The following is a 55,672-nucleotide window of genomic DNA, read 5'->3' on the forward strand; positions in this document are numbered from 1 at the left end:
GTTCGGGTCCCGGGGGCCGGTGTCATGTGCGGGGCGGCCCACCCGTCACCAGGTGCCCGGGGTCGCCTCCCAGCTCCTCAGGTGGTCGTTGAAGCCGCCGTCGGGCCGGGCCCGGCCGCCGCGGGCCGGGTAACGGATCTTGAGGCCGTAAGCGGTCGATGGCAGGCTCATGCCGCATGATGGACGAATTCGCGAAGGACCACCTGCACGGGAGACTGCGGCGGGACCGCGCGGCACTCCTCTGGAAGCTCGACGGCCTGTCCGAATACGATGCCCGTCGCCCTCTGACAGCGACCGGGACCAACCTCCTCGGCCTGGTCAAACACCTGGCGACGGTCGAGGCCAGGTACTTCGGCGAGGTCTTCGACCGCACCTCCCCGGAACCGCTGCCCAGGTGGCAGGACGCCGACGACAGTGATCTGTGGGCGACCGAGGACGAGACCCGCGATCAGATCATCGCGTTCTACCGGCGTACCTGGGAACACGCGGACGCGACGATCGGCGAGCTTTCCCTGGACGCCCCCGGCCGGGTGCCGTGGTGGCCGGAGCCTCATGCCGACACGAACCTGTTCGCCGTCATGGTCCATGTCCTCGGCGAGTCCGTCCGGCATGCCGGACACGCCGACATCCTGCGCGAGAGCCTCGACGGCCGGACCGGGCTGCGTTCCGAACACGAGCAGCAGATCGACCAGGAAGCCCGTGCGGCCTACCGCGCGAAGATCGAGCAGGCCGCCAGGTCGGCCGCACCGGTGGGGGCTCGGAGGGAGTCTCCCGTGACGTGACGGCCGCGCGGCGTTGTGCCGGTCGGGGGTGCTGTTCCGCCGAAGCATCCGGCTCCTGTGGAACCCGGTGAGCCGGCCGCCCGGTTGCCGCCGGTGTTCGGCGCCCGGCCCGCCACCGCGCATCTCCGCTTCACGCGGCCCGGGACATCCCGACCTCCAGCACCGCTACCGGCGCCGCATGTCCGCCACGCGGGCCCGTTCGCGCTCCCGTTCACCCGGGTCCGTCAGAGCCGACGCGCTGCGCAGCTGGGCCGTCGGGCCGCCGCGGCGCTGAACCGGGAGGGGGGAGTCGCGGCGGGGGCGGCGGGCGCCCAGGCCGTCCACGCCGCCGGGGGCCGCGGCCTGGCCGCCCGCCACCGTGATCTGGACGCCCTGGTCGGCCAGGGCCTGGAGCTCGGTGGCGGCGCGGTCGTCGTGCGGCGGGGGTTCGTCCGTGACCAGGCGGGTCATCACGTCCGTCGGCACCGTCTGGAACATGGTGTCCGTGCCGAGCTTGGTGTGGTCCGCCAGGACCACCACCTCCGCGGCCGCCTGCACCAGCGCCCGGTCCACGCTCGCGCTGAGCATGTTGGACGTGGACAGGCCGCGCTCCGCCGTCAGACCGCTGCCCGACAGGAAGGCACGGGAGACCCGCAGTCCCTGGAGGGACTGCTCGGCCCCGCTGCCGACGAGGGCGTAGTTGGACCCGCGCAGGGTGCCGCCGGTCATGACGACCTCGACCCGGTTGGCGTGGGCCAGCGCCTGGGCGACCAGGAGGGAGTTGGTGACGACGGTCAGGCCGGGCACGCGGGCGAGCCGGCGGGCCAGCTCCTGCGTCGTGGTGCCCGCGCCGACGACGACGGCCTCGCCCTCTTCGACGAGGCCGGCCGCGACATCGGCGATGGCGGTCTTCTCCGCCGTCGCGAGATGGGACTTTTGCGGAAAGCCGGACTCCCGCGTGAAACCGCCCGGCAAGACCGCACCGCCGTGCCGGCGGTCGAGGAGTCCTTCGGCCTCCAGCGCCCGCACGTCCCGCCGTACGGTCACTTCGGAGGTCTGGACGACACGGGCGAGCTCCCGGAGCGACACCGCTCCGTTGGCCCGCACCATTTCGAGGATCAATTGGCGACGTTCTGCAGCGAACACGAAACTGACAGTAACCCCAACGACCGTCTGGTTTCAGCTCTTTGCGTCGGAATACCGAAGTTGTCCATATGGCGGGGCGACTAGTGGTATACGCAGCCCGAGGGGTGGGTGAACGTACGACCACGCGACCGTGTACCGCCCCAACACCCTTGGGGCGTGGGGCGGTTGAGGTCGCTCAGGCCTCTCCGGCGGTCTTCCGCGTGTGCAACTGGCGCGCCACCTCAGCGATCGACCCCGACAGTGAGGGGTACACGGTGAACGCGTTTGCGATCTGCTCGACCGTCAGATTGTTGTCGACGGCGATCGAGATCGGGTGGATGAGCTCGCTCGCGCGCGGGGAGACGACCACGCCGCCGACCACGATGCCGGTGCCCGGGCGGCAGAACATCTTCACGAAGCCGTCCCGGATGCCCTGCATCTTGGCGCGCGGGTTGCGCAACAGCGGAAGCTTCACGACCCGGGCGTCGATCTTGCCGGCGTCCACGTCGGCCTGGGTGTAGCCGACCGTAGCGATCTCCGGGTCGGTGAAGACGTTCGAGGACACCGTCTTCAGGTTCAGCGGGGCCACCGCGTCGCCGAGGAAGTGGTACATCGCGATGCGCCCCTGCATGGCGGCGACGGACGCGAGCGCGAAGACGCCCGTGACGTCACCGGCGGCGTAGACGCCCGGCGCGGAGGTGCGCGAGACCTTGTCGGTCCAGATGTGCCCGGAGTCCTTGAGGCGGACGCCGGACTCCTCCAGGTTCATGTTCTGCGTGTTCGGGATCGCGCCGACCGCCATCAGGCAGTGCGTGCCGGTGAGCACCCGGCCGTCGGAGAGGGTCACCTCGACGCGGTCGCCGACCCGCTTGGCGGACTCGGCGCGCGAGCGCCCGACGACGTTCATGCCGCGGCGCCGGAAGACGTCCTCCAGGACGGCGGCCGCGTCGGGGTCCTCGCCCGGCAGCACGCGGTCGCGGGAGGACACCAGGGTGACCCGGGAGCCGAGCGCCTGGTACGCGCCGGCGAACTCGGCACCGGTGACACCCGAACCGACCACGATGAGCTCCTCGGGGAGCTCGTCCAGGTCGTAGACCTGCGTCCAGTTCAGGATGCGCTCGCCGTCGGGCTGGGCGTCGGGGATCTCGCGCGGGGTGCCGCCGGTGGCGATGAGGACGGCGTCGGCCGTCAGGATCGTCTCGGTGCCGTCCGCCGCGGTGACGATGACGTCCCGGGTGCCGTCGATGCCCTGCGGGCCGCCCAGCTTGCCGCGGCCGCGCATGACCTTGGCGCCGGCCCGGGTGACGGAAGCGGTGATGTCGTGCGACTGGGCGAGCGCGAGGCGCTTGACGCGCCGGTTCACCTTGCCGAGGTCCACGCCCACGACGCGCGCCGCCTGCTCGACGTGCGGCGTGTCGTCGGCGACGATGATCCCCAGCTCCTCGTAGGAGGAGTCGAAGGTGGTCATCACCTCGGCGGTCGCGATCAGAGTCTTGGAAGGTACGCAGTCGGTCAGGACAGACGCCCCGCCCAGACCGTCGCAGTCCACGACGGTCACCTCCGCGCCGAGCTGGGCGCCGACCAGCGCCGCCTCATACCCGCCGGGTCCGCCGCCGATGATCACGATCCGGGTCACGAAAAGTCCGCCTCACGTCTACCCGGCCGGCTGCCGCCCCGGCCGGTGTTCCGGGGGTTCTCCCCGGGGGATGCATTCCGTGCTCCATTGTCCCGCACGCTTCAAGGTGCTTCGCGCCCGGTCCCGCCGCGGGACTCCGTCCGGGGGTACGCCCGGCCGGGCGCTCCCCCACGACCGCCCCTCCCGTACCCTCGACCCCATGTCGCTCTACGCCGCGTACGCCGGCAACCTCGACCCGCGGCTGATGACGCGCCGCGCCCCCCATTCGCCGCTGCGCGGCACGGGCTGGATCAACGACTGGCGGCTGACCTTCGGCGGCGAGCAGATGGGCTGGGAGGGCTCCCTCGCCACGATCGTGGAAGCCCCCCGTCAGCAGGTCTTCGTCGCCCTCTACGACATCGCTCCGCTGGACGAGGACTCGATGGACCGCTGGGAGGGCGTCGGGCTCGACATCTACCGGCGCATGCGGATCCGGGTGCACACCCTGGAAGGCGACGAGGCCGCCTGGTGCTACGTGCTCAACGGCTACGAGGGCGGTCTGCCCTCGGCGCGCTACCTGGGCGAGATCGCCGACGCAGCCGAGTCCGCCGGCGCTCCGCACGACTACGTGATGGAGCTGCGCAAGCGCCCCTGCTGAATTCCCCGGCAGGACCCGCACCGGTTGGCCGTCCAACCCATCACCGCAGGTCACCGCCGGTGTGGACGGGTAGGTGGTGGGAAACGACAACACAACGATCCGAGCATGGTGAGCTGTGCCATCTACGCGCGTAGGCAATGAGCGGCTACGCTCGTCTGCGTGAACGCATCTGTTACCGATCCCACCGCCGCCGCCGACGCCGCAGCCGCCCGCCTGCGGGAGCTCACCGGCGCCGAGACCCACGATGTCGCCCTCGTCATGGGCTCCGGCTGGGCCCCGGCCGCCGAGGCCCTGGGCGCCCCCGAGGCCGAGTTCCTCGTCACCGAGCTGCCCGGGTTCCCCCCGGCCGCCGTCGAAGGACACGGCGGCAAGGTCCGCTCGTACAAGATCGGCGACAAGCGCGCGCTGGTCTTCCTGGGCCGCACCCACTACTACGAGGGCCGTGGCGTCGCCGCCGTCGCCCACGGTGTCCGTACCGCCGTCGCCGCGGGCTGCAAGACCGTCGTGCTGACCAACGGCTGCGGTGGTCTGCGCGAGGGCATGCAGCCCGGCCAGCCGGTGCTGATCAGCGACCACATCAACATGACGGCCACTTCGCCGATCATCGGCGCGAACTTCGTGGACCTGACGAACCTGTACTCGCCCGCGCTGCGCGCGCTGTGCAAGGAGATCGACCCCTCCCTGGAGGAGGGCGTGTACGTCCAGTTCCCCGGCCCGCACTACGAGACCCCGGCCGAGATCAACATGATCCGCGTCATGGGCGCCGACCTGGTCGGCATGTCCACCGTGCTGGAGGCCATCGCCGCCCGCGAGGCCGGCGCCGAAGTGCTCGGCATCTCCCTGGTCACCAACCTGGCGGCGGGCATCTCCGGCGAGCCGCTGAACCACGAAGAGGTCCTCCAGGCCGGCCGCGACTCGGCCGCGCGCATGGGCAAGCTGCTGACCCAGGTCCTCGCCCGCATCTGAGGCCCCGGGACCGTACGAGAGGTAAGGCGGAAGTAGTGCAGGAACAGGACGACCTGATCACCCGGGCGCAGGCCTGGCTGGCGGAGGACCCCGACCCGGAGACCGCGGCCGAGCTCGCCGCGCTCCTCGACGCGGGCGACACGGCGGAGCTCGCCGACCGGTTCTCCGGCACCCTGCAGTTCGGCACCGCCGGACTGCGCGGTGAGATCGGCGCGGGCCCGATGCGGATGAACCGCAGCGTGGTCATCCGGGCCGCGGCGGGCCTCGCGGCCTACCTGAAGGGCCAGGGCCACGCCGGCGGCCTGGTCGTCGTCGGCTACGACGCCCGCTACAAGTCGGCGGACTTCGCCCGCGACACCGCGGCCGTGATGACCGGCGCCGGGCTGCGCGCGGCCGTCCTGCCCCGCCCGCTGCCCACGCCCGTCCTCGCCTACGCCATAAGGCACCTGGGCGCCGTGGCCGGCGTCGAGGTGACCGCGAGCCACAACCCGCCCCGGGACAACGGCTACAAGGTCTACCTCGGTGACGGCTCGCAGATCGTCTCCCCGGCCGACGCGGAGATCGCGGCGGAGATCGCCGGCATCGGCGCGCTCGCCTCGGTCCCCCGCCCGGACTCCGGCTGGGAGGACCTCGGCGACGAGGTCCTGGAGGCCTACCTGGCCCGTACGGACGCGGTCCTGACTCCCGGTTCCCCCCGCGGTGTGCGGACCGTCTACACGGCCATGCACGGCGTCGGCAAGGACGTCGTGATGGCGGCCTTCGCCCGGCACGGCTTCCCGGAACCGGTCCTGGTCGCCGAGCAGGCCGAACCGGACCCGGCCTTCCCGACGGTGGCGTTCCCCAACCCCGAGGAGCCGGGCGCGATGGACCTGGCCTTCGCCAGGGCTGCCGAGGTCCAGCCGGACATCGTGATCGCGAACGACCCGGACGCGGACCGTTGCGCGGTGGCCGTCCCCACCGCCGACGGCTGGCGGATGCTGCGCGGCGACGAGGTCGGCGCGCTGCTCGCGGCGCACCTGGTCCACAAGGGCGCGACCGGCGTGTTCGCCGAGTCCATCGTCTCCTCCAGCCTCCTGGGCCGGATCGCGGAGGCGGCGGGCGTCGGCTACGAGGAGACCCTCACGGGCTTCAAGTGGATCGCCCGCGTCGACGGCCTGCGCTACGGCTACGAGGAGGCGCTCGGCTACTGCGTGGACCCCGAGGGCGTCCGCGACAAGGACGGCGTGACCGCCGCCCTGCTGGTGGCCGAACTGGCCTCGGAGCTCAAGGAGCAGGGCCGCAGCCTGACCGACCTGCTCGACGACCTGGCGATGGCCCACGGGCTGCACGCCACCGACCAGCTCTCGGTCCGTGTGTCGGACCTGTCGGTCATCGCGAACGCCATGGCGCGGCTGCGCGCGGAACCCCCGGTCTCGCTGGCCGGCCTGCGGGTCGTCTCGGCGGAGGACCTGACCAGGGGCACGGAGTCGCTGCCGCCCACGGACGGTCTGCGCTACTACCTGGACGGTGCGTACAAGGCCCGGGTCATCTGCCGCCCGTCGGGCACGGAGCCCAAGCTGAAGTGCTACCTGGAGGTCGTCGTACCGGTGCCCGAGGCCTCCGACCTGGCGTCGGCCCGTACCACCGGCCAGGAAGTCCTGGACGCGGTCAAGAAGGACCTGGCGGCGGCCATGGGCCTCTGATTCCCCGGCCGCCCACCGCTTCCGGCCCGGGGCTCCGGCCCCGCCGGGGCAGGTTCCCGCCCCGTCCGGCGGGAACCTGCCCAGCCGGATCCCCGGCCCCCCGAGCCCCGCTCGGGGGGCCTCGTCGCGTCCGGGAGCGGCGGACCGCTCAGCGCGGCGACGCGGTCGGCCGGACGATCTCGCCCAGTGTCGGCACCGACTCCGGCCGTGAGCGGACCGCGTCCGTGCACTCCCACGCGCGCGGCGGATCGGCGTCCGGTCCGCCCAGGACCACCGGTCCGGGGCCGGCCGACACCGTCTCGCTGCCCGCCAGCGTGCACACGATCTGCGACAGCGCCACCGGCGGCAGATCCTCCGGCTTGCGGCTGAGCCGCACCGTGCCCGCCGGGTCGCCCGGCTTCGGCGCACCCGCCGTCAGCCCCGCCGGCACCCCGGTCGAGAAGCCGGCGTCCCGCTCCTGCGCAGTCGGCGTCCGCTCCAGCGCTTCCAGCAGCGCCTGCGCGGCCTGCGCGACGGGATCCCGCAGCGCGCCCTTCTCCGGCATCGAGACGATCCGGTCCACGCCCACCAGCTGCGATCCGCAGACCAGTTCCACGGTGGCGCGGAAGCCCGGCGCCCCGCTCTGCCCGCCCGGCTGCTGCGCCGGGGTGTCGCACGAGACGCGCGACGGCGCCTCGCCCACGTCCACGGGCACCGTCGTCGCCCGGATCCCGCAGCCCGCCGTCGCGAGCAGGGCCGTCCCGAGGAGCGGGAGCAGTACGGCCGGCGCCGCCGGCAGGGTCCTACGCATCCGGATCACCCGTGATCGCCTTTCCCACGTCCACCGGCAGCCTCAGGGTGAACAGTGCCCCGCCACCGGGCACGTTGGCCGCGGCGATGTCGCCGCCGTGGATGTGCGCGTTCTCCACGGCGATCGACAGGCCGAGCCCGCTCCCGTCCGACTTCGGGCGGGACGCACTGGCCTTGTAGAAGCGGTCGAAGACGTGTGGCAGGACCTCCTCGGGGATGCCCGGCCCGTTGTCCTGGACCGCGATCACCAGCCAATCTCCCTGCACGGCCACCGACACCCGCACGGGCGAGCCGCCGTGCTTGAGCGCGTTGCCGATCAGATTGGCCAGGATCACGTCGAGCCGGCGCGGGTCGAGCCGCACCACGATGTCCCGTCCGGCGTCGAGTTCGACCGCGTCGAGCCAGGCACGGGCGTCGATGCAGGCCGTGACCTGGTCGGCGACGTTGACGTCGTCCAGCACCAGCTTGGCGGTACCCGCGTCGAAGCGGGTGACCTCCATCAGGTTCTCCACCAGGTCGTTCAGGCGCCGGGTCTCGCTGACGACCAGGGTCACCGCCGGGGCGATCATCGGGTCGAGGTCGTCGACCTCCTCCTCCAGGACCTCGGCCACCGCGGTCAACGCGGTCAGCGGCGTGCGCAGTTCGTGCGACATGTCCGCCACGAAGCGCCGGCTGGACTCCTCCCGCGCGCTCATGTCGGCGACCTTCTTCTCCAGCGCCTCGGCCGTCTTGTTGAAGGTGCGCGACAGGTCGGCGAGTTCGTCGGTGCCCGACACGTCGAGGCGGTGGTCCAGTTCGCCCTCGCCGAGCCGCCGCGCGGCGTCGCCCAGCCGCTGGACGGGCTTGAGCACGGTGCGGGCCGCGGCCTGCGCGAGCAGGGCGGAGCCGAGGAGGGCGAGGATCGTCGCGATGGTCAGCGACCAGGCGAGCGCGTTCAGGTCGTCCCGCTCCTGGGCGAGGGACTTGTACATGTAGCCGGTCGGCCCGCCGCCCACGATCCGCGTGCCGCCGACCAGGTACGGATTGCCGCGCGGCTTCGTGCGCTGCCAGTACACGTGGTATTCGGCGTCGTTCGCCGACGTCGTCTTCTGCCGGTCGTTCACCGCGTTCTGCAGGGACTTCGGCACGTCGGTCAGCCGGAAGTTGTCGGGCCCGGCCGCGCCGTACGTCAGGCGGTTGTCCTTGCCCTCCTGCACGAGCAGGACGCTGTAGCCGGGGCTGCTGCCCGCCATCAGCTCGGCGGTGCGCTGCAGCTCCTCCGGGGTCGGGTCGGCGGGCAGCGCGGCGGCACGGTTCTGCATCTCCTGCCGGAAGTCGCCGAGGGCGGCATCCTGGACGCGGGTGAGCACGGCCTCGCGGTTGAGCCAGTAGGCGATCCCGGACGCGGACACGGCTGCGGTCAGGGCGACCAGGGCGAAGACGACGAGAAGCCGCAGCCGCAGGCTGGTCCAGCGCCGGCCCGCGAGCAACGACCGGATCACTGCGGGGAGTCCAGGCGGTATCCGACGCCCCTGACCGTGCGGATCAGGGTGGGCGAGGACGGCACGTCCTCGACCTTGGCGCGCAGCCGCTGGACACAGGCGTCGACGAGCCGCGAGTCGCCGAGGTAGTCGTGCTCCCAGACCAGGCGCAGCAGCTGCTGGCGGGAGAGCGCCTGGCCCGGCCGGCGGCTCAGTTCGAGCAGGAGCCTCAGCTCGGTGGGCGTGAGCTGGAGGTCCTCGCCGTTCTTCGTCACCGTCATGGCGGCCCGGTCGATGACGAGTGAGCCGAAGCTCGCCGAGTCGCTCGACTCGCGTTCGCCGCGGCGCAGTACGGCCCGGATGCGGGCGTCGAGGACCCGCCCCTGGACGGGCTTGACCACGTAGTCGTCGGCTCCGGACTCCAGGCCGACGACCACGTCGATGTCGTCGCTGCGCGCGGTGAGCAGGATGATCGGCAGCTGGTCGGTGCGGCGGATCCGGCGGCAGACCTCGAAGCCGTCGATCCCGGGCAGCATCACGTCCAGCACGATCAGGTCCGGCCGCTGCTCACGCAGCAGCTTCAGGCCGTCCTCGCCCGTCGCCGCGGTGGCCACACGGTGGCCCTGGCGTGACAGGGAGAGTTCGAGGGCCGTGCGGATGGCGTCGTCGTCCTCGATCAGCAACAGGAAAGGCACGGGCTCATTCTGTCCCATGGGCAGTCGGGAGTTCGACCGTCAGGGGGGCCGGATCCTGCCGGAGTCCGCGGGTGTCCTTCGGACGGGTCCCTGTGACAGTGCTGTGACAGTCGACGGACACCCCGGTTAAGTCGGCCGGGCAGGCTTCTACTCAACGCACAGCGATCCGAAGCAGACACACTCCACGACGGGGGGCGCGAGATGAACACGCTGCACAGCACCACCACCAGCGCGGTTGTCACGCGGCTGCACGATGTGAACCGCCGGGCGGGTGTCCGTTCGGTGGCGGTCGCCCGGCCCCGGCCGGCCCACGTCGTAGCCATTGACGCGAACCAGTACCGGGCGGTTCCCGCCCAGCAGCAGACGCCGTCCCCGGCGTCGGAGGCGGAGTTCACGGCGTACGTCCAGGAGCGGCGCGCGGCCCTGTACGCGACGGCCTTCCACCTCACCGGTGACCGTTACGAGGCCGAGGACCTGCTGCAGAGCGCGCTGTTCTCCACGTACCGCGCCTGGGACCGGATCAGCGACAAGGCCGCGGTCGGCGGCTACCTGCGCCGCACGATGACGAACCTGCACATCAGTGCCTGGCGCCGGCGGAAGCTGAACGAGTACCCGACGGAGGAGCTGCCGGAGACGGCCTCCGACACGGACGCGATGCGCGGTACGGAGCTGCGCGCCGTGCTGTGGCAGGCGCTGGCCCGCATCCCGGAGCCGCAGCGCACGATGCTGGTGCTGCGCTACTACGAGGGCCGCACGGACCCGGAGATCGCGGAGATCCTCGGAATCAGCGTCGGCACGGTGAAGTCGAGCATCTGGCGTTCGCTGCGCCGCCTGCGGGAGGACGAGTCGCTGAGCTTCGGCCGCGACGAGGCGGAGTCCTTCGAGGAGCTGGTCGCCTGAGGGCGGTCGGCGGGACCACATGAACCACCCCGGCCACGGGGGACCGTCTTGCGGGGGTGAGGCGGCGGCCAGCGGGGGAGAAGGCGCGGGATCGGTCGGGCGGGGGTCCGACCGGTCCCGCGCACCCGTTTGCGGGCCCGCGCGGCGCCGGGCGGATGTGCAGTCGGTCGTCCTGTCGGTCGGGCCGGTCCGGGCACCGGGGCGCGCGGATCCGACCCGATCGACAGGTCGTCCCCTACGCGGCGGCCGGGCTCGTGGAGCGGCGGCGGCCGGCGGCCGCGATCCGGCCGAGGGCCTCGTCGGGGCCGCAGGCGTGGGCGCCCAGTTCCAGGTGGCGGGCCACGATGCCCCGCTCGGCGCGCATCAGGCGCCAGCCGCGGCGGATCAGGAACAGCACGGACTTGCGGCCCTCGCGCAGATCGCGGACGAGCCGGCGGCGGAAGGTCGTCGAGGGGCGGCCGCGCAGGCAGATGGCGTCCGCGAGGAGGCCGAGGTCCTGGCAGCGGGCGGCCACGTCCGCGGCGAAGATGCCCTCGGCGACGAACAGCGGCGTGCGGGCGATGTCGAGGGTGTCCCAGCCGGTCCGGGAGCTGGTGGCGATGTCGTAGACGGGCACGTCCGTCCGTCCCGACGCGCACAGCTCGGCGATCGCGGCGACGGCGGCGTCGGCGTCCCACGACAGGGGGGAGTCCCAGTCGATGTCGGAGCTGCCCTCCACCAGCGGCAGGCTGGGGTCGCCGGCTTCCTTGTAGAAGTCGTCGAGGCGCAGTACGGGCAGCCCGGCGCGGGCGGCGAGGGAGGATTTTCCGGAGCCCGACGGACCGGTCAGCAGGACGACTCGGGTCGGCGAAGGAGAGGAAGAGCTCACGGGACACCAGTCTGAACCATTCCCCCGGGTAGGGGATCCTCCCGGTGACCGGTTGGTGTCCAGGAACACACCTCCACTACGCTGCGTGCGCACGCGACTACGACCACAGGCGGGATCCCCATGGCACGTCACGCAGCCCCTTCGGCCCCGAACCGGCTCCGCAGCGCGGGTCTGACCCTCTCGATGGCCGGCGCCGCGCTGGCGATGGCGGCGGGCGGCGCCCAGGCCGGCGAGCTGGACGTCCCGGCGGCGGTGGCCGGGGTCACCGACCCGATCGCGAACCTCAAGGTGAACCCGCTGGCCCACACCGGCGTGGACCCGCTGGACAACGGGGTCGCCACCAAGGTCGCCGACTTCCCCGCCGTCGGCACCGGCATGGTGACGGGCATCCTCACACAGGGACCGTCCGTCGGCGAGCTGCCCACCGCGGCCGTCTCCTCGCTGCTGGGCCCGGCGCTGCCCGCGAAGTAGCCCGCACCCGGGCCCGTGCGCGGGCGTACGAAGGCCCCGGCGGCGCGGGGGACGCCGCCGGGGCCGGTCTCGCAGGAGGCAGGGCCCGGGCCCCGCGACCGGGGTCGCACCCGGCCGCGCGCTCCTTCGACGGCAGGACCTAGTAGGACGAGCCGCCCGCGCCCAGCGACCCGGTGGGGTGCCAGACCGTCTTGGTCTCCAGGAACGCCGTCATGCGGGAGGTTCCCGGGTCGGCGCTCCAGTCGTCCACAGGCTGTGGACGCAGGACGCGCTTGAGGTTGTCGGCCGCTGCGATCTCCAGTTCCTTGGCGAGCGCCGCGTCGGCGCCGGCCAGGTCGATCGCGTTGACGTCCTGGTGGGACGCCAGGTGCGGACCCATCTCGGCGGCCTTGCCGGACAGGATGTTGACCACGCCGCCGGGCAGGTCGGAGGTGGCGAGCACCTCGCCCAGCGAGAGCGCCGGCAGCGGGGACTTCTCACTGGCGACGACGACGGCGGTGTTGCCGGTCGCGATGACCGGGGCGATCACCGACACCAAGCCCAGGAACGAGGAGTCCTGCGGGGCGACGACGGTGACGACACCGGTGGGCTCGGGGGTGGAGAGGTTGAAGAACGGACCCGCGACCGGGTTGGCCCCGCCCACGATCTGTCCGATCTTGTCCGTCCAGCCCGCGTACCAGACCCAGCGGTCGATGGCCGCGTCGACGACGGCGGCGGCCTTGGACTTGGACAGCCCCTCGGCCTCGCCGACCTCGCGGACGAACTGCTCGCGGCGGCCCTCCAGCATCTCGGCGATGCGGTAGAGGATCTGGCCGCGGTTGTAGGCGGTCGCGCCCGCCCAGCCGCCGAAGGCCTTGCGCGCCGCGACGACGGCGTCACGCGCGTCCTTGCGGGAGGACAGGGGGGCGTTGGCCAGCCACTTGCCCTTGGAGTCGCTCACCTCGTACACCCGGCCGCTCTCGGAGCGGGGGAACTTGCCCCCGACGTACAGCTTGTAGGTCTTGAAGACGCTCAGACGCACAGAGGACTCAGACATCGAGGTAGGCCTCCAGACCGTGGCGGCCGCCCTCGCGGCCGAAGCCCGACTCCTTGTAGCCGCCGAAGGGCGAGGTCGGATCGAACTTGTTGAACGTGTTGGCCCACACGACCCCGGCGCGGAGCTGGTTGGCGACCGCGAGGATGCGCGAACCCTTCTCCGTCCAGATGCCGGCGGACAGGCCGTACTGGCTGTTGTTGGCCTTGGCGACGGCCTCGTCGGGCGTGCGGAAGGTCAGCACGGACAGCACCGGGCCGAAGATCTCGTCGCGGGCGACGGTGTGCGCCTGGGTGACGTTGCTGAAGAGCGTCGGGGCGAACCAGTAGCCGGCGGACGGCAGCTCGCAGGCCGGGGACCACCGCTCGGCGCCCTCGGCCTCGCCGGTGTCCGCGAGGGCGGTGATCCGGGCGAGCTGCTCGGCGGAGTTGATCGCGCCGATGTCGGTGTTCTTGTCGAGCGGGTCGCCCAGGCGCAGCGTGGAGAGGCGGCGCTTGAGGGAGTCCAGCAGCTCGTCGTGGATCGACTCCTGGACCAGGAGGCGGGAGCCCGCGCAGCAGACCTGGCCCTGGTTGAAGAAGATGCCGTTGACGATGCCCTCGACGGCCTGGTCGATGGGGGCGTCGTCGAAGACGATGTTGGCGCCCTTGCCGCCCAGCTCCAGGGTGACCTTCTTGTCGGTGCCGGCGATCGAGCGGGCGATGGCCTTGCCGACGGCGGTCGAGCCGGTGAAGGCGACCTTGTTGACGTCCGGGTGCTCGACGAGGGCCGCGCCCGCGTCGCCGTACCCGGTGAGGATGTTGACGACGCCCTTGGGCAGGCCCGCCTGGCGGCAGATGTCGGCGAAGAAGAGCGCGGAGAGCGGTGTGGTCTCGGCGGGCTTCAGGACGACCGTGTTGCCGGTGGCGAGGGCCGGGGCGATCTTCCACGCGAGCATGAGCAGCGGGAAGTTCCACGGGATGACCTGGCCGGCGACGCCGAGCGGGCGCGGGTTCGCGCCGTAGCCCGCGTGGTCGAGCTTGTCGGCCCAGCCCGCGTAGTAGAAGAAGTGCGCGGCGACCAAGGGGAGGTCCGCGTCCCGCGTCTCCCTGATCGGCTTGCCGTTGTCCAGGGTTTCCAGGACCGCGAGCTCCCGGCTGCGCTCCTGGATGATCCGGGCGATGCGGAAGAGGTACTTGGCGCGCTCGGAGCCCGGCAGCGCGGACCACTTCTCGAAGGCCTTGCGGGCGGCCTTCACGGCACGGTCCACATCGGCGGCGCCTGCCTGGGCGACCTCGGAGAGGACCTCCTCGCTGCTGGGCGAGACGGTCTTGAAGACCTTGCCGTCGGCGGCGTCGGTGAACTCGCCGTCGATGAAGAGCCCGTAGGAGGGGGCGATGTCGACGACCGAGCGGGACTCGGGGGCCGGCGCGTACTCGAAGAGGGAAGTCGTGTTGTCCATGTTCATGGGGTCTCAGTCCACCGTCACGTAGTCGGGACCGGAGTAACGGCCGGTGCTCAGCTTCTGGCGCTGCATCAGCAGGTCGTTGAGCAGGCTGGAGGCGCCGAAGCGGAACCAGGTGTTGCTCAGCCAGTCCTCGCCCACGGTCTCGTTGACCAGGACCAGGAACTTGATCGCGTCCTTGGTCGTGCGGATGCCGCCGGCCGGCTTCACGCCGATCTGGATTCCAGTCTGCGCCTTGAAGTCGCGGACGGCCTCAAGCATGAGCAGGGTGTTCGCGGGGGTGGCGTTGACGCCCACCTTGCCGGTCGACGTCTTGATGAAGTCGGCGCCCGCGAGCATGCCGATCCAGGAGGCGCGGCGGATGTTGTCGTAGGTCGACAGCTCGCCGGTCTCGAAGATGACCTTCAGGCGCGCGGCGCTGCCGTCGGGACGGGTGCAGGCCTCCTTGACGGCCTTGATCAGCTCGTACGTCTCCAGGTAGTGGCCGGCGAGGAAGGCGCCACGGTCGATGACCATGTCGATCTCGTCCGCGCCGGCGGCGACGGCGTCGCGGGTGTCCGCGAGCTTGACGGGCAGCGCGGCGCGGCCTGCGGGGAAGGCGGTGGCGACGGAGGCGACCTTGACGTCGGCGCCGTTCAGGGCGGCCTTGGCGGTGGCCACCATGTCGGGGTAGACGCAGACGGCGGCCGTCATCGGGGTGGTGCGGTCGGTCGGATCGGGATGGACGGCCTTGGCGGAGAGCGCCCGGACCTTGCCCGGGGTGTCCGCGCCTTCCAGCGTCGTCAGGTCGATCATCGAGATGGCCAGGTCGATGGCGTACGCCTTGGCCGTCGTCTTGATCGAACGGGTGCCGAGCGAGGCCGCGCGGGCCTCCAGACCGACAGCGTCGACGCCGGGCAGCCCGTGCAGGAAGCGGCGCAGCGCACTGTCGGACGTCGTCACGTCAGCGAATGCGGTGAGGGTGGTGGGCATGGTCACCAGAGGAGCATATCTACGCGCGTAGCGACCTGTCACCCCCCTCCCCCGATTCCGGCCGATCCGCTGCGGAATCGACACCTCCGCCACCTGTTACCCGGCCATGACAGGAGGGCGATCGTCCGGACGCACACGATCAGTAGGTTTCCTTCCAGCAGCCCGCCGGAAGCTCACCGGACGAAGACCGGACCGAGACGGACGCGGCATGCGGCCTTCCCCACCTGCCCGGGACAACGCTCCAAGGAGTCCTCGTGCGCACCGCCCTCCGCGCCTCGATCACCAGCGTCGCCCTCGCCGGCGCGCTCCTCGCTCCCGCCGCGGGGGCCGCGCACGCCGCCGCGGCCGTCCGTCCGTCCGCCGCGGTCACCCCGCCGACCCCCGCCGACCGGTTCTCCGGCACCCCGGCCCACATCGGCGAGGGCCTCGTCGCGGTGCTGCGTCACGGGGCGGAGGGCCCGGAGGCCTGGATCCGCGCCGTCGGACCGGACTGGCAGCCGGGCGACCACTACATGTCCCGCGTGCTGACGGTGCTGGACCGCGAGAACACCGGCGGCACCGCGAACGGCCTGGACCTGGAGATCACCGAGGTGGACTCGGCCGCCCCCGTCCTCGCGGTCACGAAGGCCGGCGTCACCCGGTCCTTCCCGCTGCCGCTGTCCGAGGCGGCCCGGATCCACGGTGCCCGATGCGTCTCCGCCACGAAGCGACTGCGCCTGCACGGCACGCTGGTCGCCGACCTGACGAGGACCCCCGACGGACCGCAGGTGCAGTTGGTGGAAGGGATCACCAAGCAGGCCCACGAGAAGCTGACGCGCACCGACCCCGCCCCGGCACCGGGCGGCCCGACCGCCGCCCGCATCGTGAACCCGAGCGGTGCCCGGCCGTCGTTCGCGTACGAGACCCCGGGCGGGGAGCACCCCTTCGCCGATGCGCTCTTCCCGGAGCTGCCCGCGGGCTGCCCCGTCACCTACGCCTTCGAGGACGAGGCCCCCGCTCCGGAGCCGGATGCCACGCCGTCCGGCGCAGCGGCCGCCGCCGCCCCCTCGGCCACGCCGGCCGGGAAGCCGTCGCCCTCCACCGGCCCGGCCGCGCCGGCCGCCCCCGAGGCGCAGGCCGCCGGTGAGGCCGCGGCCATGCCCCGGGGCGGTCTCGCCGCCGGCGCCGGTCTCGCCGCCGCGGCGGCCGGCCTCGGTGCGGCCCTCCTCGCCCGCCGCCGCGGCCGCACCCCGCGCTGACGGCCCGCCGGCGTGTCCCGCGGTCCCCCGGTCGCTCCGTCCGGCGGGCCGCCGGCCCGGCGGCACCTTCCCCCGTACGCCGCTCTCGTGGGCCGCGGGGGCGTGGGGCAGAATCGACCCCATGAGCAGCCAGCAGCCGACCGATGAGCCGGTCTACGACGACCGGGTCTACCGCTCCTCCATGGGCGTCGTTTCGGGGGTGCTGCTGCTCGCGCTGACGGCTTGGCTCTGCGGGGACGCCGTGCTGCGCGGCTCGGGGAACACCCCGTGGATCGCGCTGGCGGCCGCGCTGTGCGCCGTACCCCTGATCGTGGCGTTCACGATCCGACCGGCCGTCTTCGCCAACGACGACCGGATGCGCGTGCGGAACCCCTTCCGGATCATCGAGCTGCCCTGGGCCGCCGTGGACGCCGTGCGGTCCGGCTACTCGGCCGAGGTGCTGGCCGAGGGGTCGAAGTACCAGCTGTGGTCGGTGCCCGTCTCGCTGCGCGAGCGGAAGAAGGCCCACCGCCAGCGACTGCGCTACGAGGGGCTGCGCGACCGGGAGGAGCGTTCCGCGGGCGAGAAGCTCCGGGTCCCGGCCGAGCCGATGCGGGCCAGTGCGGACCGGATCGTCGACGAGCTCCAGAGGCTGGCCGAGCGGGGGGCCGAGCGGCCCGGCGCCCAGGGCGGCGTGCGCGTGCACTGGTCGTACGAGATCATCGCGCCCGCCGTGTCCGGCGCGCTGCTGCTGATCGTCCTGCTGGCCACCGGCTGACCGGGGCCCGACGACGGGTGGCCGGGCAGCCGCGCCGTGCCCGCCGCCACACCCCTCCGGCGGAACCGTGGCCGCCTGATGGTGCGTCCTCGCAGGTGTGCAGCGTATTGAGGCCGACGGCACCTCCGTCGGCGCCACCGCGATCCCCCTCCGTCTCCGACTCCTGTCCGGGGTCCTGCTCGCCGCCCATCTCCTGGTCGTCGGCTGGCTGACCCTGCGCCCCCTCGACGTTCCGTGGGCCGCCGCCGGCAATCTGACCCCGCTGGAGGGGATCAGGGCCGACCTCGTACTCGGCCCGCTGGAGGCCGCCCGGCGGATCGGGGAGGGGATCGCGCTGCTGGCCCCGCTGGGAGTGCTGGTACCGCTCGTCAGCGGGCGGCTGTGGCTCTCGCGCCTGGCCCAGTGGTCCTCCCTGGTGCGGACCACCGCCGCGGGCGCACTGGTTTCGATGAGCATCGAGATGCTGCAGAGCGGGGTCCCGGGCCGGGTCGTCGACGTGGACTCGGTGCTGCTGAACACCCTCGGCGTGCTGCTGGCGCACGCGGCCGTCGTACCGGCGCTGCGGGCCCGGATGCGCCGCTCACACGCCGCTTATCAGGGAGGGACCCCGAAGATTTCCAGGGTCGGGCTCGGCCCCTGGACCGACGTTCTGTCAGCGGTCCAGCGGGAGTATTGAGTCATCGCAAGAAAGCGATCCCGATGAAGGAGAACCTCATGAGCGCCCTGGTCCGCCCCCGTGACGGCCGTTGGATCGGCGGAGTCTGCGCCGGACTCGCACGGCGTTTCGGCATTTCCGCGAACACGATGCGGGTCATCTTCGCCGTCTCGTGCCTGCTGCCCGGCCCGCAGTTCCTGATCTACATCGCACTGTGGGTGCTGCTGCCGAACGAGAAGCCGGCGTCGACCGCCTGGTAGTGCGGCCGCTCAGCCGGCCTGCCGGACCTTCTCCAGCTGCTTGTCCGTCACTTCCTGCGGCACCAGCACCTTCTGCTGGCCGCCCGCCACGTTGAGGGCCATCAGCCGTACGACGGTGTCGCCCTCGCGTACGACGAGCAGGTGGACCTGCGCGGAGACGCCCTGGCCGGCCGCGGTCGTGGTCCAGCTGACGCTCTCGTCACCGCTGGTGCGGTAGTCGGCGGTGCGGACGTCGCGGTAGCTGCCGGTCTGCTGGTCGACCGTGGCGGAGAAGCCCGTGCCGCAGGCGGCGACGGCGGACTTGAGCCGGGCGATCAGCGCCTTGGCCTCGTTCGCGGAGTAGGAGCTGACGGAGGCGGAGACCGCGAGCCCCACCTGCTTCTGGGATCCGATGCCCCGGTTGACGGTCTCGCGCGCCGCGGGGTCCGGCTTGTCGCCCATGATGTCGGCCAGCGGCTGGCAGGCCTTCTTGTCAGCCTGCGGCTGGCCGTCCGGGGCGTTCGGATTCTTCCCCTGGGCGGAGATCTGGTAGCCGGGCAGGTCGCCCTGGGCAAGAGCGGACCGCTCCAGCGTGGTGCCGCCGGTCTTCTGCGGTGCCGATCCGGCCGGGTCCGGGGACGCCGCGGGGGCGCCGCCGGCGCCGCTCGCCGACCCCTTGGGGTCGGGGGACCTGCCCGTCGCGGGGGCTTCCGTACCGCTGCAGCCCACGGCGGCGAACAGCAGGGCGGGGACCAGTGCGACCAGTGTCGCTCGTGCCTTCATGCGCATGACCGAGAACCTCATACCCATTGCGTCGGCGGGCAGTTGGTGGTGATCGTGGCACACCGCACGGCGGCCCACACACCTCTTCGAGGGAGCGTGCGACCGCCGCGCGTGCGTTCGTCCGTCTCGCGTCGATGTCAGCCGTTGAGGGCGCCGGTGACCGGGCCCAGCAGACCGGTGACCGCGGCGGTGGGGTCGCTCGGCTGCCCCTCTTCCGTCTTCATCTGCTGCTGGCTGGTGACGCCCTCGAGCGCGCCGGTGGCGGTGCCGAGCGCGTCGGTGATGCCGATCGCGGGAACGGCGGCGGAGGCGGCACCGGCGGCGACGGCGGCGAGGGCGGCACCGGCGGCGGCGGCACCGAGGAACTTGGCAGCTGACTGCTTCATGAAAGGTATTCCTTGCGACGGGGAATTGAGCGGCTCCGCAAACTAGTCACTTCAAACCCCGGCCCGCAAACATCCTTTTATACGAGAAAGCGCCCGGAAATTGCCTCTTCCGGGCGCTTTCGGTACGTCATGCCATGGCCTAGGCCGAGACAGAACCGCTGGTGGAGGCGGTCTGACGGAACAGCCACTCCGACTTCAGCTCCGCATAACCAGGCTTGATGACCTCATTGATCATAGCCAGTCGTTCATCGAAAGGAATGAACGCGGACTTCATCGCATTGACGGTGAACCACTGCATGTCGTCCAGCGTGTAGCCGAAGGTGTCCACGAGGTGCTCGAACTCGCGGCTCATGCTGGTACCGCTCATCAGGCGGTTGTCGGTGTTGACCGTGAGCCTGAAGTGCAGCTTCCGCAGCAGGCCGATCGGGTGCTCGGCGTACGAGGCGGCCGCGGCCGTCTGCAGGTTCGAGGTCGGGCACATCTCCAGGGGGATGCGCTTGTCCCGGACGTAGCTGGCCAGGCGACCCAGCGTGACCGAACCGTCCTCGGCGACCTCGATGTCGTCGATGATCTTCACGCCGTGGCCGAGGCGGTCGGCGCCGCACCACTGCAGGGCCTGCCAGATCGACGGCAGACCGAAGGCCTCCCCCGCGTGGATCGTGAAGTGGTTGTTCTCGCGCTTGAGGTACTCGAAGGCGTCGAGGTGGCGGGTGGGAGGGAACCCCGCCTCGGCGCCGGCGATGTCGAAGCCGACCACGCCGTTGTCGCGGTAGCGGTTGGCCAGCTCCGCGATCTCCAGCGCGCGGGCCGCGTGGCGCATCGCGGTCAGCAGGGCGCCGACGCGGATGCGGTGGCCGTTGGCCTTCGCGCGGCGCTCGCCCTCGCGGAAGCCGTCGTTCACGGCCTCGACGACCTCTTCGAGGGTCAGCCCGGCTTCCAGGTGCTGCTCGGGGGCGTAGCGGATCTCGGCGTACACGACGCCGTCCTCGGCCAGGTCCTCGGCGCACTCGGCGGCGACGCGGAAGAGAGCCGCCTTCGTCTGCATGACCGCGCAGGTGTGCGCGAAGGTCTCCAGGTAGCGCGGCAGGGAGCCGGAGTCGGCGGCCTCGCGGAACCAGATGCCGAGCTTGTCGGCGTCGGTCTCGGGGAGGCTCGCGTAGCCGACCTCGCGGGCCAGCTCGATGATGGTCCCGGGACGCAGTCCACCGTCGAGGTGATCGTGCAGGAGCACCTTCGGGGAACGGCGGATCTGATCCGGGGTCGGCAGGTTGGGGGTCTCGCTCGTCATCTGCGCACTCTACTCCTACGCGCGTAGAGCGTCGTGTCCCGGCAGGCGTCGATATGTAACAGAGACCGCGCGGACGGATGGCGTACACCCGAGGGTCTGAGACTGTTCCGCCATGGCACAGCATGCGCCGCCGGCGCGCGGGGCCCGCCTGGGGCGGGCAGCCGGCGCGAGAACCGGCTCGGGTTCGACGGAAAGCCCGGTCAACGGGGTGGTGCTCCTGCTTCCCGGAGCGTCCAGATTCTCCCCCGGCCCCCTGCGTCCGCTCGCGCGGGCGCTGGCCCGGGCCGGCGGTGCCGACGGCCTGGTCGCGCACACCGTCATCCACGGCGGGGAGTCGGCGCGGGAGGAGCAGGCACGCTGGGCGGCGGATGAGGCGGTGCGGCGGTACGGGGACGTGCCCGTGTGCCTGGCCGGCTACGGCGCCGGCGGCCTGGCCGCGCTGCGGGCGGCGGGGCACGGGGCGGTCAACTCGGTTCTGGCACTGGCCCCTTGCCTGGCCGAGGGAATGCCTGCGGACTCGCCCGAACCGGTGAAACAGCTGTCGGGGCGGCAGGTCCTGATCGTGCACGGCACCAACGACGCCCGCAGCGACCCGGAGAGCTCCTTCCGGCTGGCGGAGCGGGCGAAGAAGGCGAACCGCTCGACCTGCCGGTTCGAGGTGCACTCGGACGGGCACGGACTGCGCGAGCACCAGGCGGAAGTGGTGGCGCTGGGCGTGGACTTCGTCCTCGGCGCGGTCTTCTCCGGGCGGTACTCGCGCCCCGTCACGGACGCCCTGGCCGCACCGCCACCGCTGGGCCTGCGGATGCCGCTGGCCTCCGGCTTCGGGAGGTCGCTGCGCGGATGAGGCGGCGGGGGCGGCCCGGGACCGGGACGGGGCGGGACCGGCCCGGGGACGGGGCGGGACCGGCCAGGACGGGGCGGGACCGGTCGCGGCCCGCGAAGCGGGCTCCCGGCGTACCGTGAGAAGTGGACTCGGGGCACCCGCTCCCCTCCCGGAGGCGATCGGCCATGGCCGCAATCGACTGCAGGAACTTCGACGCGCCGGACGAGACCAGGCCGTTCGTCGGCGGCATGGGCAGGCTGGACCTGGTGGACACCGGGGACGGCGCCGTCGGACGGGCCGTCTTCCTGCCCGGCTGGAAGTGGTCGGAGCACGTCAAGCCGCTGGCCGGGACCGACAGCTGCCGGGCCGACCACACCGGGTACGTCGTGAGCGGCCGCATGAAGGTCGTCATGGACGGCGGCGAGAGCGCCGAATTCGGCCCCGGCGACTACATGCGCGTCCACCCCGGGCACGACGCCTGGGTCGTGGGCGACGAGGCCTGCGTGACGCTGGACTGGACCGGCTTCTCCGACTACGCGAAGCCGTCCGGCTGAGCACCCCGGCCGGGACCGCACCGCACCGGGACCTCGCGCCGGTCCGCCCGTGCCCGCCGTTCCGCCCCCTCTCGGTCGGATGGCACGGATGGACCGGCGCTTCCGCGTTCCCCCTTCACGCCGTGTCACCACTGTGCCTCCTCGGCATATGCCGAACGGGTCGTCCCAGGGGTCGTCTTGCCGCCTTGCGGGAATACGAGGGGTTTACAAACGACCCCAGGTCGGGACGAATACGGACATGCCAGCCGAGGGAACCCGACCACCCGGGGCGGCGGCCGGGGCAGCCGGCGCGTCCGGGGAGCTGACCCCCGCCGCCCGGCGCCTGTACGCGTACGCCGTCGAACGGCACGCCTTCGACGCGGCCGAGGCCACCCGGGCGCTCGGCGTGCGCGCGGCCGCCGCGATCACCGAGCTGGCCGCCGCCCATCTGCTCCAGCGTGCGCCCGGCGGCGGCTCGGACCGGTGGAGCGCCGTGGCTCCGCGGGCGGCGGCGGCCCGGGCGCTGGCCCCGCTGGCCCTGCTCGTACGGGAGACGCACGACGAGATGGACCGGCTGCGGGGGCGGCTGGAGGCACTGGTGCCGGCGTACGAGGCCGGGACCGCGCACCGCGACCCGAGCGGGGCGGGGCACCTGGAGCTGGTCACGGACCTGGGGGCCGTACGGGGGCTGATCGCGGAATTGGCCGCGGCGTGCGAGGTGGAGCTGCTGACCTCGCAGCCGGGCGGCGGCCGTCCGCCGGAGACCCTGGCGGAATCGATCGGGCGCGACGAGTCGCTGCTGACGCGCGGGGTCCGGATGCGGACGCTCTACCAGCACACGGCCCGGTACTCCCGGCCCACGGCGGCCTACGTGGAGCGGGTGACGGCGCTGGGCGCGCAGGTGCGGACGCTGGGCGACGGGCTGATGCGCATGCTCGTCTTCGACGGGCGGACCGGGCTGATGGCGGTGCCGGACCGCAGCGGGGCGGCGCTGGTGGTCCGGGAGCCGAGCGTCGTGCACTTCATGACCGCCGCTTTCGAGCGTTCGTGGCTGGGCGCGGAGCCCTTCCCGACGTCGGTGGGCCCGGAGGAGGCGCGGTCGATCTCGGACGAGCTGCGGCAGACGATCGTGCGGCTGCTGTCGGAGGGGCTGGAGGACAAGGTGATCGCGCGCCGCCTCGGCATGTCGGAGCGGACGTGCCAGCGCCACATCGCGGAGATCATGCGGGCGGTGGGCGCCAAGTCCCGTTTCCAGGCGGGGTACTTGCTGAGCCGCTCGATCGCCCCGACCGCCCCGGCCGCCACCCCGGCGGACGGGGCCTAGCGTGGCCCCGGCCCGCCGTACCGGTGGCGGTGGGCCTGCAGCCACGGCCACTTCCCAGCGGCGGGTGCCGGTCACCGGTACCGGTGAGGTCTCCCCCGGCTCAACCCTGGTCATTCTGCTCTCCGGAGCAGGGCACGGCCATCAGTTTTCGGGGTGGCCGCCCTCCTGCGGCGCGGGCGGTTCCAGTTCCGGGATGAGGCGTCCGCGGCGGGAGAGGAGGAAGCGTTTGAACGCGGCGACCGGAGGGGTGTCGGGGTGGCCGTCGAGCCAGGCGACGCCGATCTCCCGGACCGCGCGGGGGGCGGTGACGTTCAGCTCGACCACACCGGGCCGCGGCACCGCGGGCGGCGGCAGCAGGGCCACGCCGAGGCCGGCGGCGACCAGGCCGCGCAGGGTCTCGGCCTCCTCGCCCTCGAAGGCGACGCGCGGGGTGAACCCGGCCTCCGCGCACAGGTCGTCGGTGATGCGGCGCAGGCCGTAGCCGGCCTCCAGGGTGACGAAGGTTTCCTCGGCGGCCTCGGCGAGGCGGATGCGCTTGCGGCCGGCGAGGCGGTGGTCGTCGGGGACCACCAGGCGCAGCCGCTGTTCGTCGAGGCGGCGGGTGGCGAGGTCGGGGGCGTCCGGAAGCGGGGAGGTGAGGCAGAGGTCGAGCTCGCCGGCGCGCAGCTTCTCCAGCATGGCCTCGCCGTAGTTCTGGACCAGGGAGAAGCGCACGCGCGGGTGGTCGGCGCGGAAGGCGCGGATGAGGCCGGGGACGGTCTCGGGGCCGAGGGTGTGCAGGAAGCCGAAGGCGACCTTGCCGTAGGCCGGGTCGGCGTCCTGCTGGACGGACTCGGCGGCGCGGGCGATGCCGTCCAGGGCCTGTTCCGCCGAGGCGAGGAAGGTGCGGCCCGCCGTGGTGAGGGCGACGGTGCGGCCCTTGCGGGCGAACAGGGAGACGCCCAGGTCGTGTTCGAGGCGGACCATGGCCCGGGACAGGGTGGACTGCGGCACGCCGAGCTCCTGGGCGGCACGGGTGACGTGCTCGTGCCGGGCGACGGCGGCGAAGTACGCCAGCCGGGGCGCCAGCAGGTGTGTCACCGCAGTGTCTTCTGCGTAACGGTTTGTCGACATCCGCATTCCTGACCTGGGCTGATGCAGCAGTGGATCGATTATCGCGATTCTGTGCATTGGACGCATGAAAAGCCGAGGCCTACCGTCGATGGCATGCCTCCCGCTCATACCGGGGCACCCGTCATCCCGGGTGCCTCCACCCCGTCGTCCCCCGCACCGGAACCCCTCTCCCCCGGCCGCCCCGGCTATCGCCGGATGACCCTCGCGCTCTTCGCCGCCGGGCTGGCGACCTTCGCCCTCCTCTACTCCACCCAGGCACTGCTGCCCGCGATCTCCGAGGACCTCCGGGTGACGGCGGGTCAGGCCAGCTGGACGGTGTCCGCGGCCACCGGCGCCCTCGCGCTGTTCGTCCTGCCGCTGAGCGCCCTGTCCGAGCGGTTCGGCCGCACCCGGATGATGACCTGGTCGATGGCGATCGCCGTCGGTGTCGCGCTCCTCGTCCCCTTCGCACCGAACCTGGAGTGGCTGGTGGTGCTGCGCGCCGTGCAGGGTGCGGCGATCGCCGGCGTTCCGGCCTCCGCGATGGCCTACCTGGCGGAGGAGGTCCGGCCGCGGGCCCTGGTGGCCGCGATCGGGCTGTTCGTGGCGGGGAACTCCATCGGCGGCATGAGCGGCCGCCTGGTCACCGGCTGGGCGGCGCAGCTGGGAGGCTGGCGGGCCGGCCTGGCCGCCGTCGCCGTGATGGCGCTGGTCTGCGCGGTCGCCTTCCTGGCGATGCTGCCGCGGGCGCGGTTCTTCCGCCCGGCGTCACTGAACCCGCGCGCGGTGGGCCGTACCGTCGCCGGCCATCTGCGCGATCCGCTGCTGCTGCGGCTGTACGGGATCGGCGCGCTGTTCATGACCGTCTTCGGCGCGGTCTACACGGTGATCGGCTACCGGCTGGTGGACGAGCCGTTCGGGCTCGGCCAGGGCGTGATCGGTTCGATCTTCCTGATCTACCTGGTGGGTACGGTCTCCTCGGCCGCCGCCGGCAGGCTGGTGGCGCGCACGGGGCGGCGCGGTGCGCTGTACCTGGCCGTGACCACCACGGCGCTGGGGCTGCTGCTGTCGCTGTCGGACTCCCTGGTCGTGGTCGTGCTGGGGCTGGTCCTGATCACGGCGGGCTTCTTCGCGGGGCACGCGGTGGCCTCGGCCGAGGTGAGCCGGACCGCGAAGACGGGCCGTGCCCAGGCCTCCGCCCTCTACCAGTCGGTGTACTACCTCGGTTCGAGCGCGGGCGGCACCCTCGGCGCCCTCGCCTATCACGAGGGCGGCTGGGCGGCCACGGTCGGCATCGCGCTGCTCGCGGTGCTCGGCGTCGTGTCGATCACCCTGTACGGCACGCACGCGGCCCGCGCACAGCGGCGCATACCGGCTTCCGCGGTGGGCGCGCGCTGACCGGCACTTCGCTTCCGCCGGAGGCAACCCCTGCTCGTTTTCCGGGCATTCAACACGGAGAACGAAGTGCGGTGAGCAGGGGAGGACCGGATGGGGAAGCGGAGGGCGCGCGCCCGCGCGGGTCGGCGCGCGGCGGTGTGGAGCGGGGCGGCGGCGCTGGCGCTGCCGCTGGTGGTGGTGGCAGGAGGCGGAACGGCAGAGGCCGCCTCCTGCAACCAGTCCGCCGGGCCGTATCAGCGCCAGGTGGAGAGGTTCCTGGGACGGCCCGTGGACGGGAGGCAGTCGGCGGCTGACTGCGCGGCCGTCCAAGCGTTCCAGACGCGCCACGGGATCAGTCCGGCCCGGGGCTATGCCGGACCGCTGACCTGGCGGGCGATAAGCACGATGCTGGTCCAGCGGGCTGCGGGCAGCACCCCGAACAGGGCGGGTGACTGCCCGGTGAACCGGGGTCGGATCGCCTGCGTGGACCTGACGCGGCAGCTCAGCTGGATCCAGGACGGCCCCACGCTGAAGTACGGCCCCGTCCCCGTCCGGACCGGCAAGGCCGGCACGGAGACCCGGACCGGCCCGAAGAAGATCTACCACCGCAGCATCGACCACTGGTCGACGGTCTACAACGTGTCCATGCCGTACGCCCAGTTCTTCGACGGCGGGATCGCCTTCCACTCGACCGCGAAGAGCATGTGGAACCCGCCCGGTTCGGGGGGCTGCGTGAACATGCGGCCCGCCGACGCCAAGGCGTACTGGAACCTGCTGGGCAAGGGCGAGGACGTCTACGTATACGGCCGCAAGCCGGGTACGTAGCCTCAGGCGGGCGCGCCGGCCGGAGCCGGGGCGGCCGCGGCCAGGGCGTCCAACCTGCGCAGGCTGGCGCGGCGTTGGGCCAGGGACAGGCCGGCCACCGCCGCCCCCAGGGCGATCCAGCCGGCCGGGCCGGCGACCATCACCACGCCGGTGAGGAGCAGCGGGCCCGCGGTCTTCTGCACGGACTGCGCCATACCGGCCACGCCCAGGTACGAGGCGCGCGCCTCCGGGGGCGCGAGGGACACGGCGAGCTCCCAGGAACTCACCGAGCGCATCAGCTCGGCCGCGGTGGCCAGCACCGCCGCGGCGAGCAGGGCTGCCGAGGCGCCCCAGGCCCCGCCTCCGGTCGCGGCGGCCAGGAGGGCGCAGCACAGGAGCGTGGTCATCCCGTAGAGGGCGACCGCTCCGGCCGCCCGGCGCGGGCCCGGGACCCTGGCCGACACGCGTAGCTGGAGGACGACGACGAGCACGGTGTTGATGACGAGGAAGGCCGGGATCAGTTCGTGCGGCGCGCTGGTACGGCTCACCAGCCACAACGGGATGCCGATGCCCAGGATCGAGTCGTCGAGGTTCATCGGGATGTCCAGGAGGACGAACCGGAGGTAGCCGCGGTCGCGCCAGGGGCTCGGCCCCCCGGCCGGGGCCGCGCCGGGGGCCTTCGGGGCGTCTGCGGGCGCGGCGGCTCCGGCGGCGGGCGGGGCGACGAGCCCGCGGCCGCGTGGCTCCCGGGTGCGCCACACCAGGGCGGCGGCCACGAGGAACGACAGCGCGTTCGCCAGGATGAGCACGTGGTAGGCGCCGCGGGTGCCGACGGCGAGGCCGATGGCGGCGAGGCCCGCGCCGAGCGCGTAACCGGCGTTCGCCGAACTGCGCGACAGCGCCTGATAGGTGGCGCGTCGCTGGCCCGCGACGCGGGTGGCGAAGAGCATCTCCAGGGTCTTGGCCGCCCGGTCCCCGAGGTGGGTGACGGCCACCGCGGCCAGCAGCAGCGCGAAGTCGCTGACGACGAGCAGCAGGCAGAGGGTGACCAGGCGCAGCAGGTGGGCGCCGATCAGTAGGGAGCGCACGGGGAAGCGGTCGGCGAGGTGGCCCGCCAGGGGCGAGCCGGCGATGCCCGCGACCCCGGACGCGCCGAGCAGCAGGCCGACCTGGCCGGCGTCGAGACCGATGACGAAGGTGAAGTAGAGGACGCAGGCAGCGGCCCAGACGCCGGTGCCGGCCCGGTCCAGCGACTGGGCGAGCAGCATGATCCGCGCGTCGCGGCCGCCGGGCGGCCGCCTCAGCTGCGCCACCAGGCCGGGTTCCCGCTCTCCCCGCCGTGCCTTCCGGATCTCCCCGCCGCGCCGCATCCCAGGCCTCCCCGCCCACCGAACCAAGTATCTCGACGTCGAGATACAGGGGAAGCCTGCCGGATGTTAATCTTGACGTCAAGATACTTGATGTCGATGTACCTGGGCGGTCACGCGCTTCCCGCTGCCGCTGTCGGAGCCCTCGGGTAGATTCCGAAACAGCCACGAACACCAGGGGGATGCACCGACATGAGCGACCTCGCCACCACCAGCAGCGACCTCGATGCGGCGATGGACCGATACCGGGTGGAGCTCACGGGCTACTGCTACCGGATGCTCGGCTCCGCCTTCGACGCCGAGGACGCGGTGCAGGACACCTACGTCCGCGCCTGGCGCAGTCACGCGAAGTTCGAGGGCCGCTCCTCACTGCGGTCGTGGCTCTACCGGATCGCCACGAACGTCTGCCTGGACCTGCTGAACGCCGGGAACAAGCGGGCCCGCCCGATGGACCTGACCGCTCCTCAGCACCAGTCCTCCGCCGTGCTCAACCAGCGGCCCGAGGTGACCTGGCTGGAGCCGGTCCCGGACGCCCGGGTGCTGCCGCAGACCGCGGACCCGGCCGAGATGGCGCTCGCGAAGGAGTCCGTCCGGCTGGCCTTCGTCGCGGCCCTCCAGCACCTGCCGGCCAAGCAGCGCGCGGTGCTCATCCTGCGCGAGGTACTGGCCTGGAAGGCGGACGAGGTCGCGCAGCTGCTGGACACCACGGTGGCGTCGGTGAACAGCGCGCTCCAGCGGGCGCGGGCCACGCTCGCCGGGCAGCGGCTCCGCGCGAGCGAGTCGGCCGACCCGCTGGACGCGGAGCAGGCGAAGCTGCTGGAGCAGTACCTCACCGCCTTCGAGTCCTACGACATCTCCCGCCTCACCGCGCTCCTGCACGAGGACGCCATCATGTCCATGCCGCCGTTCGACCTGTGGCTGCAGGGAACGACGGACATCGCCGCGTGGCACCTGGGCCAGGGCATCGGCTGCAAGGGCTCCCGCCTGGTCCCGACGACCGCGAACGGCATGCCGGCCTTCGGCCAGTACCGCCCGCGCGAGGACGGCGGGCCCGGGCACACCCCGTGGGCGCTCCAGGTCCTGGAGGTCTCAGACGGCCGGATCGTCGGCCTCAACGCCTTCCTGGACACGGCCCGGTGGTTCCCGCTCTTCGGCCTCCCCGAGCAGCTCGACGAGTCCTACCAGGCCCAGCAGGGCGCGTAGGGCCGGCAGGGCACCGGTCACCCGCAGCGGCCGGCCCCGCGCGGCCAGTCGCAGCCGGGCCAGCACCTCCACGGCGCCCAGGCCCGGGGCGGTGACGGCGCCCGCGTCGCACTCCACCGCACGCGCCCCGCTCTCGTACAGGCGGGCCAGGTGCGCGCACAGCGGTGCGGCATCACGCGCGGTCGGGGCGGGTCCGGGCAGCACGAGTCGGGTGATCTCCACGAGGGGCTGACTTCCCGGCCCGCCGGAACTCATCGGCGCGCGCCCCGCCACGGTGGTGAGGTCAGGGGCGGGGGAAGCCGAAGGTATCGAGGGCCAGGTCGAACGGCGCCGGGAGGGGGACGGTCTCACCGAACTTGCCCGCCCACAGGACGCAGTACTTGCCGTCGCTGGGCTCGCCGTAGAGGTGGATCGTGGGGCTGCCGGTCGCGTGCGGGTCGATGAGCAGGTAGAGCGGGATGCCGGCTGCGGCGTAGCCGTTGAGCTTGGCGACGCGGTCGTGGACGGCGTTCGACCGGGAAGTGATCTCCACGACGAGCTCGGCGACATCCGCGGGAGTGAAGTTCTCCCCGCGGGGCACTGCCTCCCTGGGGACGACCGCGAGATCCGGGATGTACAGGCCGCTGCGGCTCGGAATTGCGACATTGAGGGTCTGGAAGACACCCCAGCCGTCCGGGATCACTGAGTACAGCCGTTGCTGCACCAGCTCCGCGATCAGGTTGTGGTCGTTGACGGGCGGTGGTGCCACGGTGACGATCCCCTCGATGATCTCCACCTTGCAGCCCTTCGGCGCGCCCGTCCCCTTCCAGAGGCCGACCGCCGAATCCCAGTCGTCACCGCCGCTCAAGGGCGGGTGCTCGACCGCGAGTGCGCTCATGGTGTGCTCCTCAATCGGTTCGTCACCGATCCCAGCATGCCGAACGGGACCGGTGGGGGTCCACCGGTCCCGTTCACTCGTACGGAAAGCCGCAGGTCAGGCGATGCGGTCCAGAACGATCGGCGTGGCGGAGAAGGCCGTGCCCGCCGGGGCGATGTCGTAGCCGCCCTCCAGCGCGCCCAGGGCGTAGTCGAACTTCTCCGGGGTGTCGGTGTGCAGCGTCATCAGCGGCTGGCCGGCCGTGACGGTGTCGCCCGGCTTCGCGTGCAGCTCGATGCCGGCGCCCGCCTGCACCGGGTCCTCCTTGCGTGCACGGCCGGCACCGAGGCGCCAGGCGCCGACACCCACGCCGTAGGCGTCCAGGCGGGTCAGGACACCCGACTCCGGGGCGGTGACGACGTGCTGTTCGCGGGCGACGGGCAGAGCCGCGTCCGGGTCGCCGCCCTGGGCCGCGATCATCCGGCGCCAGTGGTCCATCGCGGAGCCGTCGGCCAGGGCCTTCGCCGGGTCGGCGTCCTTGATGCCCGCCGCGTCCAGCATCTCCTTGGCCAGCGCGATGGTCAGCTCGACGACGTCGGCGGGACCGCCGCCCGCGAGCACCTCGACCGACTCGCGGACTTCGAGGGCGTTTCCTGCGGTCAGACCGAGCGGGGTGGACATGTCCGTCAGGAGCGCGACCGTCTTGACGCCCGAGTCGGTGCCGAGACCGACCATGGTGCGCGCCAGCTCGCGGGCGTCCTCGATGTTCTTCATGAAGGCGCCGGTGCCGACCTTGACGTCCAGGACGAGCGAGCCCGTACCCTCGGCGATCTTCTTCGACATGATCGAGGAGGCGATCAGCGGGATCGCCTCGACCGTCCCGGTGACGTCGCGCAGCGCGTACAGCTTTTTGTCGGCCGGAGCCAGCCCGTCGCCCGCCGCGCAGATGACCGCGCCGGTGGTGTCGAGGACGTGCATCATCTCCTCGTTGGAGAGCAGCGCGCGCCAGCCCGGGATGGACTCCAGCTTGTCGAGGGTGCCGCCGGTGTGGCCGAGGCCGCGGCCCGAGAGCTGCGGCACGGCCGCACCGCACGCGGCGACGAGCGGGGCCAGCGGGAGGGTGATCTTGTCGCCGACGCCGCCCGTGGAGTGCTTGTCGGCGGTCGGGCGGGACAGGGCGTCGAAGTTCATGCGCTCGCCGGAGGCGATCATCGCCGCGGTCCAGCGGGCGATCTCGGTCCGGTTCATGCCGTTGAGCAGGATGGCCATGGCCAGGGCGGACATCTGCTCGTCGGCCACGACGCCGCGGGTGTAGGCGTCGATGACCCAGTCGATCTGCTCGGGGCTCAGCTCACCGCGGTCCCGCTTGGTCCGGATGACGGAGATGACGTCCATGAGGTGCTTCCTTCTACGCGCATAGAGAGAGGGAGGGAGGTGTTCGGGGAACGGAAGGGCGACGGCCCTCCGCCCGGCAGGGGCGAAGGGCCGTCGGCACGGCTATCTCAGGTGATCGGGCCCGAAGGCCTGCGGCAGCATCGCCGCGAGCGGCAGGACCCCGTCCGGGGTGTCCACCAGCAGCTCGTCCCCGCCGAACTCGTACAGCAGTTGGCGGCACCGCCCGCACGGCACGAGGATCTGCCCCTTGCCGTCCACGCACGTGAAGTGCGTGAGGCGGCCGCCGCCGGTCGCCTGGAGGGAGGAGACCAGACCGCACTCGGCGCACAGGCCCAGCCCGTAGCTCGCGTTCTCGACGTTGCAGCCGGTCACGACGCGGCCGTCGTCCACGAGCGCGGCGACCCCGACCGGGAAACCCGAGTAGGGGGCGTACGCCCGGGTCATCGCTTCCCGAGCGTGCGTCCGCAGGACGTCCCAGTCCACCTCGTGCCCCGCGGTCACTTGCCCTGGCCCTTGCGGTACGGCATGCCGTCCGCCTTGGGCATCCGCAGGCGCTGTGCCGACAGGGCGAGCACGAGCAGCGTGGTCAGGTACGGGGCCGCGTCGACGAACTGGCTCGGCACCGAGTCGGTCACCGCGTACCAGACGAACAGCAGCGCGGCGAAGACCGCCGCGATGCCGGCCTGGAGGTACTTCTTCTTGTAGAGCTGCCAGGCGCAGACGATGACCAGCAGGATCGCGATCAGCAGCAGCATGGCGTGGACGTTCTCGGCGCCACCGCGCAGCTTGAGGCTGTCGATGAAGCCGAACAGGCCGGCGCCCATCGCCATGCCGCCCGGCATCCAGTTACCGAAGATCATCGCGGCGAGACCGATGTAGCCGCGGCCGCCGGTCTGGCCCTCCTGGTAGATGGGGCTGGCGACCTCGGACAGGTACACGCCGCCGAGGCCCGCGAGGGCGCCCGAGACGATCACGGCGATGTACTTGTACTTGTAGACGTTGACGCCGAGGGACTCGGCGGCGATCGGGTTCTCGCCGCAGGAGCGCAGGCGCAGACCGAAGGAGGTCCGCCACAGCGCCCACCAGGTGGCGGGGATCAGCAGCAGGGCCACGATGGTCAGCAGCGAGATCTCGGTGATCAGGCCGCCGATCACGCCGCCGAGGTCCGAGACGAAGAACCAGTGCTTGGCCTGGAGGTCGGCCATCCAGTCCGACAGCCCCGGAATGGTGATCTTGGTGATCGGCTCCACCTGCGGGGACTGCTTGGAGGAGCCGCCCGGCGCCTCGGCGAACGTGAAGTTCGACAGGTACTGGGTGAAGCCCAGCGCCAGGATGTTGATGGCCACACCGGAGACGATGTGGTTGACGTTAAACGTGACGGTGATGATCGCGTGCAGCAGGCCGCCGACGGCGCCGCCGGCGATGCCGACCAGGACACCGGTCCAGGGGCCCCACTGGTAGCCGGCCCAGGCACCGAACCAGGTGCCGAGGATCATCATGCCTTCGAGGCCGATGTTGACGACGCCCGCGCGCTCGGCCCACAGGCCGCCGAGACCGGCGAGGCCGATCGGCACGGCGAGGGAGAGGGCGCCGGACACCTGGCCCACGGAGGTCAGGTCGTTGGCCCCGGAGACCAGGCGGACCAGCGAGACCAGCGCGAGGCCGGCCGCGACGATCAGCAGCATCCAGGGAAGGGTGAGCTTCTTGCGGCCGCCCGGCGCGGGTGCCGCCTTCTTCGTGGAAACGGTGCTGGCGCTCACGCCGCGACCTCCTTCTCGGTCTTCATGGCGTGGCCCGCAGCCAGTTCCTCGCCGACCTTCTGCTGCTGGCGGCGGATGCCGTAGCGGCGGATCAGCTCGTAGGAGACGACCACCGCGATCACGATCAGGCCCTTCATGATCGTGCCGATCTCCCGGGCGTAGCCCTCCGTGTCGAGACCGGCGGACGCCTTGTCGATGAAGGCCATCAGGAGGGCGGCGAAGAAGATGCCCACGGGGCTGTTGCGGCCGAGCAGGGCGATGGTGATGCCGGTGAAACCGACGCCCACGGGGAAGCCCAGGTTGTACGTGTGGGTCTCGCCCAGCAGCACCGGCATGCCGGACAGGCCGGCCACGGCACCGGAGATGAGCATCGCAGTGACGATCATCTTCTTGGAGTCGACACCGGAGGCCGCGGCGGCGGACTCGCTCGCGCCGCTGGCGCGCAGGTCGAAGCCGAAGCGGGTGCGGTTGAGCACGAACCAGTAGACGACGCCGAGGGCGAAGGCGATGAAGGTGAAGCCGTAGATCTCACCCGAGTCGCCGAGGGAGAGGGCCGGGAACCAGCCGGACTGCGCGATCTCGCCGGTGGTGAGGTCGTTGGAGCCCTCGACCTGGACGCCGAGGTTCTTCGGCAGGATCAGCCAGGCGATGAGGCTGGTGGCGATGGCGTTGAGCATGATCGTCGAAACGACCTCGCTCACCCCGCGCTTGGCCTTGAGGACACCCGCGATTCCGGCCCAGAAGGCACCGGTGAGCATCGCGACGAGCACGATCAGCAGGATGTGCAGCGGGCCGGGCAGCGTGATGGCGGTGCCGACCAGTGCCGAGATCATCGCGGCGAGGCGGTACTGGCCGTCGACGCCGATGTTGAAGAGGTTCATCCGGAAGCCGATGGCGACGGCCAGGGCTGCCAGGTAGTACGTGCCGGCCTGGTTGACGATGAGGATCTGGACGTCCTCGTAGCCACCGTTCTCGACCATGATGCGCAGGGGCTCGATCGGGTTGATGCCCGTCGCCGCCAGCACGATCATGGTCAGTACGAAGGCGCTGACCAGCGCGAGCAGGGGCCCGGCGATGGCGAGCAGCAGCCGGTCCTTGTCGAATTTCTTCATCGGGCCTCGTCCTCCGTCGTGTCACCGTCGGCAGCGGCGGAGTGGTTGTCGGTTGCTTCCAGGTGTCCCGAGGCGGCGCCCGTCATGGCGGTGCCGAGCTCCTCCGGGGTGACGGTCGCGGGGTCGGCGTCCGCGACCAGGCGGCCGCGGTAGATCACGCGAAGGGTGTCGGACAGGCCGATCAGCTCGTCGAGGTCGGCGGAGATCAGCAGCACGGCCAGGCCCTCGCGGCGGGCCTCGCGGATCGCGTCCCAGATCTGCGCCTGCGCGCCGACGTCCACACCGCGGGTGGGGTGCGCGGCGATGAGGAACTTCGGGTGGTGGCTCATCTCGCGGCCGACGATCAGCTTCTGCTGGTTGCCGCCGGAGAGCGAGGCCGCGGTGACGTCGATGCCGGGCGTGCGCACGTCGTACTCGCGCACGATCCGCTCGGTGTCCTTGCGGGCCGCCTTCGGGTCGAGGATGCCCTTGCGGGAGTTGGGGGCCTCGGTGACGTGGCCGAGGATGCGGTTCTCCCAGAGCGGGGACTCCAGCAGCAGGCCGTGGCGGTGGCGATCCTCGGGGATGTAGCCGATGCCGCCCTCGCGGCGCTTGCGGACGGACGTCCTGGTGATGTCCGCGCCGTCCAGCGTGATGACGCCCGCGTCGGGGGTCATCATGCCCATCAGGGCCTCGATCAGCTCCGTCTGGCCGTTGCCCTCGACTCCGGCGATACCGAGGATCTCGCCCTTGTGGATGGTGAGGTCGATGCCGTCCAGCAGCAGACGGCCGGCCTCGACCTTCTCCAGGGTCGCGGAGTCCGGGGCGCCCGCGGGGGCCAGGACCTCCGGCTCGGCGACGACCGCGTCCGCGGCGGCGACGGTCAGACCCGTCACCTGGAGCATCGGGGTCGTGGTCACGGTCGACTCGCGGGTCTCCGGCGAGGGCAGCTCCGCACCGACCATCAGCTCGGCGAGCTGCTTGGGGGTGGCGGTCTTCGGGTCGGCCGTGCCGACCGTGGTGCCGCGCCGGATGACGGTGATGTCGTCGGCGACCTTCAGGACCTCGCCCAGCTTGTGCGAGATGAAGATGACGGTCAGGCCCTCGGCCTTGAGCTCGCGCAGGTTGTCGAAGAGCGCGTCCACTTCCTGCGGGACGAGCACCGCGGTCGGCTCGTCGAGGATGAGGATCTTCGCGCCGCGGTAGAGGACCTTGAGGATCTCCACGCGCTGACGGTCGGCGACACCGAGGTCCTCGACGAGGACGTCGGGTCGCACGCCGAGGCCGTACGCGTCCGAGATCTCCATGATCTTCTTGCGGGCCTTGGCGCCGATGCCGTAGAGCTTCTCGCCGCCGAGAACGACGTTCTCCAGGACGGTGAGGTTGTCGGCGAGCATGAAGTGCTGGTGCACCATGCCGATGCCGCGGGCGATGGCGTCGCCGGGCGTGTGGAAGGCGACCTGCTCCCCGTCGATGGCGATGGTGCCCTCGTCCGGCTTCTGCATGCCGTAGAGGATCTTCATCAGGGTCGACTTGCCGGCGCCGTTCTCACCGATGAGGGCATGGACCGTGCCCTTGCGGACGGTGATCGCGATGTCCTTGTTGGCGACGACGCCGGGGAAGCGCTTGGTGATGCCGTGCAGTTCTACGGCGGGGGGCGGGCTGGACGCGTTGATGACGCACTCTCCTTGGCGCGAAAGGAGCGGAAGGCAGGGAGGACAGGGCGGGGAGTGAAAGTATCGCGTCCACGATGCTTCTACGCGCGTAGCACTGTCGGAAGTGAAAACTCGCGGCCACAAAGGCTGCTTGGTCACAGACTAGTGATCACAGAACGAGGCTCGGGGCCCGGGAGCGATGACGACCGCTTCCCGGACCCCGGAGACCAGGACTACACGTTCAGGACGGCCTTACGGCGCGGTCTTGACAGTGATCTTGTTGGCGATGATGTCGGCCTTGGCCTTCTCCACCGCGGCGATGAGGTCGGTCATCTCCTTGTACTTCGGGTTGGAGTCGGCCAGGCCGACGCCGTCCTTGTCCAGACCGTAGCGGATCTCACCGGTGGTGGGCTTGCCGTCCTCGACCGACTTGATCAGGTTGAAGACGGAGTCCGAGACGTCCTTGGTGACCGAGGTCAGGATGGAGTCCTTGTACTTCGCCAGGCCGGCCTGGTTGTACTGGTCGGAGTCGACACCGATGGCCCACTTGCCCTTGGCGGACGCGGCCTCGATGGCACCGGAACCGGCCAGACCGGCGGCGGCGTAGATCACGTCGGCGCCCGCGTCGAGCTGGCCCTGCGCGGCGGCCTTGCCCAGGTCGGGCTTGGCGAAGCCGTCGAAGTTCGGCGGCTGGGTCAGGTACGCGGAGAGCACCTTGGCGTTCGGGTTGGTCTCCTTGACGCCCTGGGTGAAGCCCGCCTCGAACTTCTTGATCAGCGGGACCTCGACACCGCCGATGAAGCCGACCGTGCCGGTCTTGGACGCCTTGGCGGCGGCGACGCCGGCCAGGTAGGAGCCCTGCTCCTCGTTGAAGACCAGGTTGGCGATGTTCGGGCCGGTCACCGAGGTGTCGTCGATGATGCCGAACGTGGTGTTCGGGAACTTCGGCGCGACCTTCTTGATGGCCGGGGCGTAGGCGAAGCCGACACCGATGACCGGGTTGTTGCCCTTGCGGGCCAGCTCGGTGAGGCGCTGGACCTTGTCGGCCTCGCCCTCGCCGTCGGTGGGCTCCGCCTCGGCGCCCTTGATCTTGAGGTCCGTCTCGGCCTTCTTCAGGCCGGCGTAGGCGGCGTCGTTGAACGACTGGTCGCCGCGGCCACCGATGTCGTACGCGATGGCTGCGGACTTCTGACCACCCGACTCCGAGGGGGAGGCGGCGTCAGAGGACTTCTTACCGCCACAGGCGGTGGCCGAGAGGGCCAGCGCCGCGGACGCGATGCCCACGGTGGCGATCCTGGTGATCCGGCGCAAGGGGAGGCTCCTTCAAAACCTGACCGAAGCGCCACGACCGGCGCTGGTTTCGCGGCGATCGTAACGCGCGTAGATGTCAGTTAAAGGCCCGTTCATGAGTCGTTATCGGATCGTCGCGAACCGGACAGTGACCGATCGGTAACTGCCAACGCGTCCAGCCCTTGTGTACCAAGGGCCGGACGCGTCCGACGCGCGGCTCACCGGTGAGGTAAGGAAAGCGGCTCGATCGCTACCTGGAAGGCGGCGTGCGGCGCCCGTCGATCAAGGCGGCGGCGGTGAAGAACTCGACGCCGACGGCGATGGCGTCTTCGTCCACGTCGAAGTCCCCCCGGTGCAGATCGCGCTTGGCGGTGTCACCGGGAGCGCGCACCCCCAGGCGGGCCATGGCGCCCGGAACGTGCTCCAGATACCAGGAGAAGTCCTCGCCGCCCAGGCTCTGCTCGGTGTCCTCGACCGACTCGGCGCCGTGGCGGGCCCCCATCGCCTCGCGCAGCAGTTCGGTGACCACCGGGTCGTTGACCACGGGCGGCACCCCGCGCACGTGGTTGATCTCGAACTTGGCCCCGTGCATGGTGGCGATCTCGTCGATCGCCGCGTGGATCATGTCGGGCGCCTCGTGCCAGGCCGCCAGGTCCAGGCACCGCACGGTTCCGGACAGCTCGGCGTGCATCGGGATCACGTTGCAGGCGTGCCCGGCCTCGATCCGGCCCCAGGTGACCGACATGCCCGAGCGGGCGTCCATCCGGCGGGCGAGCAGGGCGGGCGCGTCGACGGCCACCCGGGCGGCGGCGGTGACCAGGTCGGTGGTCAGGTGCGGCCGGGCGGTGTGCCCGCCGGAGCCGGTGAGGCTGACCTCCAGCCGGTCGCAGGCGGACGTGATGGGGCCGCTACGCAGTCCGATCCTGCCGGCGTCGACCCGGGGGTCACAGTGCACCGCGATGATCCGGCCCACGCCGTCCAGCACCCCGGAGCCGATGGCGTCGGTGGCTCCGCCGGGAAGCACCTCCTCGGCGGGCTGGAAGAGCAGGCGCACCGGCCGCGGCAGGAGCCCCTGCCGGTCGAGCTCGGCCAGGACCAGGCCGGCCCCGAGGACGACGGTGGTGTGCACGTCATGGCCGCAGGCGTGGGCGCGGTCCGGGAAGGTCGAGCGGTACGGGACGTGCGTCTTGGCGTCCGGAATGGGGAGGGCGTCGATGTCCGCGCGCAGGGCCAGCATCGGCCGGCCCCCGTCCCAGGTGCCCACGTCACAGATCAGGCCGGTACCGGACTTCAGGACCCGTGGTCGCAGGCCGGCTTCCTCAAGCCTGGCCTTGATCGCCGCGGTGGTGCGGAATTCCTGGTGTCCGAGCTCCGGGTGCATGTGCAAGTCCCGGCGGAAGGCGATCAGTTCGGTGCGCAGGTGGTCCGGAAGTTTGCCGGGCAGCTCGGGCCGGTCGGACGCGACGGGCTGGAGGGTCTGGGACTCGCGGGACATCAACTGGTTCACCCGTTGAAGGGTAGGCCCACGGATGGCTCAACTGACCGGGGATCACGAAAAGTTCATGCCGTTAGGGGAAAGAAACCCAGCCTCTGGACGCATGACCGGGTGGACGCAGGGGTAAACTCGCGCGCTCATCCGGCCGTGGGCGCCGCCTGGGCAGGGAGTCTGTGCACATCACGAGCGGTGTCGGTGACCCCCGCGAGGAAGCTCTTCGCGCGCGGGGACGCGGACCCGGTGAGCCAGGCCGGGTCCACATCGCATACGGCGACGGTGACCCCGGTACCGGTCAGGGCGTACGGCAGGGTGTGGACGACGGTGGACGGAAAACTCAGGATCGTCCGGCCGACGGGACCCCGACGCGCGATCAGTTCCAGCGGCAGATCCGGGCGTACGATCTCCAGCCCGGTCGCCCGGCTCAGGGCGCGCAGCTTCTCCGGGGACTCGCGGCGGTGCGCGAAGTAGCGGGTGGCTCCGTGCTCCAGGGCGAGGGAGCGGACCGCGCCCTGGTACCGGTCCGGGTCGACGACGCCGGTCTCCACCAGCGAGGTACCGACCAGGTCGGTGCCCTGGGTCAGGCGGGGCGGGCCGAAGCGGGCGCGGGTCCAGGCGAAGTCGTTGGCCCGCAGGGTCATCCCGCCGTGCGGGTCGACCGGCATCGAGGTGAACACCTCGACGCGGCGGGCCGCACCCTCCGCGGCGACCCCGTCCGGGACGAAGCGGCGGCGCGCGGCCGCCGAGACGGGAGCGTACGCCAACGCGCGGACCCGGCCGGGCAGCCCTCCGCCACCGACCCGGTGCCAGCGGACGAGGCGTTCGCCGCGGGCGGTCTGGGCGACGAACTCCATGGTGGCGGTGCCGTCGTCGACCACGACGAGCTCCTCGGCGCGCACCAGGGTGAGCAGGAGCTGGACGTAGCGCGAGAAGGGGTCGCCGACGACGACGGTGCGCGCCGCGCGGACGTCGCGCGCCAGTGCGACGAGCGCCTTCACCGGTGCGAGCCGGCTGCCGCGCGCCTCCTGCCACTGCACCTCGCACCCTTCGTCCCGGGCCAACGACGCCATCCGGCGCAGCTGGCCCCGGGACATGGGGTCGGTGGGGGGCAGCACGACGATCCGGACGGGCCGGAGCGTGCCCGCCGGCCGCGGGGCGGGCTCCGGACCCGCTCCCGGTCCGGCGGGGCGCCGCCCGCGCTGGCCCGGAAGACCGTCCAGCCTTCTGCCGGGGTCGGCGCGCGCGTACGCCCACTCCAGCACGTTGAGCAGTTGGACCGGGCTCTCGACGAACGCCAGGGTGGCGGCGGAGGTGCTCACACGTACTCCTTCTCCGGGGGCAGGCGGGACCTTCGCGACACGCCCTAGACGGCCGCCAGCTCGCCGGGGACGCGGCGGAGCTTCTTCATGGGGCCCAGCTCGGATGCGTAGACCCGCTTGATCCCGTCGCCGAGGGCGGTCTCGATGGTGCGGATGTCACGGACGAGGCGGGCCAGGCCGCCGGGCTCGACGGAGGCGGCCTGGTCGGAGCCCCACATCGCGCGATCGAGGGTGATGTGGCGCTCGACGAAGGTGGCGCCGAGGGCGACGGCGGCCAGGGTGGTCTGCAGGCCCGTCTCGTGGCCGGAGTAGCCGATCGGAACGTTGGGGTACTCCTCGCGCAGGGTGTCGATGACCCGCAGGTTGAGCTCCTCGGCCTTGGCCGGGTATGTCGAAGTGGCGTGGCAGAGAAGGATGTTGGCGCTGCCGAGCACCTCGACCGCGTGGCGGATCTGGCGCGGGGTGGACATGCCGGTGGACAGCACGACGGTGCGGCCGGTGGCGCGCAGGGCGCGCAGCAGCTCGTCGTCCGTGAGGGAGGCGGAGGCCACCTTGTGGGCGGGGACGTCGAACTTCTCCAGGAAGGCGACGGCTTCGGTGTCCCACGGGGAGGCGAACCAGTCGATGCCGCGCCTGGCGCAGTGCTCGTCGATGGCGCGGTACTCGTCCTCGCCGAACTCGACCCGGTGGCGGTAGTCGATGTAGGTCATCCGGCCCCAGGGGGTGTCGCGCTCGATGTCCCACTGGTCGCGCGGGGTGCAGATCTCCGGGGTGCGCTTCTGGAACTTCACGGCGTCGCAGCCGGCCTCGGCGGCGGCGTCGATGAGGGCGAAGGCGTTGCCGAGGTCGCCGTTGTGGTTGATGCCGATCTCGCCGACGACGTAGACGGGCCGGCCGGGGCCCACGGTGCGGGCCCCGAAGGTGCGCAGGCGGGGGTCGGGCGTGGAGGTCATGGCAGGGGGCGTCCTTCGGTGCGGGGGCGTTCGGGGTGTGGGCTGCGGATCGGGGTGTGGGGCCGGTCGCGCGTCGGGCCGCGGCTCTGCGGATGCGCCGCCGGGGCGCGGGTCGAGCAGCGGGGCGAGCAGCCGGGCGCGGGCGAGGTCGTGCGGGTCGTCGATCTCCAGGACCCGGGCGGGGTCGGTGGGTACCGGCACGGTGCGGCCGAAGAAGCGGTGGCGGGCGGTGCGGAAGCCGGCGGCGTCCATGGCGTAGGCCGCACCGGTCTCCAGCAGGTCCTGCGGCCGGTCCTGGCGGCGGGGCCGGCTGGACGGGTCGTGGTTGACCCCGGTCCCCGAGCCGTCGGGGGCGTCTCGCCAGAGGAAGCCGTGGAAGGGGGCCACGGTCATGGCCGAGTCGGCCGCCCCGGAGGCGACGGCCACGGCGACCGACTCGACGTCCGAGGTCGCGAGGAACGGGCTGGTGCACTGGACGAGGAGGACCACGTCCACGGTGAGCGAGTGCAGTTCCTCGAAGGCGGACAGGGCGTGCAGGACGGCGGCCTCGCTGCTCGCGGTGTCGCCGGAGATCGCGGTCGGGCGGGCGATCACGTCGGCGCCGGCGGCGCGGGCGGCCCGGGCGACGGCCTCGGAGTCGGTGGAGACCACGACGTCGGTGACGGTCGGCGCGGCCCGGCAGGCCAGGACGGCACGGGCGACGAGCGGGATGCCGGCGACCTCGGCGAGATTCTTGCCGGGGACTCCCTTGGAGCCCCCGCGGGCGGGGATGACGGCGAGGACCCTCACAGCTCCCCCAGCCTGCGGATCACCGGGGCGACCCGCTGCACACCGTGCCGGTACGCCCCGCGGGCGGCCTCGCGCAGGTGGGCGCGGAGCCGGCGGCGCAGCCGGGACCCGTCCTCCTCCTGCCGCGCGGTGCCCGGCAGCGGGGTGCCGTCGGGCGCGAGGCGGTGCCGGGCGAGGATGCCGGGCAGGTATCCGGGCGCGGTGGTGAGCGTGTAGTAGGGCGTGGGCGGGGGCAGCCGGGTCGCGGCGAGCAGCCCGGCGGCCTTGGCCCGGGCGAGGGCGTAGGCGTCACCGCTCGCGCCGGCCCCGGCGGCGCCCGGGCCGGCGGCGCCCGCGGCTGCCGGGCCCGGATCGGCGGTCGGCCGGACGCCCTGGGCGGCCAGCCAGACCGGGTCGCCCTCCGGGAGGAGCCCCGCGTCGAGCTGGTCCCAGGAGGCCAGGCAGCCGGAACCGAGGAAGTGGTGGTTGCCGAGGGCCTCGCGGACACCGAGGTCGGTGAGGACGGCCGTCGGGATGGAGCGGTGCAGGGCCTCCAGGGCGGCCGTGGAGGAGACGGTGACCAGCAGGTCGGTGCCGTCCAGCACCTCGCCCATGTTCCCGTACACCAGGCGGCAGTTGGCCGGCAGTCCGCCGGGGATCTTCTCCGCGAGCCGCTGGTACGGCTGTTCCTCCAGGTGCGTGGTGTGTTCGCCGGGCTTGCTGCGCAGCTTGATCAGCACCTCCCGGTCGGGGTGCTTGCGGGCGTGGCCGGCGGCCCGCTCCAGCAGGTAGGCGCGGTCGGCTCGGCTGTCGGGCACGGAGGGCTGCACGGCGAAAACCACCGTGTGGGGGCGGCTCCCGGCCGGCTGGTAGGGCGCTCCGCCGAGGAAGGGCAGCGCGGTCTCGGTGACGGCGCCGGCGTCCGCGCCGACCCCCTCGTACACGGCGCGGAAGCGCTCGGCGTCGTGGCGGGAGTTGGCGAGGACGAGGTCGGCGCCGTGTCTCAGCAGCAGCCCGTCGGCGAGCTTCTCGTACACGACACCGACGTACCCGGTGACCAGTACGGGGCGCGTGGCGGGGGCCGGCCACAGGGCGCGGGCCCCGTGCAGGACCGCTTGGACGGCACCGCCGACGAGCGCGAGGACGACCACGTCGTAGTGCTCGCGTGCGATCTCGGCGAGGAACCCGGCGCAGGTCACCTCGGTCGGCCGGTCGGTCTCCACCCCGACCTCGCCGAGCTGGCGGGCGGTGGGCGTGGCCCGACCGCGCAGCAGGTATCCGGTGAGCCGGTGGTCGGGCACGAGACGGCGGGCGGTGGTGACGCCCCATTTCCATCGCGTGTCGGAATCGGCGAGTACGGCGACGCGTTTGCGTTCTGGCACGCGGCAGAACGTATTCGGCGTTTTCGGTGATCGGCCCAACGAGCGCACAACAGCGGGTTAACAAAGCGTCGACTGAATGCGAAAGCGCACGGGTTAACCCGCCCGCCCCGCGCCGTTCACATGAAATCCGCATCCGGGCCACGGTGAATGACGGGCGGCGCCCTAATCTCTCGCGGGTGCCCAAGCTCTCTGTCGTCGTGCCGTTCTACAACGTGCAGACATACGCGCCGGACGCCCTGAAGAGTCTCGAACTGAACGCCCGTGGGGATTTCGAGTTCCTGCTCGTCGACGACTGCTCGACGGACGGGACACCCGACCTGCTGGAACGGGCGGCGGGCGAGCTGCCCGGGGCGGTGCACCTCAGACACGGAAGCAACGGCGGCCTGGCGACCGCCCGGAACACCGGGCTGGACGCGGCCCGCGGCGAGTACATCGCCTTCCTGGACGGGGACGACTGGATGGCCCCCGGCCATCTGGCCCGGATGCTGGCCGCCATAGAGGCACTGGACTGCGATTTCATCCGAACCGACCATGTGCGGTGCACGGGCCGGACGCGGAGCGTGCAGCGGGTCCCCTTCGGCCCGCAGGCCGTCGTCGCCGATCCGCGCGGCGCGATCCTGCCCGCCGACCGGGCGACCTCGGTGGACTACCCCTACGCCTGGGCCGGGATGTACCACCGGCGGCTGCTGGACCGTGGCCTGCTGCACTTCACCGACGGGCTGCGGACGGCGGAGGACCGGCCGTGGATCTGGCGGCTGCACCGGGAGGCCGGGTCCTTCGCCGCAGTCGGACTGCCCGGAATCTTCTATCGGCGCGGTGTTTCCACCTCGTTGACGCAGATCAGGGACGAGCGGCAGCTCGATTTCATCCGGGCATTCGACGAGGTGCTCGCCGGTGTCGCCGCCGACCGGGAATCCGATCTGCTGATGCCGAAATCCGTACGAACATACTGCGCCATTATCGCGCACCATTTCGGATCCATCGAAAGGTACAAGCCGGCCGTGGCCAAGAAACTCCGCCTGATGAGCGCGGCCGCGCTCGGCCGCATGCCCCAGGACGTGCTCGACCAGGCCCTGGAATCGATGGACGCCGAACGCTCCGCGCTCCTGCGCCGCCTGCGCGGCGGCCGCCGCACCCTGTCGGGGGCGACCGTCTGATGCTCACGCAGATCTTCCTGGCCTCCACCCTCTACGGGGCCGCCACCCTCGCGGCGGGCGTCGACGCGGGCCGCTACCCACCCGCGGGCCGCCGGATCCTGCTGACCAGCAACCACTCCGCCACCGCCGAGGTGGCCCCGGGAGTGGCCGGCATGCCGGGTTTCGCCGCCGTGCGCACGCGCTTCGACGAGGTGCTCGACTGGAACGCCGTGATCGAACCGCAGCACCCGAGCACCTGGGCCCCGCGCGCCGAGGACGTCCCCATCTGGGAACGGCACCTGCGCGCGCTGTGGGGGCTCGGCGATGACCGGGTCGAGCTGATCGTGGAGTCCCTCCAGGTACCGCCGGCCCAGTCCCTGTGCCGGGTCTTCCCCGGCGCGGCGGTCGACGTCTACGCCGACGGGCTGATGAGCTACGGGCCCACCCGCTTCCGCCTCGACCCGCAGCTCGGGATGCGGGTGCGGCGGGTGCTCCATCTCGATCTGGTGCCCGGCCTGCGGCCGCTGCTGCTGAACGAGTTCGGGGCGCGGCCGGAGGCGGTGCCGGCGGAGTCCTTCCTGAAGGTCCTCGCGGAGCTCCCGCCGCACGGCCCCGGCCTGGACGACGTCGGGGAGTCCCCGGCCCTGCTGCTGGGCCAGTACCTCTCGGCGCTCGACCTGATGAGCCCGGACGAGGAGGAGGAGCTGCACGCCTCGATGGTCCGGGGCGCCTTCGCGCTCGGCCACCGCTCGCTGGTCTTCAAGCCCCATCCCGGCGCACCGGGCGAGTACGCCCGCCGGGCCGCGGCGGAGGCCGAACGGCTCGGCGCCCGGCTCACCGTGGCGAGCGGCGCGGTCCTGGCCGAGACCCTCTACGGGCAGCTGCGCCCGGCGCTCGTCGTCGGCTGCTTCTCCACCGGACTGCTGACGGCCGCCACGCTGTACGGCCTGCCCGTCGCCCGCACCGGCACCGAGGCCGTGTTGGCCCGCCTGGCCCCGTACCAGAACAGCAACCGGGTACCGCTGGTGCTGGTGGACTCGCTGCTGCCGGACCTGGCGGACGCGGCGGCGGTCCGCGCCTGGACTCCCGCCTCCCTGGGACGGGCGGGAACCGAGCGGGCCGGTCTGCTGACCGCCGTCGGGTTCACCATGCAGCCGCAGGTCCTCGCGACGCGGCGGGCCGCGGCCGAGGCGTACCTCGCCGCGCACCTGACCCCGGACACCTGGCGGTACTTCACCCGGCGCCGGCTGACCGGGCTGGGCCTGCCCGGCGGCATCCCCGCACAGCTGTCGTTCCTGCCGCGCAGCCGGACGGTGCGGCGCATGGCCCGGACCCTGCGCCGCGTCCTCACCTGAGGTGTTCCGGGCCGGGCGGGGTCAGCCGACCGCGAGCTTGGCCGCGAAGCCGAGGAACAGCACGCCCGCCGCCGAGGTCGCCCCGGCCGACAGCCGCCTGCGGCGGCGGAAGGCCTCCGAGAGCCGGGTGCCGCCGAATATCAGCAGCGTCAGGTAGAGGAAGCTGCCGGTCTGCAGCAGACCGCCCAGGACCAGGAAGGACAGCGCCGGGTAGGCGTAGGACGGGTCCACGAACTGCACGAAGAAGGACATCAGGAAGAGGATGGCCTTCGGGTTGAGGAGGCTGATCAGCAGGGCGCGCCGGTAGGGGCGTTCGTGCTCGGCCGGACCGGCGGGGGCCGCGGCGCGCGCCTCGTCCCGGTCCCGGCGGGTGCGCCACAGCGCCCAGGCGCCCCGCATCATCCCGACGGCCAGCCAGGCCAGGTAGCCGGCGCCGAGGAACTTCACCACGGTGAAGACGAGCGGGCTCGCCCGGAGCAGCGCCCCGGCACCCACAGCGGTCAGGGCCATCAGCACGGCGTCGCCGGTGAACACTCCGGCGGCGGCCTTGTAGCCCGTGCGCACCCCTCGGCGGGCGGCGACGGACAGCACGTAGAGCGAGTTCGGTCCCGGCAGGAGAATGATCAGGACGAGGCCGGCGAGGTACGTCGGCAGATCGATGACACCCAGCATGGGCAGGAGTGTCCCATGCGGACGCCCCTGACAGCCCCGGGGATCTCACCATGTGGAACCAGTGGGCTCGTACGTCCCCCACACCTCCCGCAGCACCCCGCAGACCTCCCCCACCGTGGCCCGCGCGCGCAGCGCTTCCTTCATCGGGTACAGCACGTTCGCCGTTCCCCCCGCCGCCTCCCGCAGCGCCCCGAGCGCCGCCGCCACCGCCGCCCCGTCGCGCTCCGCCCGCAGCCGCGCGAGCGCCGCGCGCTGCCGCTCCTCGATCGCCGGGTCCACGCGCAGCGGCTCGTACGGTTCCTCGCGCTCCAGCGCGAAGCGGTTGACGCCGACCACCACCCGCTCCCCGTTGTCGGTCTCCCGCGCGATGCGGTAGGCGTTCCGCTCGATCTCCGCCTTCTGGAAGCCGGCCTCGATCGCGGCCACCGCCCCGCCCCGCTCCTCGACGCGCCGCATCAGGTCGAGGACCGCCGCCTCCAGTTCGTCCGTCATCCGCTCCACCGCGTAGGACCCGGCGAAGGGGTCCACGGTGTGCGGCACGTCCGTCTCGTACGCGAGGACCTGCTGGGTGCGCAGCGCGAGGCGGGCGGACTTCTCCGTCGGCAGCGCGATCGCCTCGTCGAAGGAGTTGGTGTGCAGCGACTGGGTCCCGCCCAGGACCGCGGCCAGGGCCTGCACGGCGACGCGCACGAGGTTCAGCTCGGGCTGCTGCGCGGTGAGCTGGACCCCTGCGGTCTGGGTGTGGAAGCGCAGCATCATCGACTTCGGGTCGCGCGCTCCGAACTCCTCCCGCATGACGCGGGCCCAGATCCGCCGGGCGGCACGGAACTTCGCGACCTCCTCCAGCAGGGTGGTGCGGGCCACGAAGAAGAAGGAGAGCCGGGGCGCGAACGCGTCGACCGCCATCCCTGCGGCGAGGGCGGTACGGACGTAGGCGATGCCGTCGGCGAGGGTGAAGGCCACCTCCTGCGCGGGCGAGGCGCCGGCTTCGGCCATGTGGTAGCCGGAGATGGAGATGGTGTTCCACCGGGGGATCTCGGCCCGGCAGTAGCGGAAGGTGTCGGCCGTCAGCCGCAGCGAGGGTTCGGGCGGGAAGATGTAGGTCCCCCGGGCGATGTACTCCTTCAGGACGTCGTTCTGGATCGTCCCCGTCAACCGCGCGCCCGAGATGCCCTGTTCCTCCGCGACCAGCTGGTAGAGCAGCAGGAGCAGGGCGGCGGGCGCGTTGATCGTCATGGAAGTGGAGACCCGGTCGAGGGGGATCCCGTCGAACAGCGTCCGCATGTCGTCGAGCGAGTCGACGGCGACCCCGACCTTGCCGACTTCGCCGTGGGCCAGGGGCGCGTCGGAGTCGTGGCCCATCTGGGTCGGCAGGTCGAAGGCGACGGACAGCCCGGTGCCGCCGCCGGCGATGAGCTGCCGGTAGCGGGCGTTGGACTCGGTGGCCGTGCCGAAGCCGGCGTACTGGCGCATGGTCCACGGCCGACCGGTGTACATGTTCGGATAAATCCCCCGGGTGTAGGGGAAGTCCCCCGGTGCACCCAATTGGACCGCGGGGTCCCATTCCGTCAGATCACCCGGCCCGTAGACCGGTTCGACCGGGATTCCGCTCTCCGTGCGTGCCATGTGACGAAGTCCTCCGTAGAGCAACCGGGCCCGGGGCTGGTACAACCTTGCCCGCGCACCGCTTCTCAAGGCTGCGGACGGTTGCCGGTCACGATGGCGCAACATCCCGGAACCCTGTGCAACTCTCCACGCGCGCCAGACATCACCTAGATACACGACGTAGAAACCGGGGGACTGCAATGCAGCGCCAGAGAGCCATAATCCGCACGATCGGGGTCGCCACCGCCGTCGCGCTCGCCGCGACCGCCTGCGGTCCGCAGAAGACGGAGTCCGCCGGCTCCTCCTCCGCGGCACCGTCCTCGCCCACGGCGGGCACCACCCCCGAAGCCTCCCCGTCCACCGACGACAAGCCCGGCGAGCCCTCGGCATCGGCCTCGGCGTCCGCCTCCGCCTCCGCCTCCCCGTCGGCCTCGCCTTCGCCCTCGGTGAAGCAGATCATGGCCAACGGCGACGAGAGCGAGCAGGTCCGCGAGCTTCAGGCCCGGCTGAAGCAGCTCAAGCTGCTCACGGTGACGCCGACCGGCTTCTACGGCTCGAAGACCACGGCCGCGGTGAAGTCCTTCCAGTCGAAGAACGGCCTGGATGCCACGGGCGGGGTCGACGCGAAGACCTGGAAGAAGATCCAGAGTTCCAGCAAGAAGCCCACGGCCGACGAGCTGCGCCCGCCGACCGTCAACGAGGTCGCGGCGCCGGACCCGCGCTGCATGACCGGCCGCGTCATGTGCATCAGCAAGGAGAGCCGCACCCTCGCCTGGATGATCGACGGCAAGGTCGTCTCGACGATGGACGTCCGCTTCGGCTCGGAGAACACCCCGACCCGCGAGGGCGTGTTCAACGTGGGCTGGAAGGCCAAGGACTGGACGTCGACGATCTACCACACGCCGATGCCCTACGCGATGTTCTTCAGCGGCGGCCAGGCGGTCCACTACTCCGCCGACTTCGCGGCCCGCGGCTACAACGGTGCCTCGCACGGCTGCGTGAACGTGCGGGACAAGGCCAAGCTGTCGAAGCTCTTCGACGACGTGCAGGTCGGCGACAAGGTGGTCGTCTACTGGTGATCCCGCCGAGGGTGCCGCCGGAACCCCGGTTCCGGGCCCCGGCCGCGCGGCCGGCCGCCAGCCGGTGAAACGCGACAGGCCGTCCCCTTCGCAGTCCGGTCGTACCGGCGGACCGAGAAGGGGACGGCCTGTCGCGTTGAGCGGCCGTCCCGCCGAAGGGGTCGGGGTGATGAAGTGAGGGCGCGGGCAGGGCCGGGGGAACGTGCCCCGCCCGCGCCGGTTGCGCAGAGCCCAGGGGTACGGGGGGAACCCCGGCTCATGCGCGGCCGATGACCAGTCGGCTCGCTTAGTACTGCGCCGCCGATTCGAAAAGTGTTACAGGCAGGTCAGCGCATGTGTCAGCGGCCGGCGCGCAGGGCGGTGGAGCCTTCCGGAACAGCTGGTTCCAGGCTCGGCGCCCTCAGCGTCCCGCCACTCGCCGGAGGGGAGTCGCGGCGCTTGGCGCCGCCGGAGTCCCCGTCCAGCACCGCGGCGCAGTAGGCCGGTATCCGCAGGAGCCCGTCGGCCAGACGGGACAGCCGCTCGCGCCGGTCGTCGTTGATCCGGCCCCCGCGGTACTCCTCGCAGAGGTCCGTCTTGAGCCGGCTGTCCAGCTCGCGCTGACGGTCCTTGCCGGATTCCCCGGTGCCCAGGGTGTCCCGGCTGCCCTCCTGGCCGCCCCCTCCGCTCCGGTCGTCCGGGGCGGTCTTGCCCGAGCCGCCGGCCGCCGAGGTGCCCGCGGAGCCGTCGGAGTCCGCTCCGGTTCCCGGCGTGGTACGCCCGTCCCCGCTGGGTGACGGCAGCACCGGGGCGAACGCCGGGTCCGAGCCGTCGGGCACGGGGGTGGACAGCGGCTCCGGGGTGAAGGTCGGGGCACCGGTGCCCCTGCCCTGGACCGGGCTCTCGCCGGCACTGATGGACATCGCCGGTCCGGGCCCCGCGGCGTCGTGCCGGGAACGGTCCAGGAGCCCGGCTCCCGCCGCGGCCGCCAGCCCGCCCGCGGCGACGCTCGCGAGGGCCGCGGCCAGGCCGAGGCTCACGGTCCGGGAGCGCCGCCGGATCGGCACGGGCGCGGGGAGGACGCGGCCGAGGTCGACCAGGGGTTCACCGGAGGCGTCGGCCCCGGACGACGCGGCGGCCGGGCGTGCGGCGCCGCGCGCCGCACGGTAGGCGTCCACCGCCACGGCCTCACCGGGCAGTTCCGTACCGCTGGGCGCCGCCACCGCGGCCAGGGCGTCCAGAGCCGCTCGGAGCCGGGCGGCCTCCGTCGCGGCACGCGTGCCGGCGGCGGGCCCCACAGGTTCCGCCGGTCCACCGCGCAGGAATGCTTCCGCCGCGGCCTCGTCCAGCCACCTGTCGCGCTCGTCGGCCATCACATGTCCTTCTGCGTCCGCCAACGTGAATGCGTCACACCGGTTTGTTCTGCGTAGCTGCCGCCCCGGCCGCGCTGTGCGGGTACGGCGTCGAGATCCCCTCCGCCCCCGCCGCCCCACGCGTGGCCCTCGGCATTATGGCCGACCGCGGCGCCGGCCCTGGAGCCGGTGCCCGGACCTGCCTCGAAACCGCCGTCCGCGCCCTGTGCGGCGAGCAGTTCCGCCAGCTTCTTCAGGCCGCGGTGCGCGGCGGTGCGTACGGCCCCGGGCCGCTTGCCCAGGGTCTCGGCCGCGCTCTTGGCGTCCAGGCCGACCACGACCCGCAGGACGACCGCCTCGGCCTGATCCTGCGGCAGCTGGGCTATGAGCGCCATGGTGCGCCCGGTGTCAAGGGACTCCATCGCCGCGCCGGCCGTGTCGCACTCGGCGGCCCAGCCCGTCAGTTCGGTGTCGTCGCCCCCGATGGCGGGGCGGCGGCCGCGCATGCGTATGTGGTCGAGGGCCCGGTTGCGGGCGATGCGGGCGGCCCAGCCGCGGAAGCGGTCGGCGTCACCGGTGAAGGAGTCGAGGTCCCGGGCTATCTGCAGCCAGGCCTCAGAGGTCACGTCCTCGGCGTCGCCGTCTCCGACGAGCGTGCGCACGTAGCCGAGCAGGCGTGGATGCACGGCCCGGTACACAGCACGGAACGCGTTCTCGTCACCGCTCTGTGCCGCGAGCACTGCGGCGGTCAGCTCCGCGTCGTCCCCCAGCAAAGTCCCCAACCTGTCCTGTACGTGTGGCGCAAATCAGCACGTTACGGCTTTCAAGCACCTCTCGTCCACGAGTGATACAACGTGCAACCAATCCTGCGCGGAGCGAGGTGTGACACAAAACGCACTCGCGGCGCTGACAGGGGTACGGGCTTGTCGCACGAGCCCGTGACGGATGGCGGCCGGGGCCTCTCCTGTGGGGGGTGGCGGCCTCGGTCGCCCTCCCCCTTTCGGGCTTTCGGGCACTCCACCATGCCCGCCCGCGGCGCTCCCGTCATCCTTTCGGCTCTCTTCCGGGTGAAATCCCCGCATGGGTACGACACGCTCCCCCCTGCGTCGATAGCGTGGCGGAACACCCGCGCCGCGCCCCGAGGAGCCCCCCGCTGTCCAGCCACCTTCCGGCACAGGCCCGCGGCTGCTCCGACCCCTCGCACGGCCCCGGACTGACCCGGTTCAACAGCCTGCCCCCCGAAGCCGCCCGGGCGGTCCTCCTGCAGTGCTGCGGAAGCCGGCGCTGGGCGCACCGGGTGGCGGCACACCGCCCCTATCCCGACGCGGACGCCCTGCGCGCCGCCGCGGACGAGGCCTCGTACGACCTCTCGCAGTCCGACCTGACCGAGGCCCTGGCCGCGGAGCACTCGGCCGAACTGGACCACGGGGCGCCATACGCCGCGCTGCTGGCCCTCGAAGCGGCCCACACGGAGTACGAACGCAAGTTCGGGCACGCCTTCGTGGTCTGCCTGGACGGGCATCCGCCGGAGGAGCAGGCCGACCAGCTGCTGGGGGCGATCCGCCGGCGGATGGGGCACGAGGCGGACGAGGAGCGCTCGATCTCCGCGGACGAGCTCCGCCGCGTCGCGCAGTCCCGGCTGCTGGACCTGACACGCTGGCTGACCCGCTCCCACGGGGCGGCCGCGGCTGAAATCGGGCTATTCGCCCCCGTGGGATAGCCCGTACGTGCCTGTTTGATCACACAGCCCGACCCCGCGCGAGGGAACCGACAACTCGTCGCTACGATGTCCGGGGCCGGTGGACCGTACCCGGCCGGGCCCGACCGACAAAGAAGCCGGCTGGCCCCCGCCCCGCTTCCGGAGGGTTTTCCGTGCCGGCTGGAACGTTGTACCGCGGCCGGGAAGGAATGTGGTCCTGGGTGGCTCATCGAGTCACCGGCGTCCTCATCTTCTTCTTCCTGTTCGTACACGTCCTCGACACCGCTCTCGTCCGCGTCTCCCCCGAGGCGTACGACGATGTCGTGGCTACCTACAAGACTCCGATCGTCGCGCTGCTGGAGTACGGCCTCGTCGCCGCCATCCTCTTCCACGCGCTCAACGGTCTCCGTGTCATCGCCGTGGACTTCTGGTCCAAGGGCCCGCGCCACCAGAAGACGATGCTCTGGTGGGTCGTGGGCATCTGGGTCGTGCTGATGGCCGGGGCCCTCTACCCCGTGCTCGGCCACGCCTACCTCGAACTGTTCGGGAAGTGACGCGCATGTCCTCTGACACTTCTTCCGCCAAGGGCATCGGCGACGTGGAGGGCGTTTCCCTCTACGACGTCGACAACCCCGCGCCGTACATCGAGGCCCCGCGCAAGCGCACGGGCAAGACGCCCCGCTCGACGCGCGGCAACTTCGAGATGGCCGCGTGGCTCTTCATGCGCCTCTCGGGCATCGTGCTCGTCGTCCTCGTCATCGGCCACCTGGTCATCCAGCTGGTGCTCGACGGCGGCGTGTCCAAGATCGGCTTCGCCTTCGTGGCCGGCCGCTGGGCGTCCCCGTTCTGGCAGGTCTGGGACCTGCTGATGCTGTGGCTGGCGATGCTGCACGGCTCGAACGGTCTGCGTACCGTCATCAACGACTACGCGGAGCGCGCCAACACGCGGCTGTGGCTGAAGGGCCTGCTCTACACCGCCACGGTGTTCACCATCCTTCTGGGCACGCTGGTGATCTTCACCTTCGACCCGAACATCCGCTAGGCAACGGGGCTGAGGCGAAACCAATGAAGATCCACAAGTACGACACCGTCATCGTCGGCGCCGGCGGCGCGGGCATGCGCGCCGCCATCGAGGCGACGAAGCGCAGCCGCACCGCCGTCCTGACGAAGCTGTACCCCACCCGCTCCCACACGGGCGCCGCGCAGGGCGGCATGGCCGCCGCGCTGGCCAACGTGGAGGAGGACAACTGGGAGTGGCACACCTTCGACACGGTCAAGGGCGGTGACTACCTGGTCGACCAGGACGCCGCCGAGATCCTGGCGAAGGAGGCCATCGACGCGGTCCTCGACCTGGAGAAGATGGGCCTGCCGTTCAACCGCACCCCGGACGGCACCATCGACCAGCGCCGCTTCGGCGGCCACTCCCGCAACCACGGCGAGGCACCGGTCCGCCGGTCCTGCTACGCCGCGGACCGCACCGGCCACATGATCCTCCAGACGCTGTACCAGAACTGCGTCAAGGAGGGCGTGGAGTTCTTCAACGAGTTCTACGTCCTGGACCAGCTCCTGGTCGAGGAGGACGGCGTCAAGAAGTCGGCCGGTGTGGTCGCGTACGAGCTCGCCACCGGCGAGATCCACGTGTTCCAGGCCAAGGCCGTCATCTACGCCTCCGGCGGCACCGGCAAGTTCTTCAAGGTGACCTCCAACGCGCACACCCTCACGGGTGACGGCCAGGCGGCCTGCTACCGCCGCGGCCTGCCGCTGGAGGACATGGAGTTCTTCCAGTTCCACCCGACGGGCATCTGGCGCATGGGCATCCTGCTGACGGAGGGCGCCCGCGGTGAGGGCGGCATCCTCCGCAACAAGGACGGCGAGCGCTTCATGGAGAAGTACGCGCCGGTCATGAAGGACCTCGCGTCCCGTGACGTCGTCTCGCGCTCCATCTACACCGAGATCCGTGAGGGCCGCGGCTGCGGTCCGGCCGGAGACCACGTGTACCTGGACCTCACCCACCTCCCGCCGGAGCAGCTCGACGCGAAGCTCCCGGACATCACCGAGTTCGCCCGCACCTACCTGGGCATCGAGCCGTACACGGACCCGATCCCGATCCAGCCCACCGCGCACTACGCCATGGGCGGCATCCCGACCAACGTCGAGGGCGAGGTCCTCAGCGACAACACCACCGTCGTCCCCGGCCTGTACGCGGCCGGCGAGGTCGCGTGCGTGTCGGTGCACGGCGCGAACCGCCTGGGCACCAACTCGCTGCTGGACATCAACGTCTTCGGCAAGCGCTCCGGCATCGCCGCCGCCCGGTACTCGCAGGAGAACGACTTCGTCGAACTCCCCGAGAACCCGGCGCAGCAGGTGGCCGACCTGGTCGAGCACCTGCGCAACTCCACGGGCCAGGAGCGGGTCGCCGACCTGCGTCTGGAGCTCCAGGAGACGATGGACGCGAACGTGATGGTGTTCCGCACGGAGCAGACCATCAAGACCGCGGTCGAGAAGATCGCGGAGCTGCGCGAGCGCTACAAGAACGTGTCCGTCCAGGACAAGGGCAAGCGCTTCAACACGGACCTACTGGAGGCCATCGAGCTGGGCAACCTGCTCGACCTGGCCGAGGTCATGGCCGTGTCCGCCCTGGCGCGCAAGGAGTCCCGCGGCGGTCACTACCGCGAGGACTACCCCAACCGCGACGACGTCAACTTCATGCGCCACACCATGGCGTACCGCGAGGTCGGAGCCGACGGCTCGGACTCGGTCCGGCTCGACTACAAGCCGGTCGTCACGACCCGCTACCAGCCGATGGAGCGTAAGTACTGATGGCTACCCCCACCCTGGACAAGATGGAAGAGGCGGCTGCGGCCTCCCCGTACATCACGGTCACCTTCCGGATCCGCCGCTTCAACCCCGAGGTCTCGGACGAGTCGCAGTGGCAGGACTTCCAGATCGAGATCGACCCGAAGGAGCGCGTGCTCGACGGTCTCCACAAGATCAAGTGGGACCTGGACGGCACGCTCACCTTCCGCCGCTCGTGCGCGCACGGCATCTGCGGCTCGGACGCGATGCGGATCAACGGCAAGAACAGGCTCGCCTGCAAGACGCTGATCAAGGACATCAACCCCGAGAAGCCGATCACCGTCGAAGCCATCAAGGGCCTCACGGTGATGAAGGACCTCGTGGTCGACATGGAGCCCTTCTTCCAGGCGTACCGGGACGTCATGCCGTTCCTGGTCACCAAGGGCAACGAGCCGACGCGTGAGCGCCTGCAGTCCGCCGAGGACCGCGAGCGCTTCGACGACACCACCAAGTGCATCCTGTGCGCCGCGTGCACGTCCTCGTGCCCGGTGTTCTGGAACGACGGCCAGTACTTCGGCCCGGCGGCGATCGTCAACGCGCACCGCTTCATCTTCGACTCGCGTGACGAGGCCGGCGAGCAGCGGCTGGAGATCCTGAACGACAAGGACGGCGTGTGGCGCTGCCGCACGACCTTCAACTGCACCGACGCGTGCCCGCGCGGCATCGA

At 71.8% G+C, this 55,672-nt stretch carries 55 protein-coding genes and 1 pseudogene (1 of these 56 cut by a window edge); 24 read left to right on the top strand and 32 right to left on the bottom strand.

The window, feature by feature from the left end; all coding sequences use genetic code 11:
- Positions 1-45 precede the first annotated feature (45 nt).
- Complete coding sequence (locus tag ACFW2G_RS23580) at positions 46-171, bottom strand: hypothetical protein (RefSeq protein ID WP_384582556.1); 126 nt, start codon at positions 169-171, stop codon at positions 46-48.
- Positions 172-176: 5 nt separating this feature from the next.
- Between ACFW2G_RS23580 and ACFW2G_RS23585 the strand changes: the two genes are divergently transcribed.
- A complete protein-coding gene (locus ACFW2G_RS23585) occupies positions 177-782 on the top strand; it encodes a DinB family protein (protein WP_384582553.1) in 606 nt (201 codons plus the stop codon).
- Between the two features lie 165 nt (positions 783-947).
- Here ACFW2G_RS23585 and ACFW2G_RS23590 read toward each other — a convergent pair whose 3' ends face one another.
- Both ACFW2G_RS23590 and ACFW2G_RS23595 read right to left on the bottom strand, forming a co-directional pair.
- Positions 948-1,907, bottom strand: coding sequence for a DeoR/GlpR family DNA-binding transcription regulator (locus ACFW2G_RS23590; RefSeq protein WP_078556134.1), 960 nt, complete (start codon positions 1,905-1,907; stop codon positions 948-950).
- A 175-nt stretch (positions 1,908-2,082) separates the two neighbouring features.
- Positions 2,083-3,522 carry an NAD(P)H-quinone dehydrogenase gene (locus ACFW2G_RS23595; RefSeq protein ID WP_037919216.1) on the bottom strand — a complete coding sequence of 480 codons (1,440 nt, stop codon included), beginning with the start codon at positions 3,520-3,522 and terminating at the stop codon, positions 2,083-2,085.
- A gap of 199 nt (positions 3,523-3,721) precedes the next feature.
- Here ACFW2G_RS23595 and ACFW2G_RS23600 point away from each other — a divergent pair, with 199 nt between their 5' ends.
- The 3 genes from ACFW2G_RS23600 (at position 3,722) to ACFW2G_RS23610 (ending at position 6,807) form a co-directional block, all read left to right on the top strand.
- A complete protein-coding gene (locus tag ACFW2G_RS23600; protein ID WP_384582550.1) occupies positions 3,722-4,159 on the top strand; it encodes a gamma-glutamylcyclotransferase in 438 nt (145 codons plus the stop codon).
- 159 nt (positions 4,160-4,318) lie between these two features.
- On the top strand, positions 4,319-5,125 hold the full coding sequence (locus ACFW2G_RS23605) for a purine-nucleoside phosphorylase (RefSeq protein ID WP_030851168.1): 807 nt from the start codon (positions 4,319-4,321) through the stop codon (positions 5,123-5,125).
- A gap of 35 nt (positions 5,126-5,160) precedes the next feature.
- On the top strand, positions 5,161-6,807 hold the full coding sequence (locus ACFW2G_RS23610; protein WP_384582547.1) for a phospho-sugar mutase: 1,647 nt from the start codon (positions 5,161-5,163) through the stop codon (positions 6,805-6,807).
- A gap of 148 nt (positions 6,808-6,955) precedes the next feature.
- Here ACFW2G_RS23610 and ACFW2G_RS23615 read toward each other — a convergent pair whose 3' ends face one another.
- Genes ACFW2G_RS23615 through afsQ1 form a run of 3 tightly spaced genes read right to left on the bottom strand, consistent with a single transcriptional unit; the run spans position 6,956 to position 9,751 of the window.
- Entirely contained in the window at positions 6,956-7,597 is a 642-nt protein-coding gene (locus tag ACFW2G_RS23615; protein WP_052030324.1) for a hypothetical protein, read from the bottom strand.
- Complete coding sequence (locus ACFW2G_RS23620) at positions 7,590-9,077, bottom strand: HAMP domain-containing sensor histidine kinase (protein ID WP_037919209.1); 1,488 nt, start codon at positions 9,075-9,077, stop codon at positions 7,590-7,592. Before ACFW2G_RS23620 ends, ACFW2G_RS23615 begins: the two co-directional genes overlap by 8 nt.
- On the bottom strand, positions 9,074-9,751 hold the full coding sequence (gene afsQ1 / locus ACFW2G_RS23625) for a two-component system response regulator AfsQ1 (protein WP_063754818.1): 678 nt from the start codon (positions 9,749-9,751) through the stop codon (positions 9,074-9,076). The genes ACFW2G_RS23620 and afsQ1 overlap by 4 nt, the downstream gene beginning before the upstream one ends.
- Before the next feature lie 201 nt (positions 9,752-9,952).
- Here afsQ1 and ACFW2G_RS23630 point away from each other — a divergent pair, with 201 nt between their 5' ends.
- Positions 9,953-10,651, top strand: a complete 699-nt coding sequence (locus ACFW2G_RS23630; protein ID WP_037919208.1) for a SigE family RNA polymerase sigma factor — start codon at positions 9,953-9,955, stop codon at positions 10,649-10,651.
- A 235-nt stretch (positions 10,652-10,886) separates the two neighbouring features.
- Here the strand turns inward: ACFW2G_RS23630 and ACFW2G_RS23635 are convergent, their stop codons facing one another.
- A complete protein-coding gene (locus ACFW2G_RS23635) occupies positions 10,887-11,588 on the bottom strand; it encodes a uridine kinase (RefSeq protein ID WP_037919207.1) in 702 nt (233 codons plus the stop codon).
- Positions 11,589-11,639: 51 nt separating this feature from the next.
- Here ACFW2G_RS23635 and ACFW2G_RS23640 point away from each other — a divergent pair, with 51 nt between their 5' ends.
- Positions 11,640-11,990 carry a hypothetical protein gene (locus ACFW2G_RS23640; protein WP_037919206.1) on the top strand — a complete coding sequence of 117 codons (351 nt, stop codon included), beginning with the start codon at positions 11,640-11,642 and terminating at the stop codon, positions 11,988-11,990.
- A gap of 139 nt (positions 11,991-12,129) precedes the next feature.
- Here ACFW2G_RS23640 and ACFW2G_RS23645 read toward each other — a convergent pair whose 3' ends face one another.
- From ACFW2G_RS23645 to deoC, 3 genes are read right to left on the bottom strand one after another with little or no spacing between them, the layout of a single operon-like run.
- Positions 12,130-13,026: an aldehyde dehydrogenase family protein gene (locus ACFW2G_RS23645; RefSeq protein WP_037919205.1), complete on the bottom strand. Its 897-nt coding sequence runs from the start codon at positions 13,024-13,026 to the stop codon at positions 12,130-12,132.
- Entirely contained in the window at positions 13,019-14,470 is a 1,452-nt protein-coding gene (locus ACFW2G_RS23650; protein ID WP_384452634.1) for an aldehyde dehydrogenase family protein, read from the bottom strand. Before ACFW2G_RS23650 ends, ACFW2G_RS23645 begins: the two co-directional genes overlap by 8 nt.
- A 6-nt stretch (positions 14,471-14,476) precedes the next feature.
- Positions 14,477-15,439: a deoxyribose-phosphate aldolase gene (gene deoC / locus ACFW2G_RS23655; protein ID WP_106967562.1), complete on the bottom strand. Its 963-nt coding sequence runs from the start codon at positions 15,437-15,439 to the stop codon at positions 14,477-14,479.
- Between the two features lie 254 nt (positions 15,440-15,693).
- On the opposite strand from deoC, the gene ACFW2G_RS23660 reads away from it, so the two are divergent.
- The 4 genes from ACFW2G_RS23660 to ACFW2G_RS23675 all read left to right on the top strand — a co-directional run bounded on the left by ACFW2G_RS23660 (position 15,694) and on the right by ACFW2G_RS23675 (position 18,349).
- Positions 15,694-16,677, top strand: coding sequence for a hypothetical protein (locus tag ACFW2G_RS23660; RefSeq protein ID WP_384582542.1), 984 nt, complete (start codon positions 15,694-15,696; stop codon positions 16,675-16,677).
- Between the two features lie 121 nt (positions 16,678-16,798).
- Positions 16,799-17,434, top strand: a complete 636-nt coding sequence (locus ACFW2G_RS23665) for a PH domain-containing protein (protein ID WP_384582539.1) — start codon at positions 16,799-16,801, stop codon at positions 17,432-17,434.
- A 106-nt stretch (positions 17,435-17,540) separates the two neighbouring features.
- Positions 17,541-18,110 (top strand): VanZ family protein, encoded by a 570-nt coding sequence (locus tag ACFW2G_RS23670; protein ID WP_172671293.1) that lies wholly within the window; start codon positions 17,541-17,543, stop codon positions 18,108-18,110.
- A 38-nt stretch (positions 18,111-18,148) separates the two neighbouring features.
- Complete coding sequence (locus ACFW2G_RS23675) at positions 18,149-18,349, top strand: PspC domain-containing protein (RefSeq protein ID WP_037919939.1); 201 nt, start codon at positions 18,149-18,151, stop codon at positions 18,347-18,349.
- 9 nt (positions 18,350-18,358) lie between these two features.
- On the opposite strand, the gene ACFW2G_RS23680 is transcribed toward ACFW2G_RS23675, so the two are convergent.
- From ACFW2G_RS23680 to ACFW2G_RS23690, 3 genes are all read right to left on the bottom strand, one after another.
- Positions 18,359-19,117, bottom strand: a complete 759-nt coding sequence (locus ACFW2G_RS23680) for a hypothetical protein (protein ID WP_384452640.1) — start codon at positions 19,115-19,117, stop codon at positions 18,359-18,361.
- Between the two features lie 131 nt (positions 19,118-19,248).
- The gene (locus ACFW2G_RS23685; protein WP_384452643.1) at positions 19,249-19,497 is read right to left on the bottom strand and encodes a hypothetical protein; all 249 of its coding nucleotides are present in this window, start codon (positions 19,495-19,497) and stop codon (positions 19,249-19,251) included.
- 139 nt (positions 19,498-19,636) lie between these two features.
- Positions 19,637-20,785 carry an adenosine deaminase gene (locus ACFW2G_RS23690; protein ID WP_037919196.1) on the bottom strand — a complete coding sequence of 383 codons (1,149 nt, stop codon included), beginning with the start codon at positions 20,783-20,785 and terminating at the stop codon, positions 19,637-19,639.
- A 112-nt stretch (positions 20,786-20,897) separates the two neighbouring features.
- On the opposite strand from ACFW2G_RS23690, the gene ACFW2G_RS23695 reads away from it, so the two are divergent.
- The 3 genes from ACFW2G_RS23695 (at position 20,898) to ACFW2G_RS23705 (ending at position 23,468) form a co-directional block, all read left to right on the top strand.
- Positions 20,898-21,632, top strand: coding sequence for an alpha/beta hydrolase (locus ACFW2G_RS23695; RefSeq protein WP_384582536.1), 735 nt, complete (start codon positions 20,898-20,900; stop codon positions 21,630-21,632).
- Positions 21,633-21,796: 164 nt separating this feature from the next.
- Positions 21,797-22,165, top strand: a complete 369-nt coding sequence (locus tag ACFW2G_RS23700; RefSeq protein ID WP_037919194.1) for a cupin domain-containing protein — start codon at positions 21,797-21,799, stop codon at positions 22,163-22,165.
- A gap of 238 nt (positions 22,166-22,403) precedes the next feature.
- Entirely contained in the window at positions 22,404-23,468 is a 1,065-nt protein-coding gene (locus tag ACFW2G_RS23705; RefSeq protein WP_384582533.1) for a LuxR C-terminal-related transcriptional regulator, read from the top strand.
- Positions 23,469-23,609: 141 nt separating this feature from the next.
- On the opposite strand, the gene ACFW2G_RS23710 is transcribed toward ACFW2G_RS23705, so the two are convergent.
- Complete coding sequence (locus tag ACFW2G_RS23710; protein ID WP_106967549.1) at positions 23,610-24,587, bottom strand: LysR family transcriptional regulator; 978 nt, start codon at positions 24,585-24,587, stop codon at positions 23,610-23,612.
- Between the two features lie 87 nt (positions 24,588-24,674).
- Here ACFW2G_RS23710 and ACFW2G_RS23715 point away from each other — a divergent pair, with 87 nt between their 5' ends.
- Together ACFW2G_RS23715 and ACFW2G_RS23720 are read left to right on the top strand one after the other, a co-directional pair.
- Positions 24,675-25,958, top strand: coding sequence for an MFS transporter (locus ACFW2G_RS23715; RefSeq protein ID WP_052030284.1), 1,284 nt, complete (start codon positions 24,675-24,677; stop codon positions 25,956-25,958).
- Between the two features lie 90 nt (positions 25,959-26,048).
- Complete coding sequence (locus tag ACFW2G_RS23720; RefSeq protein ID WP_384452652.1) at positions 26,049-26,762, top strand: L,D-transpeptidase family protein; 714 nt, start codon at positions 26,049-26,051, stop codon at positions 26,760-26,762.
- Between the two features lie 2 nt (positions 26,763-26,764).
- Here the strand turns inward: ACFW2G_RS23720 and ACFW2G_RS23725 are convergent, their stop codons facing one another.
- Positions 26,765-28,054: an MFS transporter gene (locus ACFW2G_RS23725; RefSeq protein WP_384582530.1), complete on the bottom strand. Its 1,290-nt coding sequence runs from the start codon at positions 28,052-28,054 to the stop codon at positions 26,765-26,767.
- Between the two features lie 246 nt (positions 28,055-28,300).
- Between ACFW2G_RS23725 and ACFW2G_RS23730 the strand changes: the two genes are divergently transcribed.
- Positions 28,301-29,311, top strand: a complete 1,011-nt coding sequence (locus ACFW2G_RS23730; RefSeq protein ID WP_384452659.1) for a sigma-70 family RNA polymerase sigma factor — start codon at positions 28,301-28,303, stop codon at positions 29,309-29,311.
- Here ACFW2G_RS23730 and ACFW2G_RS23735 read toward each other — a convergent pair.
- From ACFW2G_RS23735 to ACFW2G_RS23795, 13 genes and pseudogenes are all read right to left on the bottom strand, one after another.
- On the bottom strand, positions 29,198-29,533 hold the full coding sequence (locus ACFW2G_RS23735; protein WP_384452662.1) for an STAS domain-containing protein: 336 nt from the start codon (positions 29,531-29,533) through the stop codon (positions 29,198-29,200). The two genes, ACFW2G_RS23730 and ACFW2G_RS23735, sit on opposite strands and share 114 nt — an antisense overlap.
- A 61-nt stretch (positions 29,534-29,594) precedes the next feature.
- A complete protein-coding gene (locus ACFW2G_RS23740; RefSeq protein WP_384452665.1) occupies positions 29,595-30,188 on the bottom strand; it encodes a Uma2 family endonuclease in 594 nt (197 codons plus the stop codon).
- A gap of 96 nt (positions 30,189-30,284) precedes the next feature.
- Entirely contained in the window at positions 30,285-31,562 is a 1,278-nt protein-coding gene (locus tag ACFW2G_RS23745; RefSeq protein WP_384452668.1) for a thymidine phosphorylase, read from the bottom strand.
- 102 nt (positions 31,563-31,664) lie between these two features.
- Complete coding sequence (locus tag ACFW2G_RS23750) at positions 31,665-32,063, bottom strand: cytidine deaminase (RefSeq protein ID WP_037919182.1); 399 nt, start codon at positions 32,061-32,063, stop codon at positions 31,665-31,667.
- On the bottom strand, positions 32,060-33,322 hold the full coding sequence (locus tag ACFW2G_RS23755) for an ABC transporter permease (protein ID WP_037919180.1): 1,263 nt from the start codon (positions 33,320-33,322) through the stop codon (positions 32,060-32,062). Before ACFW2G_RS23755 ends, ACFW2G_RS23750 begins: the two co-directional genes overlap by 4 nt.
- Positions 33,319-34,434 (bottom strand): ABC transporter permease, encoded by a 1,116-nt coding sequence (locus tag ACFW2G_RS23760; RefSeq protein ID WP_037919178.1) that lies wholly within the window; start codon positions 34,432-34,434, stop codon positions 33,319-33,321. The genes ACFW2G_RS23755 and ACFW2G_RS23760 overlap by 4 nt, the downstream gene beginning before the upstream one ends.
- Entirely contained in the window at positions 34,431-36,089 is a 1,659-nt protein-coding gene (locus ACFW2G_RS23765; RefSeq protein WP_384582590.1) for an ABC transporter ATP-binding protein, read from the bottom strand. The genes ACFW2G_RS23760 and ACFW2G_RS23765 overlap by 4 nt, the downstream gene beginning before the upstream one ends.
- A 231-nt stretch (positions 36,090-36,320) precedes the next feature.
- A complete protein-coding gene (locus tag ACFW2G_RS23770; protein WP_037919176.1) occupies positions 36,321-37,379 on the bottom strand; it encodes a BMP family protein in 1,059 nt (352 codons plus the stop codon).
- 229 nt (positions 37,380-37,608) lie between these two features.
- Entirely contained in the window at positions 37,609-38,853 is a 1,245-nt protein-coding gene (locus tag ACFW2G_RS23775) for an amidohydrolase (RefSeq protein ID WP_384452708.1), read from the bottom strand.
- A 137-nt stretch (positions 38,854-38,990) separates the two neighbouring features.
- On the bottom strand, positions 38,991-40,169 hold the full coding sequence (locus ACFW2G_RS23780) for a hypothetical protein (RefSeq protein WP_384452674.1): 1,179 nt from the start codon (positions 40,167-40,169) through the stop codon (positions 38,991-38,993).
- Between the two features lie 44 nt (positions 40,170-40,213).
- Positions 40,214-41,122, bottom strand: coding sequence for an N-acetylneuraminate synthase family protein (locus tag ACFW2G_RS23785; protein WP_384582587.1), 909 nt, complete (start codon positions 41,120-41,122; stop codon positions 40,214-40,216).
- 411 nt (positions 41,123-41,533) lie between these two features.
- A pseudogene (locus ACFW2G_RS23790) lies at positions 41,534-41,911 on the bottom strand (cytidylyltransferase domain-containing protein); the annotation flags it as partial.
- Positions 41,908-43,272, bottom strand: coding sequence for a DUF6716 putative glycosyltransferase (locus ACFW2G_RS23795; protein ID WP_384582527.1), 1,365 nt, complete (start codon positions 43,270-43,272; stop codon positions 41,908-41,910). The gene ACFW2G_RS23795 and the pseudogene ACFW2G_RS23790, both read right to left, overlap by 4 nt.
- A gap of 176 nt (positions 43,273-43,448) precedes the next feature.
- On the opposite strand from ACFW2G_RS23795, the gene ACFW2G_RS23800 reads away from it, so the two are divergent.
- Entirely contained in the window at positions 43,449-44,429 is a 981-nt protein-coding gene (locus ACFW2G_RS23800; RefSeq protein ID WP_384582524.1) for a glycosyltransferase family 2 protein, read from the top strand.
- Positions 44,429-45,763, top strand: a complete 1,335-nt coding sequence (locus ACFW2G_RS23805) for a polysialyltransferase family glycosyltransferase (protein ID WP_384582521.1) — start codon at positions 44,429-44,431, stop codon at positions 45,761-45,763. The genes ACFW2G_RS23800 and ACFW2G_RS23805 overlap by 1 nt, the downstream gene beginning before the upstream one ends.
- Positions 45,764-45,784: 21 nt before the next feature.
- Here ACFW2G_RS23805 and leuE read toward each other — a convergent pair whose 3' ends face one another.
- Together leuE and ACFW2G_RS23815 are read right to left on the bottom strand one after the other, a co-directional pair.
- Positions 45,785-46,435, bottom strand: coding sequence for a leucine efflux protein LeuE (gene leuE, locus ACFW2G_RS23810; RefSeq protein ID WP_384582518.1), 651 nt, complete (start codon positions 46,433-46,435; stop codon positions 45,785-45,787).
- 45 nt (positions 46,436-46,480) lie between these two features.
- Positions 46,481-48,061: a methylmalonyl-CoA mutase gene (locus ACFW2G_RS23815; RefSeq protein WP_384452688.1), complete on the bottom strand. Its 1,581-nt coding sequence runs from the start codon at positions 48,059-48,061 to the stop codon at positions 46,481-46,483.
- A gap of 179 nt (positions 48,062-48,240) precedes the next feature.
- On the opposite strand from ACFW2G_RS23815, the gene ACFW2G_RS23820 reads away from it, so the two are divergent.
- On the top strand, positions 48,241-49,119 hold the full coding sequence (locus tag ACFW2G_RS23820) for a L,D-transpeptidase family protein (RefSeq protein ID WP_078556126.1): 879 nt from the start codon (positions 48,241-48,243) through the stop codon (positions 49,117-49,119).
- A 338-nt stretch (positions 49,120-49,457) separates the two neighbouring features.
- Here ACFW2G_RS23820 and ACFW2G_RS23825 read toward each other — a convergent pair whose 3' ends face one another.
- Entirely contained in the window at positions 49,458-50,471 is a 1,014-nt protein-coding gene (locus tag ACFW2G_RS23825) for a hypothetical protein (RefSeq protein WP_384452692.1), read from the bottom strand.
- Entirely contained in the window at positions 50,471-51,223 is a 753-nt protein-coding gene (locus ACFW2G_RS23830; RefSeq protein ID WP_037919138.1) for an RNA polymerase sigma factor, read from the bottom strand. Before ACFW2G_RS23830 ends, ACFW2G_RS23825 begins: the two co-directional genes overlap by 1 nt.
- Positions 51,224-51,564: 341 nt before the next feature.
- On the opposite strand from ACFW2G_RS23830, the gene ACFW2G_RS23835 reads away from it, so the two are divergent.
- The 5 genes from ACFW2G_RS23835 to ACFW2G_RS23855 form a co-directional block, all read left to right on the top strand.
- Positions 51,565-52,170, top strand: coding sequence for a 2-oxo-4-hydroxy-4-carboxy-5-ureidoimidazoline decarboxylase (locus ACFW2G_RS23835; RefSeq protein ID WP_384582515.1), 606 nt, complete (start codon positions 51,565-51,567; stop codon positions 52,168-52,170).
- A gap of 152 nt (positions 52,171-52,322) precedes the next feature.
- Positions 52,323-52,703 (top strand): succinate dehydrogenase, cytochrome b556 subunit, encoded by a 381-nt coding sequence (gene sdhC, locus ACFW2G_RS23840; RefSeq protein ID WP_078556124.1) that lies wholly within the window; start codon positions 52,323-52,325, stop codon positions 52,701-52,703.
- Between the two features lie 5 nt (positions 52,704-52,708).
- The gene (locus tag ACFW2G_RS23845; RefSeq protein ID WP_384452697.1) at positions 52,709-53,191 is read left to right on the top strand and encodes a succinate dehydrogenase hydrophobic membrane anchor subunit; all 483 of its coding nucleotides are present in this window, start codon (positions 52,709-52,711) and stop codon (positions 53,189-53,191) included.
- A gap of 23 nt (positions 53,192-53,214) precedes the next feature.
- Entirely contained in the window at positions 53,215-54,969 is a 1,755-nt protein-coding gene (gene sdhA, locus ACFW2G_RS23850) for a succinate dehydrogenase flavoprotein subunit (protein WP_037919133.1), read from the top strand.
- Positions 54,969-55,672: the 5' portion of a succinate dehydrogenase iron-sulfur subunit gene (locus tag ACFW2G_RS23855; protein ID WP_037919131.1), read on the top strand. 55 nt of this gene lie beyond the right edge of the window; the window shows 704 of its 759 coding nt (coding positions 1-704); its start codon is at positions 54,969-54,971; the stop codon falls past the right edge of the window. Before sdhA ends, ACFW2G_RS23855 begins: the two co-directional genes overlap by 1 nt.

It is taken from the genome of Streptomyces sp. NPDC058880, from assembly GCF_042742535.1.
Classification (GTDB): domain Bacteria; phylum Actinomycetota; class Actinomycetes; order Streptomycetales; family Streptomycetaceae; genus Streptomyces.

Coding starts and splice junctions, on each gene's coding strand:
- ACFW2G_RS23580 (WP_384582556.1), bottom strand. CDS start 171: ATGAGCCTGCCATCGACCGCTTACGGCCTCAAGATCCGTTACCCGGCC.
- ACFW2G_RS23585 (WP_384582553.1), top strand. CDS start 177: ATGATGGACGAATTCGCGAAGGACCACCTGCACGGGAGACTGCGGCGG.
- ACFW2G_RS23600 (WP_384582550.1), top strand. CDS start 3,722: ATGTCGCTCTACGCCGCGTACGCCGGCAACCTCGACCCGCGGCTGATG.
- ACFW2G_RS23615 (WP_052030324.1), bottom strand. CDS start 7,597: ATGCGTAGGACCCTGCCGGCGGCGCCGGCCGTACTGCTCCCGCTCCTC.
- ACFW2G_RS23630 (WP_037919208.1), top strand. CDS start 9,953: ATGAACACGCTGCACAGCACCACCACCAGCGCGGTTGTCACGCGGCTG.
- ACFW2G_RS23640 (WP_037919206.1), top strand. CDS start 11,640: ATGGCACGTCACGCAGCCCCTTCGGCCCCGAACCGGCTCCGCAGCGCG.
- ACFW2G_RS23645 (WP_037919205.1), bottom strand. CDS start 13,026: ATGTCTGAGTCCTCTGTGCGTCTGAGCGTCTTCAAGACCTACAAGCTG.
- ACFW2G_RS23650 (WP_384452634.1), bottom strand. CDS start 14,470: ATGAACATGGACAACACGACTTCCCTCTTCGAGTACGCGCCGGCCCCC.
- deoC (WP_106967562.1), bottom strand. CDS start 15,439: ATGCCCACCACCCTCACCGCATTCGCTGACGTGACGACGTCCGACAGT.
- ACFW2G_RS23665 (WP_384582539.1), top strand. CDS start 16,799: ATGAGCAGCCAGCAGCCGACCGATGAGCCGGTCTACGACGACCGGGTC.
- ACFW2G_RS23675 (WP_037919939.1), top strand. CDS start 18,149: ATGAGCGCCCTGGTCCGCCCCCGTGACGGCCGTTGGATCGGCGGAGTC.
- ACFW2G_RS23680 (WP_384452640.1), bottom strand. CDS start 19,117: ATGCGCATGAAGGCACGAGCGACACTGGTCGCACTGGTCCCCGCCCTG.
- ACFW2G_RS23685 (WP_384452643.1), bottom strand. CDS start 19,497: ATGAAGCAGTCAGCTGCCAAGTTCCTCGGTGCCGCCGCCGCCGGTGCC.
- ACFW2G_RS23690 (WP_037919196.1), bottom strand. CDS start 20,785: ATGACGAGCGAGACCCCCAACCTGCCGACCCCGGATCAGATCCGCCGT.
- ACFW2G_RS23695 (WP_384582536.1), top strand. CDS start 20,898: ATGGCACAGCATGCGCCGCCGGCGCGCGGGGCCCGCCTGGGGCGGGCA.
- ACFW2G_RS23700 (WP_037919194.1), top strand. CDS start 21,797: ATGGCCGCAATCGACTGCAGGAACTTCGACGCGCCGGACGAGACCAGG.
- ACFW2G_RS23705 (WP_384582533.1), top strand. CDS start 22,404: ATGCCAGCCGAGGGAACCCGACCACCCGGGGCGGCGGCCGGGGCAGCC.
- ACFW2G_RS23710 (WP_106967549.1), bottom strand. CDS start 24,587: ATGCGGATGTCGACAAACCGTTACGCAGAAGACACTGCGGTGACACAC.
- ACFW2G_RS23715 (WP_052030284.1), top strand. CDS start 24,675: ATGCCTCCCGCTCATACCGGGGCACCCGTCATCCCGGGTGCCTCCACC.
- ACFW2G_RS23720 (WP_384452652.1), top strand. CDS start 26,049: ATGGGGAAGCGGAGGGCGCGCGCCCGCGCGGGTCGGCGCGCGGCGGTG.
- ACFW2G_RS23730 (WP_384452659.1), top strand. CDS start 28,301: ATGAGCGACCTCGCCACCACCAGCAGCGACCTCGATGCGGCGATGGAC.
- ACFW2G_RS23740 (WP_384452665.1), bottom strand. CDS start 30,188: ATGAGCGCACTCGCGGTCGAGCACCCGCCCTTGAGCGGCGGTGACGAC.
- ACFW2G_RS23745 (WP_384452668.1), bottom strand. CDS start 31,562: ATGGACGTCATCTCCGTCATCCGGACCAAGCGGGACCGCGGTGAGCTG.
- ACFW2G_RS23760 (WP_037919178.1), bottom strand. CDS start 34,434: ATGAAGAAATTCGACAAGGACCGGCTGCTGCTCGCCATCGCCGGGCCC.
- ACFW2G_RS23775 (WP_384452708.1), bottom strand. CDS start 38,853: ATGTCCCGCGAGTCCCAGACCCTCCAGCCCGTCGCGTCCGACCGGCCC.
- ACFW2G_RS23785 (WP_384582587.1), bottom strand. CDS start 41,122: ATGACCTCCACGCCCGACCCCCGCCTGCGCACCTTCGGGGCCCGCACC.
- ACFW2G_RS23805 (WP_384582521.1), top strand. CDS start 44,429: ATGCTCACGCAGATCTTCCTGGCCTCCACCCTCTACGGGGCCGCCACC.
- leuE (WP_384582518.1), bottom strand. CDS start 46,435: ATGCTGGGTGTCATCGATCTGCCGACGTACCTCGCCGGCCTCGTCCTG.
- ACFW2G_RS23815 (WP_384452688.1), bottom strand. CDS start 48,061: ATGGCACGCACGGAGAGCGGAATCCCGGTCGAACCGGTCTACGGGCCG.
- ACFW2G_RS23820 (WP_078556126.1), top strand. CDS start 48,241: ATGCAGCGCCAGAGAGCCATAATCCGCACGATCGGGGTCGCCACCGCC.
- ACFW2G_RS23825 (WP_384452692.1), bottom strand. CDS start 50,471: ATGGCCGACGAGCGCGACAGGTGGCTGGACGAGGCCGCGGCGGAAGCA.
- ACFW2G_RS23845 (WP_384452697.1), top strand. CDS start 52,709: ATGTCCTCTGACACTTCTTCCGCCAAGGGCATCGGCGACGTGGAGGGC.
- sdhA (WP_037919133.1), top strand. CDS start 53,215: ATGAAGATCCACAAGTACGACACCGTCATCGTCGGCGCCGGCGGCGCG.